At 71.2% G+C, this 50,531-nt stretch carries 50 protein-coding genes; 25 read left to right on the forward strand and 25 right to left on the reverse strand.

Features of this window, described 5'->3' with window-relative positions:
• Positions 1–303 precede the first annotated feature (303 nt).
• Positions 304–1,248, forward strand: coding sequence for an aldo/keto reductase (locus ACFQS1_RS35470; protein WP_378976471.1), 945 nt, complete (start codon positions 304–306; stop codon positions 1,246–1,248).
• Positions 1,249–1,266: 18 nt separating this feature from the next.
• On the opposite strand, the gene ACFQS1_RS35475 is transcribed toward ACFQS1_RS35470, so the two are convergent.
• Genes ACFQS1_RS35475 through ACFQS1_RS35505 form a run of 7 tightly spaced genes read right to left on the reverse strand, consistent with a single transcriptional unit; the run spans position 1,267 to position 7,355 of the window.
• Positions 1,267–2,205, reverse strand: a complete 939-nt coding sequence (locus ACFQS1_RS35475) for an urease accessory protein UreD (RefSeq protein ID WP_378976473.1) — start codon at positions 2,203–2,205, stop codon at positions 1,267–1,269.
• Positions 2,202–2,903, reverse strand: coding sequence for an urease accessory protein UreG (gene ureG / locus ACFQS1_RS35480; protein ID WP_378976475.1), 702 nt, complete (start codon positions 2,901–2,903; stop codon positions 2,202–2,204). Before ureG ends, ACFQS1_RS35475 begins: the two co-directional genes overlap by 4 nt.
• A gap of 16 nt (positions 2,904–2,919) precedes the next feature.
• Positions 2,920–3,633, reverse strand: a complete 714-nt coding sequence (locus tag ACFQS1_RS35485; protein ID WP_378976477.1) for an urease accessory protein UreF — start codon at positions 3,631–3,633, stop codon at positions 2,920–2,922.
• The gene (gene ureC, locus ACFQS1_RS35490; protein ID WP_378976479.1) at positions 3,633–5,351 is read right to left on the reverse strand and encodes an urease subunit alpha; all 1,719 of its coding nucleotides are present in this window, start codon (positions 5,349–5,351) and stop codon (positions 3,633–3,635) included. The genes ACFQS1_RS35485 and ureC overlap by 1 nt, the downstream gene beginning before the upstream one ends.
• On the reverse strand, positions 5,348–5,728 hold the full coding sequence (gene ureB / locus ACFQS1_RS35495; protein ID WP_378976481.1) for an urease subunit beta: 381 nt from the start codon (positions 5,726–5,728) through the stop codon (positions 5,348–5,350). Before ureB ends, ureC begins: the two co-directional genes overlap by 4 nt.
• A gap of 32 nt (positions 5,729–5,760) precedes the next feature.
• Positions 5,761–6,114 carry an urease subunit gamma gene (locus ACFQS1_RS35500; protein WP_465263234.1) on the reverse strand — a complete coding sequence of 118 codons (354 nt, stop codon included), beginning with the start codon at positions 6,112–6,114 and terminating at the stop codon, positions 5,761–5,763.
• Between the two features lie 2 nt (positions 6,115–6,116).
• Positions 6,117–7,355, reverse strand: coding sequence for a lactonase family protein (locus ACFQS1_RS35505; protein WP_378976483.1), 1,239 nt, complete (start codon positions 7,353–7,355; stop codon positions 6,117–6,119).
• A gap of 242 nt (positions 7,356–7,597) precedes the next feature.
• On the opposite strand from ACFQS1_RS35505, the gene ACFQS1_RS35510 reads away from it, so the two are divergent.
• The 4 genes from ACFQS1_RS35510 to ACFQS1_RS35525 are packed head-to-tail and all read left to right on the forward strand — an operon-like array spanning position 7,598 to position 12,729.
• Positions 7,598–10,321: a helix-turn-helix transcriptional regulator gene (locus ACFQS1_RS35510; protein WP_378976485.1), complete on the forward strand. Its 2,724-nt coding sequence runs from the start codon at positions 7,598–7,600 to the stop codon at positions 10,319–10,321.
• Positions 10,322–10,379: 58 nt separating this feature from the next.
• Entirely contained in the window at positions 10,380–11,177 is a 798-nt protein-coding gene (locus ACFQS1_RS35515; RefSeq protein WP_378976487.1) for an ABC transporter ATP-binding protein, read from the forward strand.
• A complete protein-coding gene (locus ACFQS1_RS35520; RefSeq protein ID WP_378976489.1) occupies positions 11,174–11,935 on the forward strand; it encodes an ABC transporter permease in 762 nt (253 codons plus the stop codon). The genes ACFQS1_RS35515 and ACFQS1_RS35520 overlap by 4 nt, the downstream gene beginning before the upstream one ends.
• 14 nt (positions 11,936–11,949) lie before the next feature.
• Positions 11,950–12,729, forward strand: a complete 780-nt coding sequence (locus ACFQS1_RS35525) for a MerR family transcriptional regulator (RefSeq protein WP_378976491.1) — start codon at positions 11,950–11,952, stop codon at positions 12,727–12,729.
• A gap of 25 nt (positions 12,730–12,754) precedes the next feature.
• On the opposite strand, the gene ACFQS1_RS35530 is transcribed toward ACFQS1_RS35525, so the two are convergent.
• Both ACFQS1_RS35530 and ACFQS1_RS35535 read right to left on the reverse strand, forming a co-directional pair.
• Positions 12,755–13,042 (reverse strand): hypothetical protein, encoded by a 288-nt coding sequence (locus ACFQS1_RS35530; RefSeq protein WP_378976493.1) that lies wholly within the window; start codon positions 13,040–13,042, stop codon positions 12,755–12,757.
• A gap of 129 nt (positions 13,043–13,171) precedes the next feature.
• Complete coding sequence (locus ACFQS1_RS35535) at positions 13,172–13,459, reverse strand: hypothetical protein (protein WP_378976495.1); 288 nt, start codon at positions 13,457–13,459, stop codon at positions 13,172–13,174.
• A gap of 212 nt (positions 13,460–13,671) precedes the next feature.
• On the opposite strand from ACFQS1_RS35535, the gene ACFQS1_RS35540 reads away from it, so the two are divergent.
• Together ACFQS1_RS35540 and ACFQS1_RS35545 are read left to right on the forward strand one after the other, a co-directional pair.
• Complete coding sequence (locus ACFQS1_RS35540; protein ID WP_378976497.1) at positions 13,672–13,959, forward strand: adhesin; 288 nt, start codon at positions 13,672–13,674, stop codon at positions 13,957–13,959.
• A gap of 80 nt (positions 13,960–14,039) precedes the next feature.
• Positions 14,040–14,558 (forward strand): hypothetical protein, encoded by a 519-nt coding sequence (locus ACFQS1_RS35545; protein WP_378976499.1) that lies wholly within the window; start codon positions 14,040–14,042, stop codon positions 14,556–14,558.
• A 59-nt stretch (positions 14,559–14,617) separates the two neighbouring features.
• Here the strand turns inward: ACFQS1_RS35545 and ACFQS1_RS35550 are convergent, their stop codons facing one another.
• The 3 genes from ACFQS1_RS35550 to ACFQS1_RS35560 form a co-directional block, all read right to left on the reverse strand.
• Positions 14,618–16,072, reverse strand: a complete 1,455-nt coding sequence (locus ACFQS1_RS35550; RefSeq protein ID WP_378976501.1) for a SigB/SigF/SigG family RNA polymerase sigma factor — start codon at positions 16,070–16,072, stop codon at positions 14,618–14,620.
• 192 nt (positions 16,073–16,264) lie between these two features.
• Positions 16,265–16,717 (reverse strand): SPW repeat protein, encoded by a 453-nt coding sequence (locus tag ACFQS1_RS35555; protein ID WP_378976503.1) that lies wholly within the window; start codon positions 16,715–16,717, stop codon positions 16,265–16,267.
• A gap of 453 nt (positions 16,718–17,170) precedes the next feature.
• Positions 17,171–18,391 carry a pectate lyase gene (locus ACFQS1_RS35560; RefSeq protein WP_378976505.1) on the reverse strand — a complete coding sequence of 407 codons (1,221 nt, stop codon included), beginning with the start codon at positions 18,389–18,391 and terminating at the stop codon, positions 17,171–17,173.
• Between the two features lie 512 nt (positions 18,392–18,903).
• Between ACFQS1_RS35560 and ACFQS1_RS35565 the strand changes: the two genes are divergently transcribed.
• The 6 genes from ACFQS1_RS35565 (at position 18,904) to ACFQS1_RS35590 (ending at position 26,570) form a co-directional block, all read left to right on the forward strand.
• Positions 18,904–21,285: an RICIN domain-containing protein gene (locus tag ACFQS1_RS35565; RefSeq protein WP_378976507.1), complete on the forward strand. Its 2,382-nt coding sequence runs from the start codon at positions 18,904–18,906 to the stop codon at positions 21,283–21,285.
• A 110-nt stretch (positions 21,286–21,395) separates the two neighbouring features.
• On the forward strand, positions 21,396–22,751 hold the full coding sequence (locus ACFQS1_RS35570) for an ABC transporter substrate-binding protein (RefSeq protein WP_378976509.1): 1,356 nt from the start codon (positions 21,396–21,398) through the stop codon (positions 22,749–22,751).
• Positions 22,748–23,680 (forward strand): carbohydrate ABC transporter permease, encoded by a 933-nt coding sequence (locus tag ACFQS1_RS35575; protein ID WP_378976511.1) that lies wholly within the window; start codon positions 22,748–22,750, stop codon positions 23,678–23,680. Before ACFQS1_RS35570 ends, ACFQS1_RS35575 begins: the two co-directional genes overlap by 4 nt.
• 3 nt (positions 23,681–23,683) lie before the next feature.
• Positions 23,684–24,583: a carbohydrate ABC transporter permease gene (locus ACFQS1_RS35580; RefSeq protein ID WP_378976513.1), complete on the forward strand. Its 900-nt coding sequence runs from the start codon at positions 23,684–23,686 to the stop codon at positions 24,581–24,583.
• 8 nt (positions 24,584–24,591) lie between these two features.
• Positions 24,592–25,746, forward strand: a complete 1,155-nt coding sequence (locus tag ACFQS1_RS35585; protein ID WP_378976515.1) for a mandelate racemase/muconate lactonizing enzyme family protein — start codon at positions 24,592–24,594, stop codon at positions 25,744–25,746.
• Positions 25,743–26,570, forward strand: coding sequence for an amidohydrolase family protein (locus ACFQS1_RS35590; RefSeq protein ID WP_378976517.1), 828 nt, complete (start codon positions 25,743–25,745; stop codon positions 26,568–26,570). The genes ACFQS1_RS35585 and ACFQS1_RS35590 overlap by 4 nt, the downstream gene beginning before the upstream one ends.
• A gap of 40 nt (positions 26,571–26,610) precedes the next feature.
• Here ACFQS1_RS35590 and ACFQS1_RS35595 read toward each other — a convergent pair whose 3' ends face one another.
• Positions 26,611–27,363: a FadR/GntR family transcriptional regulator gene (locus ACFQS1_RS35595; protein ID WP_378976519.1), complete on the reverse strand. Its 753-nt coding sequence runs from the start codon at positions 27,361–27,363 to the stop codon at positions 26,611–26,613.
• 121 nt (positions 27,364–27,484) lie between these two features.
• Between ACFQS1_RS35595 and ACFQS1_RS35600 the strand changes: the two genes are divergently transcribed.
• Positions 27,485–28,687, forward strand: a complete 1,203-nt coding sequence (locus tag ACFQS1_RS35600) for a YcaO-like family protein (protein WP_378976521.1) — start codon at positions 27,485–27,487, stop codon at positions 28,685–28,687.
• Between the two features lie 13 nt (positions 28,688–28,700).
• Entirely contained in the window at positions 28,701–29,252 is a 552-nt protein-coding gene (locus ACFQS1_RS35605) for an MFS transporter (RefSeq protein ID WP_378976523.1), read from the forward strand.
• Between the two features lie 23 nt (positions 29,253–29,275).
• Here ACFQS1_RS35605 and ACFQS1_RS35610 read toward each other — a convergent pair whose 3' ends face one another.
• Positions 29,276–29,776, reverse strand: a complete 501-nt coding sequence (locus tag ACFQS1_RS35610) for a hypothetical protein (protein ID WP_378976525.1) — start codon at positions 29,774–29,776, stop codon at positions 29,276–29,278.
• Positions 29,777–29,996: 220 nt separating this feature from the next.
• Here ACFQS1_RS35610 and ACFQS1_RS35615 point away from each other — a divergent pair, with 220 nt between their 5' ends.
• A complete protein-coding gene (locus tag ACFQS1_RS35615; RefSeq protein WP_378976527.1) occupies positions 29,997–30,659 on the forward strand; it encodes a 4'-phosphopantetheinyl transferase family protein in 663 nt (220 codons plus the stop codon).
• Between the two features lie 17 nt (positions 30,660–30,676).
• Here ACFQS1_RS35615 and ACFQS1_RS35620 read toward each other — a convergent pair whose 3' ends face one another.
• Complete coding sequence (locus ACFQS1_RS35620; protein ID WP_378976529.1) at positions 30,677–32,113, reverse strand: nitroreductase family protein; 1,437 nt, start codon at positions 32,111–32,113, stop codon at positions 30,677–30,679.
• A gap of 105 nt (positions 32,114–32,218) precedes the next feature.
• Here ACFQS1_RS35620 and ACFQS1_RS35625 point away from each other — a divergent pair, with 105 nt between their 5' ends.
• Complete coding sequence (locus ACFQS1_RS35625; RefSeq protein WP_378976531.1) at positions 32,219–32,383, forward strand: hypothetical protein; 165 nt, start codon at positions 32,219–32,221, stop codon at positions 32,381–32,383.
• Positions 32,384–32,530: 147 nt separating this feature from the next.
• On the forward strand, positions 32,531–33,241 hold the full coding sequence (locus tag ACFQS1_RS35630) for a hypothetical protein (RefSeq protein ID WP_378976533.1): 711 nt from the start codon (positions 32,531–32,533) through the stop codon (positions 33,239–33,241).
• Between the two features lie 816 nt (positions 33,242–34,057).
• Here the strand turns inward: ACFQS1_RS35630 and ACFQS1_RS35635 are convergent.
• A complete protein-coding gene (locus ACFQS1_RS35635) occupies positions 34,058–35,032 on the reverse strand; it encodes a TIGR03885 family FMN-dependent LLM class oxidoreductase (RefSeq protein WP_378976535.1) in 975 nt (324 codons plus the stop codon).
• A gap of 92 nt (positions 35,033–35,124) precedes the next feature.
• Complete coding sequence (locus ACFQS1_RS35640) at positions 35,125–36,000, reverse strand: alpha/beta hydrolase fold domain-containing protein (protein WP_378976537.1); 876 nt, start codon at positions 35,998–36,000, stop codon at positions 35,125–35,127.
• 24 nt (positions 36,001–36,024) lie between these two features.
• On the opposite strand from ACFQS1_RS35640, the gene ACFQS1_RS35645 reads away from it, so the two are divergent.
• On the forward strand, positions 36,025–36,861 hold the full coding sequence (locus ACFQS1_RS35645) for an alpha/beta hydrolase (protein ID WP_378976539.1): 837 nt from the start codon (positions 36,025–36,027) through the stop codon (positions 36,859–36,861).
• Here ACFQS1_RS35645 and ACFQS1_RS35650 read toward each other — a convergent pair.
• Genes ACFQS1_RS35650 through ACFQS1_RS35675 form a run of 6 tightly spaced genes read right to left on the reverse strand, consistent with a single transcriptional unit; the run spans position 36,854 to position 41,806 of the window.
• Complete coding sequence (locus ACFQS1_RS35650) at positions 36,854–38,092, reverse strand: MFS transporter (protein ID WP_378976541.1); 1,239 nt, start codon at positions 38,090–38,092, stop codon at positions 36,854–36,856. The two genes, ACFQS1_RS35645 and ACFQS1_RS35650, sit on opposite strands and share 8 nt — an antisense overlap.
• A 6-nt stretch (positions 38,093–38,098) precedes the next feature.
• Positions 38,099–39,490 (reverse strand): FAD-dependent oxidoreductase, encoded by a 1,392-nt coding sequence (locus ACFQS1_RS35655; RefSeq protein ID WP_378976543.1) that lies wholly within the window; start codon positions 39,488–39,490, stop codon positions 38,099–38,101.
• Between the two features lie 17 nt (positions 39,491–39,507).
• Positions 39,508–40,014 (reverse strand): GNAT family N-acetyltransferase, encoded by a 507-nt coding sequence (locus ACFQS1_RS35660; protein ID WP_378976545.1) that lies wholly within the window; start codon positions 40,012–40,014, stop codon positions 39,508–39,510.
• A complete protein-coding gene (locus ACFQS1_RS35665; RefSeq protein ID WP_378976547.1) occupies positions 40,011–40,343 on the reverse strand; it encodes an ArsR/SmtB family transcription factor in 333 nt (110 codons plus the stop codon). The genes ACFQS1_RS35660 and ACFQS1_RS35665 overlap by 4 nt, the downstream gene beginning before the upstream one ends.
• Before the next feature lie 9 nt (positions 40,344–40,352).
• Positions 40,353–41,567 carry a M28 family metallopeptidase gene (locus ACFQS1_RS35670; RefSeq protein ID WP_378976549.1) on the reverse strand — a complete coding sequence of 405 codons (1,215 nt, stop codon included), beginning with the start codon at positions 41,565–41,567 and terminating at the stop codon, positions 40,353–40,355.
• Positions 41,564–41,806, reverse strand: a complete 243-nt coding sequence (locus ACFQS1_RS35675; protein ID WP_378976551.1) for a hypothetical protein — start codon at positions 41,804–41,806, stop codon at positions 41,564–41,566. The genes ACFQS1_RS35670 and ACFQS1_RS35675 overlap by 4 nt, the downstream gene beginning before the upstream one ends.
• A gap of 140 nt (positions 41,807–41,946) precedes the next feature.
• Here ACFQS1_RS35675 and ACFQS1_RS35680 point away from each other — a divergent pair, with 140 nt between their 5' ends.
• The gene (locus ACFQS1_RS35680; protein WP_378976553.1) at positions 41,947–42,321 is read left to right on the forward strand and encodes an ArsR/SmtB family transcription factor; all 375 of its coding nucleotides are present in this window, start codon (positions 41,947–41,949) and stop codon (positions 42,319–42,321) included.
• A gap of 43 nt (positions 42,322–42,364) precedes the next feature.
• Here the strand turns inward: ACFQS1_RS35680 and ACFQS1_RS35685 are convergent, their stop codons facing one another.
• Positions 42,365–43,396 (reverse strand): methyltransferase, encoded by a 1,032-nt coding sequence (locus ACFQS1_RS35685; RefSeq protein WP_378976555.1) that lies wholly within the window; start codon positions 43,394–43,396, stop codon positions 42,365–42,367.
• 148 nt (positions 43,397–43,544) lie between these two features.
• On the opposite strand from ACFQS1_RS35685, the gene ACFQS1_RS35690 reads away from it, so the two are divergent.
• The 5 genes from ACFQS1_RS35690 (at position 43,545) to ACFQS1_RS40710 (ending at position 47,338) form a co-directional block, all read left to right on the forward strand.
• Positions 43,545–44,456, forward strand: a complete 912-nt coding sequence (locus tag ACFQS1_RS35690) for a PaaX family transcriptional regulator (RefSeq protein WP_378976557.1) — start codon at positions 43,545–43,547, stop codon at positions 44,454–44,456.
• Positions 44,457–44,519: 63 nt separating this feature from the next.
• A complete protein-coding gene (locus ACFQS1_RS35695; protein ID WP_378976559.1) occupies positions 44,520–45,752 on the forward strand; it encodes a cellulose binding domain-containing protein in 1,233 nt (410 codons plus the stop codon).
• Positions 45,753–45,919: 167 nt separating this feature from the next.
• Positions 45,920–46,675 carry a ZIP family metal transporter gene (locus ACFQS1_RS35700; protein ID WP_378976561.1) on the forward strand — a complete coding sequence of 252 codons (756 nt, stop codon included), beginning with the start codon at positions 45,920–45,922 and terminating at the stop codon, positions 46,673–46,675.
• Positions 46,676–46,911: 236 nt separating this feature from the next.
• A complete protein-coding gene (locus ACFQS1_RS35705) occupies positions 46,912–47,115 on the forward strand; it encodes a hypothetical protein (protein WP_378976563.1) in 204 nt (67 codons plus the stop codon).
• 16 nt (positions 47,116–47,131) lie between these two features.
• On the forward strand, positions 47,132–47,338 hold the full coding sequence (locus ACFQS1_RS40710) for a winged helix-turn-helix domain-containing protein (protein ID WP_465263235.1): 207 nt from the start codon (positions 47,132–47,134) through the stop codon (positions 47,336–47,338).
• Here the strand turns inward: ACFQS1_RS40710 and ACFQS1_RS35710 are convergent.
• On the reverse strand, positions 47,331–49,655 hold the full coding sequence (locus ACFQS1_RS35710) for a beta-L-arabinofuranosidase domain-containing protein (RefSeq protein WP_378976565.1): 2,325 nt from the start codon (positions 49,653–49,655) through the stop codon (positions 47,331–47,333). The two genes, ACFQS1_RS40710 and ACFQS1_RS35710, sit on opposite strands and share 8 nt — an antisense overlap.
• Positions 49,656–50,531: the final 876 nt, after the last annotated feature.

The raw sequence follows: 50,531 nt of genomic DNA on the forward strand, positions 1-50,531 counted from the left end.
GGCCCGACGACATCGACGACTGGCGACCCGCAACCGGCGAACCTCACACCCTCCCGCCCGCAGACCAACCCTTCTAACCAGCACAACTCGAAAGATCAGCCGTTACACCACTTCCAGGGGCTTGACCCCCGCCTGCCAGGGCCAGTTGATGGTCATCGTGGATCGGCCCGGCGTCGCCTCCGTCGACGCGGAGGGTTTCGCCAAGCTCGAGACGCGGCGCCCGCATCCCCGGCTGCTCGCCAAGCCGTGAGACACGAGGTCGCCGCTCGCCGGCGCGGCGCACCGGACTTGGAGGAAACCACCATGAACCGGATCGGCGCCGGCGACCTTGCGGTGTTCCCGTTGGCTCTCGGCGCCAGCGCCTTCGGCTGGACCAGCGACGAGAGCATGTCCGTCCAGGTCCTCGATGCCTACGCGGCGGCCGGCGGCAACTTCATCGACACCGCCGACAGCTATTCCGCCTGGGTGCCGGGGCACAGCGGCGGCGAGGCGGAGGCCATCGTCGGCCGTTGGATGACGGCCCGCGGCAATCGCGACCGCGTGGTGGTCGGCACGAAGGTGGGCCGGCACCCGCGCTTTCCCGGTCTGTCCGCGGCCGCCGTCCGGGCCGCGGCCGACGCCTCCCTCCGGCGGCTGCGAACCGATCGCATCGACATCTGCTACGCGCATGCCGACGATCGGAGCGTTCCGATCGAGGAGACCGCGGAAGCGTTCGACGCGCTCGTCCGGGCCGGCAAGGTGCGCCGCCTCGGCGTCTCCCACTACAGCGCCGAGCGCATCCGCGAGTGGATGCGGGTGGCGCGGGCCGGGGGCCTGACGCCGCCGGCGGTCATGCAGCCGCAGTACGGCCTGGTCCGGCGGGACGCCGGCGAACAGGACCTGGTCGCCGTGGCGGCCGCGGAGAACCTGTCCGTGGTCCCGTATTTCACGTCGAGCAGTGGCTTCCTCACCGGGCAGTACCGGCCGGAACCCGCCCTGGACGGCGTCTCCCGGCCGGCCGGCAGCGCGTACTTCTCGCACAACGGCCTCTGGGCGTTGGATGCCCTGGAGACGATCGCCTTCGCCCGCGGGGTCCGGCCCGCGACGGTGGCTCTCGCGTGGGTCCGCACCCGGCCCGGGGTCGTCGCGCCGATCGTCAACGCCCGGACCGCCCAGCATCTCGCCGGCGTTCTCGAGGCGGCCGCGCTGGAGCTCAGCGAGGACGAGCGCGCGGTCCTCGACGAGATCTCGGTGCGGGTGCTCGACTGAATAGCGCTGCGAGCCGGATCAGCCCTTGCGCAGGTCGGGGGCGGGGGAGCCGAGCAGGAGCGTGCGGACCCGGTCCCACGCGGCGTGCACCGCGGTCCGCACCTCCGGCGAACGGTGGCCGAGAAGGCGCACCGCGGCGCCACGGCCGGCGGGCAGCTCGGTCACGCCGGCCAGAACATCGGATACGCCGGCGAGCGCGGCGCGCAGTACCGAGACGATCTCGGCCGGCGATGTCCGGGAACTCATCACGTACAGGCCGGCGACGACGTCGTAGCCGCCGAGCACCCCGGGCGACCCGGGGTCGTCGACCTTGCCCGGCCGCAGCCGCAGCGTGTCGGCGAACATCAGGGCGCCGTCCGGATCGCGGACCTCGGTCTCGGCCCAGAACAGGTCGTAGACGTGCGCCTCGCCGTGCGCGACCCGGCCCGGGAGAAGGATGTCCCCGAGGATCACGGTGGCGTCCTCGGCCGCGGTGACGCTGGTCCGCTGGTACAGCCGCGACCCGCGGAACGGGATGACGGGATCGGGCAGGTACTCGAGGATCGCGCCGGCGCCGGCGCGCAGGTTGACGAGCTGCGTCGCGAAGTCGTCCCGGGCCTTGAAGACCTTGGTGGCGGCCTGGGTCGTCACGTGCACGGCGGATCCGGGCGCGCAGTCCACGTCCACCCGATACCGGTCGCCCTGCACGAACCCGTCCCCCTGCTGCTGCAGGAACACGAAGGCCATGCCGGGCCGCCCCGGGTCCAGATGGATCGGCCGGTGGACGTACAGCGGCGATCTTTGGTACTGCCGGATGAGCCGGGTGCTGCCCGCGCGCGGCGCCAGCGCCAGGTCGAGCACGCCGAGCTTGCCGGCGGCGCCGACGCCCAGCGCGCCGCCGATCTCCGTGCCGTAGGCGAGCACCTCCCGCGGCAGCGCGGCCGGGATGCACCAGGCCCGGTCGTCCCGTTCGGTCATGCCGGACCGCCGGCCGGGGCGAACCGGTCGATGACCTCGTCGATGCGGGCGGCGACGCCGGTGAGCCCCTCACCGGTGAAACAGTTGGTGAAGACGAACGGACGGCCGTCGCGAACGGCGCCGGCGTCCCGGTCCATCACCGACAGGTCGGAGCGGACCAGGTCGGCCAGGTCGACCTTGTTGATGACCAGCAGGTCGGAATGGGTCACGCCGGGCCCGCGCTTGCGAGGGATCTTGTCGCCCTGGGCCACGTCGATGACGAAGACGAAGTAGTCGGCGAGGGCCGCGCTGAACGTCAGCGTCAGGTTGTCGCCGCCGGACTCGACGAGCACGACGTCGGCATCGGGGAAGCGATCGGTCAGCTCGGTGACCGCGTCGAGGTTCATGCTCGGGTCGTCCCGCACGGCGGTGTGCGGGCACGAGCCGGTCTCGACGCCCACCACCCGCTCCGGCGCGAGCACGCCGGCCAGCGTCCGGCGTACGTGCTTGGCGTCCTCGCTGGTGAAGATGTCGTTGGTGACCACCAGCGGGCGGTGCCCGGCGGCGATGAGCAGGGGGACCAGCGCCTCGATCAGCGCGGTCTTGCCCGAGCCGACCGGGCCGCCGATGCCGATGCGGGGGATGCCCGGCGCCCGGATCCCGGCGAGCCGGGCGGACGGGCCGTGGTCGTGGCGGTGCGGATGCGGATGGGTCTGCATGGGACGCTCACTCCTCTCAGCTGGCGAACAGCCGGAGCTCGGTTTCCTCGTGCCGCATCGTCATGATGTCCAGCAACGGTGCGCAGCTTCTGATGTCGGCCACATCCCGGCCGGCGGCGGATCGTGCGGCGGCGCCGAGATCGCGGCGCGCCCGGCGCAGCACCGCCTGGGCGGTGCCGTGATCGGTCACGGCGAGCCGGACGGCGGCGGCGACCCAGCTCGCCGCGAACGCGAAGAGCTCGCCGGCCACCGATTCCAGGCGGGGTACGCCGAGGCACCCGCTGAGGACGCCGAGGGCCACCGCATGGTTGCCGGGCGTTCGTTTTCCCGCGACTTCGTGCGCGTACCGCGAGAGCGCCTCGGCGTCGAACGCCTCCGTCGCCACGCGAAGGAGCGCCCGTCCGGTACGGGCCGAGGTCTGCCGGGCCTCCCGCGACAGTTTCACCGCGCTCAGCCGCTCGTCGGCGCGGCGGACGAGGCCCAGGTCCACCGGACCCGGGCCGGTCGCCGCGCGATGTGCGCAGGCCAGCGCGACGCCGTCCGACGGGCCGACCGCGAGCCGCACGTGGTCGCGCAGCAGGGCGGTCAGCACCGCCGGATCGCTGGGCGTGGTGAGCCGGCCGGACTGGGCCCACGTCTCCAGGCCGTGGGAGAGCGTGTAGCGGCCGCTCGGGAACGCGGAATCGCTCAGCTGCAGGACGGCGAGCAGGCCGGCCAGGTCGGCGCCCATCAGACGATGTAGTAGAGCTGGGACATCGGGACCTCGGTGGCGGCGGGCACGACGGCCGGCCGGCCGTCCACCGTGACCTGGTAGGTCTCGGTGTCCACCTCGATGTCCGGGGTCCGGTCGTTGCGGACCATCTGCGCCTTGCCGACCGTACGGCAGCCGCGAACCGCCTCGATCCGGCGCTCGACGCCGAGCCGCTCCAGGACCCGCGCCTCGGCGGCCGCCCGGGAGACGAAGGTGACCGACGTCCGGCCGGCGGCCTTGCCCAGTCCGCCGAACATCGGTTGCAGCAGCACCGGTTCCGGCGTCGGGATGGATGCGCCGGCGTCGCCCATCACCGACCAGGCCACCATGCCGCCCTTGATCACATACTTCGGCTTGACCCCGAACGTGTTCGTCGGCCACAGCACGATGTCGGCCAGCTTGCCCGGCTCCAGCGAGCCGACCACGTGGGCGATGCCGTGGGTGAGCGCCGGGTTGATCGTCAGCTTGGCCAGGTAGCGCAGGATCCGCTGGTTGTCGTCGCCGGCTGCCTCGCCGTCGAGGCTGCCGGTCACCCGCTTCATCTTGTCCGCGGTCCGCCAGCACGTCGCCACCGTGTCGCCGACCCGGCCCATCGCCTGCGAGTCCGACGAGTACATGCTGAGCACGCCCATGTCGTGCAGCACGTCCTCGGCGGCCTCGGTCTCGGCGCGGATCCGGGACTGGGCGAACGCCACGTCCTCGGGATTGGCGGGGTTCAGGTGGTGCGTCACGATCGTCATGGAGAACAGGTTGTCGGTCGTGTCGGTGGTGTACGGCCGGGTCGGGTTGGTCGACGACGGCAGCACGTTCGGGTGCGAGGCGATGGCCATCATGTCCGGCGCGTGCCCGCCGCCCGCGCCTTCGGTGTGATAGCTGTGGATCGTCCGGCCGTCGATCGCGTCCAGCGTGTCGCGCAGATATCCGCCCTCGTTGAGGGTGTCGGCGTGCAGCGCCACCTGGACGTCGTACTCGTCGGCGACGGACAGCGCGCAGTCCAGGGCCGCCGGGGTGGCCCCCCAGTCCTCGTGCACCTTGAGGCCGAGCGCGCCCGCCTCGATCTGCTCGCGCATGCTCTCCGGACGGCTGCTGTTGCCCTTGCCCATCAGGCCGACGTTGACCGGCAGGGTCGCGGTCGCCTCCAGCATCCGGGCCATGTTCCACGGGCCCGGCGTGCAGGTCGTGCCCTTGGACCCGTCGGCCGGGCCGGTGCCGCCGCCCAGCAGGGTGGTGGTCCCGCTGGACAGGGCATGCGGGATCTGCGCCGGCGTCAGGAAGTGGACGTGCGTGTCGATGGCGCCCGCCGTGGCGACCAGGCCCTCGCCCGAGATCACCTCGGTGCCGGGGCCGATGAGCAGCGCGGGCGAGACGCCGTCCTGCACGAACGGGTTGCCGGCCTGGCCGATCCCGGCGATCCGCCCGTTCCGCACGCCGATGTCGGCCTTCACGATCCCGATCACCGCGTCCATCACGACGACCGAGGTGATCACCAGGTCCAGGGCCCCGTCCGCGTTGCGCAGGCCCGGAATCTGGGCCATGCCGTCGCGGATCGACTTGCCGCCGCCGTAGATCGCCTCCTCGCCGGGGCGGATCAGGCTGCGTTCGACGCGGGCCAGCAGCTCGGTGTCGGCCAGCCGGAACCGGTCGCCGGCGGTCGGGCCGTACAGCGAGGCGTACTGCCGCCGCGAGATCGTGGTCATGACTGGTCCTCCGCCCCGGTGAAGCCGCGTTCGAGGGCCCGCCCCCGGGCCCGGGCCCGCGAACGCGGGTTGGACGCCGCCCCGTCGAGCAGCCCGTTGAACCCGGCGACGCGGGCCGGCCCGCCGAACTCGACCAGGTCGACGTCCCGCTCGTCGCCCGGCTCGAACCGGATCGACTGGCCCGACGGCACGTTCAGGCGCATGCCCAGCGCCGCCGCCCGGTCGAAGCCCAGGGCCCGGTTGACCTCGAAGAAATGGAAGTGCGAGCCGACCTGGATCGGCCGGTCACCGGTGTTGCGCACCGGGAGGCGCACGGTACGCCGGCCACGGTTGATCTCGATCGGCTCGTCGGACAGCAGCCACTCGCCTGGAATCATCTCGTCCTTCTCGGCATCGGGGTCGGCACTCGCTAGGGAATCGGGTCGGCGACGGACACCAACTGCGTGCCCGTCCGGAAGGTCGCCTCGACCTGGACCACGCCGACCATCTCGGGCACGCCCGGCAGCACGTCGTCCCGGGACAGGATCTGCTTGCCCAGCTCGGTCACCGCGGCGACCGACTTGCCATCCCGGGCGGCCTCGAGCAGCGCCTCCGTGATCAGGGCGATCGACTCCGGGAAGTTGAGCCGGAGGCCGCGCGCCCGCCGCCGGCGGGCCAGCTCGGCGACCTGGTAGATCACCAGCTTCTCGATCTCCCGGGGGCTCAGCATCAGCGACGACAACCACGTCTCGATGCGCGGCTGCCCGGGATCGTTGTCGGTCATCGTCAGATCCCGGCGAGGCCCTGCGGGCTGTTGTACGGGATCTGCGCGCTGGTGACCTCGCTCAGCGACCCGTCCGCTTGGACGGCGTACCCGACCAGCTTGGACGCGTTGGCGTAGATCTGGTACAGGAAGCCGCCGTCCGGGCTGAGCCAGTTGTCGTTCGGGCCGCTGCTGACGGTGCCGTTGAGCGCGCGGAACGTCCCGTCGCCCGGCACCTTGGGCGACGCCGCGCTGTGCGCCAGCGAGATGACGTCGCCGTCGATCCGGAAGCTGCTGATGTTGCTGTAGCCGAAGTTCGTCGCGAACACCCACTGGTCGTCGGGCGACACCGCGAGCCAGCAGAGCTCCGACGGCAGCCCGGCGCTGGTGTCGGTCTTCACCACCGGCCCGGTGGCGATCTTGCCGTCCTCGCCCAGGGTGGCCAGCGCCACGCCGTCGCCCACGGCGTAGCCGATGACGAAATGCCGGGTCCGGTGGTGCAGGAAGGCCGGGTAGAACGGCGAGCCGCCGCCGCCGTCCTGGAACATGCCGTCGCCGAGCGAGCCGTCCGGCCGCACCGGGAAGACGACGATGCCGTCCGGGTCGGGCGCGTTGGAGGCGACCGACTTCTTCGAGCCGTCGGGCCGGTCCGCCCAGAGGATCGGCGAGCCGTCCGGGTTGGCCTTGGCCGGCTGATCGAAGGTGGTGCCGACGACGACGTACTGCTGATCCGGCGACAGCACGATCATGGTCGACACCCGCAGCGGCTTGTCCGGGGTGTTGACCGTGTAGCCCTCGGGCCGGGCCTCGAGCTTGCCGTCCGCGTCGACCGACATCAGCCGTACGTGCTGGGGGCCGAACGAGTGCAGCACGTACAGCGTGCCGCTGGCCGGCACGTACGCCAGGGACTTGGCCGTGCCGCTGCGGCCGGCCACGACGTTGCCGGTCCGCTTGACGTCGAGGAGCGTCAGCTTGCCGTCCGCACCCACGCCGAAGCTCGAGACCGAGTTGTCGCCGCCGTTGGTGGTGAACAGGAAGCGCCGGTCGGTGCTCACGATCACGCTGCCGGCGGCCTCGAAGGCGTTCGGGGCGCTCTCCTGCCCGCTGATCGGCTTGTAGACGCCCGAACCCGCGCCGCCGGTGGCGACCCGCTCCACCTCGTGGATCGTCCCGTCCGCGGTCCGCTCGTAGTGGATGATGAAGTTCTTGACCTCGTTGGTCTGCATGTACAGATGTCCGCCGGACCGCATGCCTTGTTCCATGGCTCCCTCTCCGTTTCGTCGGGTGCTCGGAGCCTCGCCGCAACGGCTGGTCGCTCGCGTCCGTAAATCCACCGGGAACCCGCCGGGGGTGGCACCGGGTCACGCTCGGCGCGGCCGAGGCCCGCGGTGGCCGGGTAGTATGCGCCGGATGGATCGCCATCGGCGCAGCGCAGGGGGTGGGGCGATGCGGGAGACGCGGACGCTGCCGGGTGGCCCGGTCCCCACCGCCCGGGGCTAGCCCGGTGCTGCAGTTCCGGCGCGACGAGTCGGCCGTGCTCGACCGTCTCATCGACGACGTCGGGTCGGGGGAAAGCCGTGCCCTGGTCCTGCGCGGCGAGTCGGGGATCGGCAAGAGCGCGCTGCTCGAGTACGCCCTGGGGCGGGCCGCCGGCTGGCCCACGGTGCGTGCCGCCGGGGTCGAGTCCGAGCAGGAGCTCGCCTTCGCCGGCCTCCATCAGGTCTGCGCCCCGGTCCTGGATCGCCTGCCGGGGCTGCCGGCGCCGCAGCAGCTGGCGCTGCGCACCGCCTTCGGCCTGGCCGCCGGCAAGCCGCCGGACCGGTTCGTGGTCGGCATGGCCGCGCTGGGCCTGCTGGGCGAGGCGGCGCGGGACCGGCCACTGCTGTGCCTCATCGACGACGCGCAGTGGCTGGACAAGGCGTCGGCCCAGGTCCTGGGCTTCGTGGCGCGGCGGCTGCGCGCCGAGTCGGTTGCGATGATCTTCGCGGTCCGCGAGCCCGCCGACGGCGGCGAGGTCACCGAGCTGGCCGGACTCCCCGGCGTACGGGTCGGCGGGCTCTCCGACGACCAGGCCCGGGTGCTGCTCGAGTCGGCCTACCCCGGCCCCACGGACAAGCGGGTGCTCGATCGGGTGGTGGCCGAGAGCCACGGCAACCCGCTGGCGCTGCTCGAGCTCCCCCGGGGCTTCACCCGGGCCGAGCTCGCCGGCGGGTTCGGGCTCAGCCCGGTCGTCCTGCCGGGGCGCATCGAGGAGAGCTTCCGGCGCCAGATCGCGACGCTGTCGCCCATGACGCGGCAGGTGCTGCTGGTCGCCGCGGCCGAGCCGGTCGGCGATCCGGTGCTCGTGTGGCGCGCGGTCGATCGACTCGGGATCGCGGTGGATGCCGAAGCGGCGTCGCGTGAGGCCGCGGAGCGGTTCGTCGACTTCGGCCCGCGGGTCCGCTTCCGGCACCCGCTGCTGCGGTCGGCGATCTACCGCGCCGCCACCGGCGCGGAGCGGCGCCGCGCGCACGGCGCGCTGGGCCAGGTGACCGATCCGGTGACCAATCCCGACCGCCGGGCCTGGCATCGCGCGCAGGCCGCCGAGGCGCCCGACGAAGCCATCGCCGGCGAGTTGGAGGAGTGTGGCCGGCGGGCGCACGACCGCGGGGCCGCAACCGCCGCGGCGGCGTTTCTCGAGCGATCCGCCGCGCTGACGCCGGAGGTGAAGCGGCGCGGCCAACGGCTCCTCGCGGCCGCGCACGCGACGTACGAGGGCGGCATGCCGGCCGCGGCGCCGCGCCTGATCGCGCTGGCCGAGGCAACCCCGCTCAACGCCCTCGAGAAGGCGCAGGCCGACGTGCTGTACGCGCGATGCGCCTTCGCCCTCGGCCGTGGTCGTGATGCGACCGAATCGCTCCGGCAAGCGGCGACGCGACTGCAGGCGATCGACGCCGCGACCGCGCGCGACACCCACCTGGAGGCGATCCGGGGCAGCTGGTTCCTCGCCGACCACGCGCCCGGGCTCACGCTGCGCGAGATGGCGGAGGCCGCGCGCAGCTCGCCCCGCCCAGGCCCGGAGACGACCTCGGACGTGCTCATCGACGGCCTGGCCATCCGGTATCGGGACGGCTACCCGGCCGCTGCCGCGGTGCTGAAGGAGGCTGTGGCCGAGTTCTGCGTCAAGGCGCCCACCGGCGATTCCGGCCTGCTCCTCGAGTGGTTCGCCGGCTCGATCGCGGTGGACCTGTGGGACGACGCGTCCTGGGATCTGATCAGCCGCCGCTACGAGCAGCGGGCCCGGGACGAGGGTATCGCGGCGCTGCCGATCGCGCTGACGATGCAGATCGTCAACCTGGTGATGCAGGGCGAGCTGGCCTCGGCCGGCTCGCTGCTGGAAGACTTCGACGCCGTTCGCCAGGCGACCGGCATCTTCGACGCCCCGTACGCGGGGCTGCTGCTGGCGGTCTGGCGTGGACGCGTCGAGGAGGCGGCCGAGCTGCTCGACGCGATGACCGACGATGCGAACAAGCGCGACGAGGGGGTGACCCTGATCGCCGTGGCGTCGATGCACGCCACGCTGCTGAACGGCCTGGGCCGATACCAGGAGGCAGCGGCCGCGGCGCTGCGGGCCACCGAGCCGGAGCGGGAGATGGGCTTCATCACGTTGTGCGCCTTGGCCGAGCTGGTCACCGCGGCGGCCCGCGCCGACCAGCCCGATACGGCGGCCCGGGCGCTGGCCCGGCTGACCGCCATGACGGAGGCCAGCGGCACCGACTGGGCGCTGGGTGTGACGGCCCGCTGCCGGGCGTTGCTCGCCGGCCGCGACTCCGCCGAGACTCACTTCCGGGAAGCGATCACCCGTCTCGGGCGTACCCGAATCCGCGGCGAGCTCGCCCGCGCCCACCTGTACTACGGTGAGTGGCTACGGCGGCACCACCGGCAAGACGATGCGCGCCGCGAACTGCGCACCGCCCACGCGATGCTGACGGAGATGGGGGCGGACGCCTTCGCCGCGCTTGCCGCACGTGAGCTCGGCGTCGCCGGCGAAAAGGTTCGCAAGGGCGCGAAGGCGGAGCCCAGCACGCTCACGGCGCAGGAAACCCAGATCGTCCGGCTGGTCCGCGACGGCCTGTCGAACGCCGAGGTCGCCGACCGTCTGTTCATCAGCCCGCGCACGGTGGAGTGGCACCTCAGCAAAGCGTTCGCGAAGCTCGGCGTCACGTCCCGGCGGCATCTGCGGCGCTGACCCGCGTCGGCGAAAGGGCTTGACCCTGACGCAGCGTCAACCCGCCATGCTGGCGGGCATGAGCACTCCACCGGTAACCGATCGGGCCGATCACCCCGCGATACGCGTGCGCGGCCTGGAGAAGTCGTTCAAGGATCTGAAGGTGCTGCGCGGCGTGGACGTCGACGTGGCGCGGGGAAGCATTTTCGCCCTGCTCGGCTCGAACGGCGCGGGCAAGACCACCTTGGTGCGGATCCTGTCCACGCTGCTCAAGGCGGACGGCGGGCGGGCCGAGGTCAACGGCTTCGACGTCGCGTCGCGGGGCGCCGAGGTCCGCGAGTCGATCAGCCTCACCGGCCAGTTCGCGGCGGTCGACGAGATCCTGACCGGCCGGGAGAACCTCACCATGGTGGCCCGGCTGCGGCACCTCAAGGACGCCGGCGCGATCGCGGACCGGCTGTTGCGGCGCTTCTCGCTGACCGAGGCGGGCGCCCGCCGGGTGGCGACGTACTCCGGGGGCATGCGCCGCCGGCTGGACATCGCGATGAGCCTGGTCGGGGATCCGCCGGTGGTCTTCCTCGACGAGCCGACCACCGGGCTGGACCCGGAGGCCCGCCTGGAGGTCTGGTCGGCGGTCAAGGAACTGGCCGCGGCCGGCACCACCGTGCTGCTGACCACGCAATACCTGGACGAGGCGGAGCACCTGGCGGACCGGATCGCGATCCTGCACGAGGGCCGGATCCTCGTGCACGGCACGCTCGACGAGCTCAAGCGGCTCCTGCCGCCGGCGAAGGTCGAGTACGTGGAGAAGCAGCCCACCCTCGAGGACGTCTTCCTCAGCCTGGTCGGCACCGCCGCGAACGGAGAGAAGCGATGAACAAGCACTTTCTCGGTGACACCGCCGTCCTGCTGGGCCGCTCGCTGCGGCACATCGCGCGCAGCCCGGACACCATCATCACCACGGTGATCACGCCGATCGCCCTGCTGCTGCTGTTCGTCTACGTCCTGGGCGGGGCGATCCAGGCCGGCGCCGGCTCGTACGTGAACTACCTGCTCCCCGGCATCCTGATCATCACGATCGCCTCCGGGATCTCCTACACCGCGTACCGGCTCTTCCTGGATCTGCAGGGCGGCATCTTCGAACGGTTCCAGTCCATGCCGATCGCCCGGGCCGCCGTGCTCTGGGCGCACGTGCTGACCTCGCTGGTCGCCACGGTGATCTCGGTCGTCGTGGTCGTGCTGGTCGCCCTGGCGATGGGTTTCCGGTCGGGCGCGAGTGTGCTGGACTGGCTCGCCGTCGCCGGCATCCTGGTCCTGTTCACGCTGGCGCTGACCTGGCTGGCCGTCATTCCCGGGCTCACCGCGAGCTCGGTGGACGGCGCGAGCGCGTTCGCGTACCCGTTGATCTTCCTGCCGTTCATCAGCTCGGCCTTCGTGCCCACCTCGTCGATGCCCGGCCCGGTCCGCGCCTTCGCCGAGAACCAGCCGGTGACGTCCATCGTCAACACGCTGCGGGCGTTGTTCACCGGACATCCGGTCGGCACCGGCATCTGGATCGCCCTGGCGTGGTGCGCCGGCCTGCTGGTGGTGGCGTTCACGTTCGCCGGGATCACCTATCGCCGCCGGATCAGCTGAGTCAGGATCGGAGCATGCTCACCATCGGGCAGTTGGCCGCGTACGCCGGTGTGACGGTGCGGGCGGTGCGGCACTATCACCAGATCGGGTTGTTCCCCGAGCCGGAGCGCGACGCCTCGGGCTACCGCACGTACGGGGCGCCGGCCGTGGTGTCGCTGATCAAGATCCGCACCCTCGCCGACGCCGGCGTGCCGCTGACCCAGATCGCCCGGATGCTCGAGGCCGACGAGGCCACCCTCGCCGCAACGGTCGAGCAGATCGACGCGCGCCTGCGCGCCGAGATCGAGCGGCTGGAGGCCAGCCGCCGGCAGGTGCGGCGGCTCGCCGCCGGGGACAGCCTGGTGCTCCCGCCGGAGATCGTCGCCTATCTCGACCGCCTGCGGGAGATCGGAGCGTCGGAGCGGATGCTGGCCGGCGAACGGGACGGGTGGATCCTCGTCTCGGCCCGCTGGCCCGACAAGGTCCTGGAATGGATCCCGGCCAAGCTCGCGCAGCTCGAGGACCCGCGACTCGTCCGGCTCTATCAGGTGCTGTCGCAGCTGCTGGAGACCGAGGGGATCGACGACCGGCTCGCCAACGAGGCCGCCGACATCATGGCCGATCTCGCCGACCAGGCCGAGGCCGCCGGTGAGCTCGACTACGGCGCGGAGGGCCGCGACGAGATGTCCATCGCGTTGCTGGACGACCTGGCCGACGCGGCCGACAAGCGGGCCGAGCGGTTGCGCGAGCTGATGCGCGAACGCGGCTGGGACGGCTGGACCCGGATGCAGCGGGTGGCAAAGCCGCCGGGCTGAGCTGGGCCGGCGGGCGGGTGACGCCTCAGCGCTCGGCCCGGTCCAGCACGAACTGCATGCATCCGGCGTCGTTGCGCCGTGCGTCGAAGGTCTTGTCGCGGACCCGGTCGGCGACCTCCGCGGCCACATAGAGGGAGGCGCCGTCGCCGGCGTCGTACCGCATGTCCCCGGCGCAGGGCGCCGGCACCAGCAGGATGCTCAATTGCCGATGATCCGGCGTGCACTGAAGGCGCACGCCGCCCTCCGGCGGAACACCGGGAACCCGCAGCATCTCGTGAATGGTGTCCGAAGCGGCGTTGGAGATGGTGAGCATCTCTACCTCCTGACGTATCGGAACCAGCTTCGATCTCCTTTTCCCAACGTCGCTCGGTGATGTGGAGGTCCTCCGGCCACGCCGTGAAGATTCGATGACAGCCCGGCCGCCGTCCGCCGACGGCAATTCTCAGCGGGGACCGTCGCCGAGCAGGAATCGCGTGGTGCCGTCCTCCTCGGTGCGGGCGTCGATGACTTTGTCGCCGAGCAGTTCGCCGGCGCCCTCGGCGATGAACAGCGGAGCGTCGCTGGCCGCCTGGAACACGGTGTCGCCCCGCCGCGGCAACGGCGCCACCGCGATACTCAGCGCACTGCGATCCTCGTTCGGGGCGATGCGCAGACCGGCTCCGTCCGGCACCCCGGGCCCCGTAACGATGTGGCGGATGGCCGCGGTGGCGTTGTCGGAAACCGTGAACATGGTGATTCTCCCAGCAAGAGGCGGGCCTTGGTGGCGCCCAATCTGGCCATGGGATGTGTAGGCGGGCCCACCGCGCCATGACGATCCCGTGACGATCCGTACGCGGACGGCCCGCCATCGTCACGAGATTGTCACGCGGCAGCGTGCCGCCCTCCACATCGGGCGACGAAATTGGGGCCCGACGACCAGCACCCCAGCCAAGGAGAATCGCTGTGTTCACCGTCTCGGACAACGCCACCATGGCGATCCGTACCATCATCGGCCGGTCCGGCGTGCCGCAGGGCGCCGGCCTTCGGATCGCGGCGGACGCCGACCGGGGCTCGCTGCACATCGCGGTGTCGCCGGCCCCCGAGCCGGGCGACACCGTGTACGACGCGGGCGCCGACGCTCAGCTCTTCATCGCCGAGGGGGCGGGGGAGCTGCTCGAGGAGAGGACGATGGACGTCCGCGAGGACGACGCCGGCCGAGTGCAGTTCGTCCTCGATTCGCCGCAGCAGTAGGGACAATGCCGGCCCGGCGCGTCACACGATCGACACATGACTGTGCCGTCACGGCGGGAAAATCCGCGTAGGTTTCGCGCATGTTCCGGGCAGCGGCGAGATCGGCCCGCGCCGGCCTGCTCCTCGTCCTTGTGCTGATCGCGGGCATGGCGGGATGCGGCGGGACCGGCCGGGACGAGACGGTTGACGGGCCGGAGTGGCGAACCGCGGTGCGCGGCGCGGTCGGCGCCGCCACGCGCGCCGCTCCGGCGCGGCTCACCGGGATGGACGTCCAGGAGCGCGCGGGCTTCGATCGCATCGTGATCGCCTTCGACGGGCCGCTGCCGGGCTCCCGCGTCTCCTACACCCCGGCCGCGGCCGCCGGGTACGAGCTGACGATCCGGCTGGAGCATGTCCGGGCCGCCGGTCCGGGCGCCATCGATTGCGGGCTCCCGGCGATCGCCGCGGTCCATCGCGCGCCGCCGGACAACGGCCGCGTCCTGACCACGGTCACCGTGGCGGGCGGGACGCGCCTGCCGTTCCGGATCGGCATCACGCTCGGCTCGTTCTACGTCGACGTGGCTCATCCCGGGCCGCCTACCAGGCGTTGGTCTCACTGACCGAACAGACGGCCCGCCACCCTTTCCGGTGCCACGGTTTTAGGTACGACGGCCGCGGGTCAGGGTGATCTTGCCGGTGGTGGGCGGTCCGGGTGGCGGCGCTTCCGGTGGGGATGCCGGCCGGATCGGATCATGCCCGGCTTCCGGGCCAACGGCCGCTCCCGGCGAGCACCGCGGCCCCGGTACCGGTCAGGGTCGCCGCGCGCGACGGCCCGGCGAGGGCCGCGGGCGGTCCGCACGGTTCGCCGCGGTCGAGGATCCCGGCCGTTGTCACTGCCGGGGTCCGGTACGGGTGGCGGCGGCAGTTCGTGCTCCTCGCGCGGGCCGATCGTCGGGATGAGCGGCTCGGCGACGGGCTCGGCGGCGACGACCGGCGCCGCCGCGGCCTGGTGGGCGGGCCGGCAGGGGAACAGCCGGGTGACCCCGAGCCGTCGGAGGCGCTCGAACAGCGCGGGCGGGACGCCGATCACCATGTACGCGGTGCCGCTGTGCCCGGTGGCCCGGTGGCCGTCGACCAGGGCGCGCACGGTGGCGCCGTCGGCGTGGCCGGCCCGGGTCAGGTCGACGACGAGGAGCCGGGGCCGGGTCCGCACGGCGGTGTCGACCAGCTTGTCGCGCAGCCGCGCGGCCGACGCCTGGTCGAGGTCACCGGCCACGGCGACGACCGTACGGCCCGACGTGGTGCTGGCGGTGACCTGTGCCGTGGTGGCCGGCGCCGGACCGGTCTCGTCGCCGTCGAGCTGCCGGTGCAGCGCCTGGAGGGTGCGCCGCAGCAGGCGGGAGACGTGCATCTGGGATACGCCGAGCGACTGGGCGATCTGTTCCTGGGTGGCGTCGCCGAAGAAGTAGCGGGTGACGACGTACTGCTCCAGTTCGGGAAGCCGGCGGAGCAGGTCGCGCAGCGCGAGGCGGTCGCACGCGCCGGCCAAGTCGGCGTCCTCCTGCCCCATCAGGTCCTGCAGCTCCGCGGCGTCGTCGGCGTCGGACACCCGGGCGTTGAGCGAGTCGACGTCGTAGGCGCTCGCCGCCATCCAGGCCTCCAGGACCTCGTCCTCGGTGCCGCCCAGGGCCTGGGCGAGCTCGGCGATCGTCGGCGGGCGCCGCAGGGTCTGGCCCAGCTCGGCGCGGACGTGGCCCAGCTCCAGGCATCGCTCCTGCAGGTGGCGGCCGACGTGCACGCGCCAGCCCTTGTCGCGGAAGTGCCGCTTGAGCTCCCCGGTCACGGTCGGGATGAGGTAGCCGAAGAACGGTTTGCCGCGTCCCGGATCGAAGCCGTCGACGGCCTTGACCAGCGCCAGCGCGGCGACCTGCGCCAGCACGTCGTCGTCCTGCCCGCGGTGCCGGTAGCGGCGGGTCAGCCGGGTGGCCAGCGGAAGGTTGCTGGAGATGATCTCCTCCCGCAGGCGCCGGCGTTCTCCAGGTCCGGTGCCGGGGGCGTACATCCGGGCGAACAGTGCCATGGTCGCTGCCTCGACCCGGTCGACCCGGTCGGGCGTTTCCTGCTGAAGTGTCATTGTGCTCTCCGAGGACGGCCTGGCGCGGGCGAGCGCGGCGTCGGTGCCGGTCGCGGACGCGCTGTCGGCCCGGCCGTGACGCCCGGTTCCACTCGTGGATCCCCGGCCCGGGACGGTCCAAACCCGGGCCGGCAGTGATCTGTGTCCGATCACGGCGATGGCGGATGCCGCGGCACCCGCCATCGGGACTGCCTACCGGCCGCGCTTCGCCGTCGTCCGGGAGCCGCCCATCAGGATCGCCCCGGCCACGACGCTGAGGACGGCGATGATGACGCCGGTGATCAGGTTGTTGACCCAGATCCCGGCGGCGGTGCCGGACTGGTGGATGACCCACTGGGAGACCGCCACCCACACGCCGAGGATCGCGGTGGTCCAGCTCAACCGCACCATGCGCTGAGGCAGGAGCGTCAGCCCGAGCGCGAGCACCGCGACCGCCAGGCCGATGATCAGGTTGTTGGCCGTGATGGCGGGGTCGGTGCCGTTGAAATGGATCACCCAGGGCGAGATAGCCAGCCAGAGCCCGGCCAGCAGGACCAGGCCGTCGGTGACGACGGCCGGACCGCTCGCGGACACCCGTTCGTAGCGTTCGCGCAGCTCCACGAGATCGGGATGATCTGCCATCGGGAATCGGGTTGTCTCTGACATGAATGTCACCTCCAACACAAGAAGGGTGGAAACCGCGCCTACCCTCCCGGTGCGGGCGATAACACGCGGCAGAGTGTGTGTTTTGCTCTCCGGCGGCCGCCGGCCGCCGGCGCCGTCCCATCGCGCAAGTGCCTGGCTATATCGCGTTATTTCCGGCACGAGGCGATCGCGAGCGGCTAGCCCTGGGGATCTGACGTTCGAATCGAACCGCGAGTTATCAAGATCCAACGGCGGCCCACCGGAGGTCCCGCCGGCCGAGGGCGCCCGCCGGGTGCTGCCTTCCTGGGCCCGGCGTCCCGGTTCGCGATCCGGCGGCGGCGCTTGCAGGATTCCCGGTTCCGGCCGACGCCACCATTGTCGCCCAGCGCGCCCGGACCGACAGCGGGGAACATGCCACCAGTTGCGTCGGCAGGGGCGCCCACCGTGCGGTGAGCGCCCCCGAAGACGTGCGGCTCACCGGTACGTGACGTCGCTCCGGTTGACCCTGCAGTTGCTGGTGTTCCAGCCCTCGCCGAGGTAGGTCGGTTCGCTGCCCTTGGCGACGCCCTTGTACATGCCGCAGACCACCGCGCCGGAGTTCACCGTGACGCGGGTGAGGGTGGCGGTGTCGCCCCAGTTGGTGTTGATGCCGACGACGGTCTTGACGCCGGTCAGCAGGACGTTGTCGACCACGACGTGGCGCTGGTACGAGTTGGTGCAGTTGCCGCAGGCGCGGTAGAGCTTGCCGGCGTTGCTGAGGTAGAAGCCGGAGATGTTGACGGTGCCGTTGCCGTTGTGCTGGAACGTCTTGTCGCTGCCCGACCGAGCGCCGCCGCCGATGACGTAACTGGTGCCGCCGTTGGTCTGCAGGAAGGTCGCGGCGTCCTCGCCGATGTCGTTCCACCACACGTTCCGGATGGTGCAGGTGCCCTTGCAGTGCACGCCGTCGCCGGCCGGGGAGCCGATGATGACGTTCTGCAGGGTGCCGCCGTTGGCGATCTCGAACATCGGGTCCTGGGACTCGCTCTGCGAGCCGTCCCCGATGCAGCAGTAGGTCCGCATGCCGCCGTCGAAGGTCCCGGAGACGGAGATCGTGCCGGAGACGGACACCGAACCGGCCGAGGACGGCCACGAGCCGGTCGGAGTGCCGGGGTTGCCGGTCGGGCCGGTGGTCGGGCCGGTCGTCGGGCTGGTGGTCGGGCCGGTCGTCGGGCCGGTGGTCGGCGTCGAGCCGCCGCCGTAGGTCTCGAACTCGGCGATCCGCGGCGCGCTGGACGCGCTGGTGATCTCGAACGTGAGCTTCCGCAGCGAGGTCGAGGCGAAGGAGATGGTGCTCGGGCTGCCGCTGCCGCTGGCCAGGGTGTTGCCGTTGTCGTAGTTGTACAGCCGCCAGGCGTTGATCGAGCCGCCGCCGGAGGCCTGCCTGATGACGGCGGACGAGACCGTCACGGCACTGCCCCATTTGACCGAGACGTAGCCGGTGGCGCCGTTCGGCGACCAGTACGTGCTGGTGTTGCCGTCCTTGACGTTGCCGTAGCTGGTGCCGCTGGCCTTGCTGGAGCCGTCGGCGCCGCCGCTGAGGCTCAGGTTGTCGGCGGCCGAAGCGGAGGACACCGGCAGCATCAGCGTGATGGCGGCTGCGGCGACTGCGGTGGCTCCTCCAGCGACCCATCGGAGCGCGATTGGCCTCTTCATCTGTGTCACCTCGTAGTCGAGAGCGCCGTGGCGTGGGTGGACTGGCCACAGGTAAGCGCTTTCCTGCGAGGATAGAGCCCGATCGATACGTGAGCAAGCGGATGCCCGATTTGCGGCGTGAGCGCTGCGGTCGGCCCGATGGCGCTTGACGCTGTTAGCGCTAACACCCTTCGCATCAAGGAGCGGGGCATTTTTCCGCGATGGGCCAACAAATCCCTGCCCTTGGCCGCTGAAAAGCTGTTACGCCGATCGTCCCACCAGACTCCTCGCCAAGTCGTGCGTCCACCCCGCGGCGAAGCCTCGCGGCGGCACCATATGGCCTGGTAGTGACCGAGGTGCCGCCGACTCGGCCCCGGCCGAGCCGAGCCGTGCCGTTCCCTCCCGGACGGTGCGCCGCCGCGCCGCGCGCCTCGCCTTCATCGAGGCCGGCCGTTTGACGGCATCGTTTCGTGAACGTTAACTTCACCAGCACCCATAGCGGCCCGTCGATGAACCTCATGTAGGAGGCCCCGGTGTCCCAGCCGTCACGTCCCGCCGCGCCCCGGCGGATACTGACCATCGCCGCGGCCGCCGCCCTGGCCCTCGCGAGCTCGCTGACCGCCCAGGCCGGCCCGGCTCTCGCCGCCGACACCACCCTCTACGCCGCCCCGACCGGCGCCGGCACGAGCTGCACCGCCGCCGCGCCGTGTGCGCTGGCGCAGGCGCAGGCCGCCGCGCGGTCGCTGACCGGCTCGATGTCCGCCGACCTGGTGATCCAGCTGGCCGACGGGATCTACCGGCAGTCCGCGCCGCTGCGGCTGACCGCCGCCGACTCCGGGCGCAACGGCTATCGGGTGGTGTGGCAGGCGGCGCCGTCGGCGCATCCCGTGCTCAGCGGCGCCCGCGCGGTCACCGGGTGGTCGCTCGCCGACGCCGGCCGCAACATCTGGCGGGCGAACGTCGGCGCCGGGATCGACAGCCGCCAGCTCTACGTGGACGGCGCCGTCGCCACCCGGGCGCGCACCCAGGTCAACCGGTCCGACTTCAGCGCCGACAGCACCGGCCTGCGATTCACCAACGGCGCGTTGAGCTACCTCAACAACCTCGCGAACCAGAGCCGGATCCAGGTGGAGAGCGTCGGCTCCTTCACCGACCGGTACGCGTCGGTGCAGCGGATCAGCGGCAACCTGATCACCATGCAGCAGCCGGGCTGGAGCAACAACAACTTCGGGTACGACACGTTCGCCCAGCCGCACCGGGCCGGTCCGCTGTACCTGACCAACGCGTACGAGTTCCTGGACGCCCCGGGGGAGTGGTACCTCGATCCCGGCACCGGCGCGCTGTCGTACATCCCGCTGGCCGGGCAGAACATGAGCACCGTCCGGGTCGAGTTGCCGACGCTTCAGTCGCTGGTCCAGGTCGGCGGCACCTACGACGCGCCCGCCCACCACATCACCTTCAGCGGCATCACCTTCACCGGCACCAGCTGGCTCGGGCCGAGCTCCAGCCAGGGGTACGCCGACCAGCAGACCGGCGCCTACATCGCCGGCAACTGGAGCTGGCCGAGCTTCGGCTCCTGCCACGAGGGCTGCACCCAGTTCGAGGCCACCCGCCCGAACTGGTCGCAATCCCCGGCCGCCGTCCAGGTCTCGGCCGCCAACAACGTCACCTTCACCGATTCCCAGTTCGTCAACCTCGGGCAGACCGCGATCGGGATCGGCAACGACGCCAACGCCCACGGCAGCGGGGTCGGACTGGGCGCCAGCAGCATCACGGTCACCCGGTCCGAGATCGCCCGGGACGTGGCCGGCGGCATCGTCGTCGGCGGCGTCCGGGCCGACGCCCACCACCCGAGCGACGCCCGCATGGTCAACCGGGACATCACCATCACCAACAACCGCGTGCACGACCTCGGGCTCGAGCACCGCGGCATCGTGTCGGTGCTGACCACGTACGTCACCAACAGCACCGTCGCGCACAACGAGGTCTACAACCTGCCGTACACCGGCATGTCGATCGGGTACGGGTGGGGCTCCAACGACGCCGGCGGCAGCAACCACTACGCCGACCGCGGGTTGTACAACTACCAGCCGCGCTACTCGACCGCCACCACCGCGAGCAACAACCAGCTGGTCGGCAACTACGTGCACGACGTCATGCAGCAGATGACCGACGGCGGGTGCATCTACACGCTGTCGGCCAACCCGGGAGCGCTGATCAGCGACAACTACTGCCTGCGAACCAACGGCTGGTTCGGGCTCTACTTCGACGAGGGCTCCCGCTACTACACCGCCCGCACCAACGTCTTCTCGGCCACCGGGACCTGGGCGACCGCCAACTACTACTTCGCCGAGAACATGGGCAACTTCACCGTCACCGGCAACTGGTCGACCAACGGCAGCACGAACGTCACCAACGGCGATCGGGGCAACGTCGTGTCGGGCAACGCGACGGTGACCAACGGCAACTGGCCCTCGGGCGCGCAGGCGGTGATGTCGGCCGCCGGTCCGCAGAGCGGTGGCGGCCAGGAGCAGGCCCGGCCGATCATCGGGGTCCAGTCCGGTCGCTGCCTCGACGCCGGCACCGGCGCCAACGGCGTCCAGACCCAGTTGTGGGACTGCCACGGCGGGACGAACCAGCAGTGGACCTACACCAACGGCAAACAACTGCGGGTGTACGGGAACAAGTGCCTCGACGCGTCCGGGCAGGGCACCGCCAACGGCACCCAGGTCATCGTCTGGGACTGCTCCACCCAGGCCAATCAGCAGTGGAACCTCAACGCCAACGGGACGGTGACCGGCGTCCAGTCCGGACTGTGCCTCGACGCGGTCGGCAACGGGACCGGGAACGGCACCAAGATCAACCTCTGGACCTGCCACGGCGGCGCCAACCAGCAGTGGAGAGCGACCCCCTGAAAGCCCGCTTGATCCCGCGAGCCGCCAGGTCTTGAAACATAATACGTATGCTCTTATATTTCGGTGCGATGAACTCCCGTCACCAACGGTCTCCGGCAAAGGACCTCAACATGGGTGGAATCGCACGGGCTTCACGCGTAATCGGCGGCGCCGCGGTGATGGCCCTCGCGGCGGCGCTGGCCGCCTGCGGCGGCGGCAACGACGGCGGCTCCACAGCCGGTTCCTACGGCTTCCCGCAGGTCGCTCAGGATGACCAGGCCGAGATCACGGTGTGGGTGGACGCCGACCGCTCGGGCGCGGCGGACGCCTTCAAGAAGGCCAACCCCGGCGTACCGATCAAGGTGGTCACCTACGACGGCTCGGCCAACGGATCCAACTCGTTCCGCACCAAGATGCAGCTCTTCGACCGGGCCGGCAGCGGCTGGCCGGATGTCGTGTTCTCGACCCAGAACAACGACGCCGCGTGGGCGAGCCAGAAGTCCGGCGGCAAGCAGGCGTTCGCGGCCGTGCTCGGCGACGGCCTGGTCCCGCAGGCCACGCTGGACGGCTTCACCCCCGGCTCGCTCGACCCGTGCACCGTGGACGGCAAGGTCTACTGCCTGCGCAACGACCTCGCCCAGGTGGTGCTCTGGTACAACAAGACCCTGCTCGCCAAGTTCGGCTACGCGCCCCCGGCGACCTGGGAGGAGTACCAGGCGCTCGGCGAGCAGGTGGCGCGGGAGCACCCCGGCTACATCGTCGGCACGGTCGGCGACGCGTGGACCCCGGAGGTCTTCTTCTGGGGCAGCAAGTGCCAGGCGAACGGGATCACCGGCCCGACCACCGTCACGGTCGACACCGGCACGGCGGAGTGCAAGCGAGCCGCGGCCATGCTCGACACGCTGATCAAGAACGGCACCACGCCCAACGTCAGCGTCTTCACGCCCGAGTTCGTCAAGACGTACTCCGGCAAGGTTCTCGTCATGCCCGGCCCGGCCTGGTACGCCGGCGCCATCTTCAACAACCCGCAGTCGCTCAACGTGCCCAAGGGCCAGCTCGGCGTCGCGGCCCCGCCCGCCTGGCAGGGTGACACCGCGGTGACCGGCAACGTGGGCGGCGGAACCTGGTTCATCAGCAGCCATTCCACGAATCTCAAGGCGGCGGCGAAGTTCGCCGAGTTCGTCACCACCGCCGACGACTACCAGGTCGAGCTCGCCCCCGGGTATCCGGCCTTCGCGGCCGCCGCCGACAAGTGGGTCAAGAAGCAGGAGTCGAGCGGCTACTACGCGACCGACCTGCAGGCGATCGCCAAGGCCGGCACCGAGATCTGGGACGGCTGGGGCTCCGGGATCTTCAGCCAGGAGGCGATCTGGGCCAAGACCATGACGCCGGCCATCGCCGACGGCAAGAGCCTGGTCGCCATGCTTCCCGAGTGGGAGACGGCGATCAAGAATCAGGCCCAGGTCAACGGCTACACGGTCCAATGACGGCGGTGGAACAGGCGGCACGGCCGGCGGCGCCCGCGCGTCGCCGGCCGGACCGGCGGTGGCCGACCGGCGGCCGGAGCGCGACGAGCTACGGCTTCATCGCCCTGTACGCGGCCCTGACCGTCGCCTTCGGGATCCTGCCCGCCCTGTACGCGCTGTATCTCGCCTTCACCGACGCGGACGGCGGCTTCGCCGGGCTGGCCAACTTCGGCAAGGTCGTCGGGGACTTCCGCTTCGGGCCGGCCGTCGGCCACGTCGCGTACTTCCTGGTGATCTGGCTGATCGCGCTGATCGTGCTGGTGACCGTGCTGGCGATCGCGGTGCACGCCATCCGGCTGCGCTGGCTCGGCAGCAGCCTCCGGCTGATCTTCTATCTGCCCGGGGCGCTGGCCGGCGCGTCCAGCGTGCTGCTCTGGCTGTTCCTGCTGGACCCGACGGCCAGCCCGGTCGGCGGCCTGCTGCGGTTGCTGGGCCTGTCCAGCTTCGTCCAGGTCATCGTGCCCGCCCACCTGCCACCGATCTTCGCGATCATCGCGTTCTGGACCGGCGCCGGCGGCTGGATCGTGATCATGTACGGCGCGCTCAACAACATCAGCGCCGAGGTGATCGAGGCCGCCCGCATCGACGGCGCCGGGCCGCTGCAGATCGCCTGGCGCATCCAGCTGCCGATGCTGCGCAAGTGGATCTCGTACCTGGGGATCATGTCGCTCGCCGCCGGCACCCAGCTGTTCGTCGAGCCGCAACTGCTGTCGCAGGCGAGCAACGCGGTCGTGCCCAACGACTACTCGCTCAACCAGCTGGCCTACCAATACGCGTTCCAGCAGAACGACTTCAACGGCGCGGCCGCCATCTCGTTGCTGCTGCTGGTCATCGCCCTCGCGCTCTCGGCGGTCTTCGTCCTGCGTGGCGGCCTGTTCGAGACGGACTGAGTCATGACGTCAGCAACCCGCGGCCGGCAGATCGGTCTCGGCGGCTGGAGCGGCCGTACGATCGTCGCCCTCGTCCTTGCGATCTTTGTGCTTTTCTTCGCCATCCCGATCGTCTGGCTGCTGCTGGCGACGACGAAGTCGGCCCGGGGCCTGATCGTGCGCCACCCGTTCGCCCCGGGCGGGCTGGGCGACCTGCGGGCCAACTGGCATCAGCTCTTCGCCTTCCAGGACGGCGCGGTCACCACCTGGGTGGCCAATTCGGCGCTGTACGCGGTGGGCGCGCTCGCGATCACCCTGGTCGCCGGCATCCCGGCGGGCTACGCGCTGGCCCTGACCCGGTTCCGGTTCCGGCGGCTGCTGCTGATCGTCACGTTGATCGTGATGCTGATCCCGAACACCGCGCTGGTCCTGCCGATCTTCCTGGAGCTGAACGCCGTCGGCCTGATCGGCAGCCCGCTGTCGGTGATCCTGCCGATGTCGTTCTTCCCGTTCGGCGTCTACCTCGCGTACATCTATTTCGCCACCAGCATCCCGCGCGACCTGCTCGCCGCCGCCCGGATCGACGGATGTTCGGAGCTGCAGGTGTTCACCCGGGTGGCCCTGCCGCTGGCCGCCCCGATCGTCGCCCTGGTCGCGTTCTTCAGCTTCGTGCAGAGCTGGAACAACTTCTTCCTGCCGTTCGTGATGCTGCCCGCCAGCGACGGTTACCCGATCCAGGTGGGACTCACCTCGCTGCTCGCGTCCACGCCGGCGTTCAACCCCAGTTCCGCCGGGATGCAATCGGTGCAGCTGCCCACCCTCGCGCTGGCGACGGTGATCTCGGTGCTGCCGGTGCTGATCGTCTTTCTCTTCGCGCAGCGCTTCCTCGTCGCCGGCATGACGGCGGGCGGCACGAAGGAGTAAGGAGCAACATGAAGGTCACCGGATACCGCAGTCTGACGACCGAGCACGACTGGGGGCGGCTCATCGGCGACGCCAACGGGGTGATGCCGCGGCCGCGTACCGAGGTGCACGTGCTGATCCTGGAAACCGACGAGGGCATCGACGGCGTCGGCATCGGACCGCACGGCGACATCGGCAAGGTCTTCGACGCGGTGGAGGGGCAGGATCCGCGGGCGGTGTCGGCCCTCTACGACCGGATGCTCGCCCGGGTCTTCAAGACCGGGCACGCCGGATCGGCCTTCGGCGCGATCGGCGCGATCGACACCGCGTTGTGGGATCTCAAGGCGAAGGTCGCGGGCGAGCCCCTGTGGCGTACGCTCGGCGCCCTCGACCGGTTCGTGCCCGGCTATGCCTCCGGCCTCGACATCGCGCTCGACGACGACGGGCTCGCCCGCCTCTACCAGGAATTCGCCGCGCGCGGGTTCAGCGCCGGCAAGCTCAAGGGCGGCCGCGAGCTCGAGCACGACCTGCGCCGGCTCGGCATCCTGCGCGACGTGCTGGGCCGCAACTCGGCCCACCCCGCGCTGATGTTCGACGCCAACGAGTCCTGGAACCGCTCGCAGGCCGTACGATATGTGGCGGCCCTCGAGCGCAAGCTCGATCTCACCTGGATCGAGGAGCCGGTGCGCCGGTGGGACGCCGCGGGGCTCGCCTCCGTCCGCCGGGGCATCCGCGCCGCCGTCGCGACCGGCGAGAACCTCACCGGCCTCGAGCAGTACCGGCCGTTGCTGGACGCCGACGCGGTCGACGTGGTGCAGGTGGGCAACGTCTGGGGCATCACCCACTTCCTCCGGGTGGCCGCGGTGGCGCACAGCCACGACCTGCCGGTCAGCCCGGTGGCCTACCACACCAACCCGGTGGCGCACGCCGCGGCGGCCGTACCCAATCATCTGACCTTCGAGGTGCAGGGCCTCACGTCGCCGATCGGCCTCCGGGTGGATCAGGAGTACGACGACGGGGGAATCGTGCTCGGCGACGAGCCGGGCATCGGCATCCGGGTCGACGAGGAGCACATCGAGGCGGTCCGGGCCGCCGATCCGCCCGCGCACGACGACGGCCCGCACGTCCGCCCCCGCCGCGCCGGCCTGCGCCTGGTCCCCGACGCGGCACGCGATCTGCCGTGACGGCCACACTGGACAGCCACGTCCACCTCTGGGACCGGTCGGCCGATCCGCAACCGTGGATCGATCCGGCGACGATGCCGGCGCTCGACCGCGACTTCGGTCCCGGCGACCTGGAACGGATGCTGGACGCGACCGGAATGGACGCCGCCGTGGTCGTCCAGTCGAGCAACAGCGCCGGGGAGACCCGGCGCCTGCTGGCTCACCCGGCGCCGCGCATCGCCGGGGTGGTCGGCTGGATCGATCTCACCGCCGACCCGGCACGCCAGCTCGACGAGCTCGAGGCCGGGGCGTCCCGGCCGCTCGTCAGTGTCCGGCATCTGGTGCACCTCGACCCGGATCCCGGATGGCTGGCCCGCACCGCCGTCCAGGCCGGCATCGGCCACCTCGGGTCGCGCGGGCTGGCGTTCGACCTGGTCCTGCGGTGGTGGCAGCTGCCGCTGGCCACGTCGCTGGCCGGGGCACGGGCCGACGTCCGGTTCGTCGTCGACCACCTCGGCGGGATCGCCGACGCGGACGACACCGAGGCGTGGGCGGGAAATCTGCGCGATCTGTCGCGCTTGCCCAACACCTGGGCGAAGCTCTCCGGCCTGGCCGGGCTCGCGCACCGGGATCCGGACGGCCTGCGCCGGGCGGTGGACGTCGCGCTCGAGACCTTCGGCCCGTACCGGCTCATGTACGGCTCGGACTGGCCGCTCGCCGAACTGGGCGTGGGCGCCGCCGCCTGGCGGGCCACGGCCGGCACGCTGATCGCCGAGCTGAGCCCGGCCGAGCGCACGGCGATCCTCTCCGCCACCGCCTCGGTCGCCTACCGGCTCGGCCGATGACGGCCGCCTCGTCCCGTCGGGGTTCGCCGCTCCCGGCCGGCTAGGACCCGGTCTCGTCCCGGGCCGGCGCGAACCGGCGTCGCTGCCAGGAACCGATGATGTGGTCGCGCATCGCCTGTTCCGCCGCGGCGACGTCCTGCCGGGCGATCGCGTCGACGATCGTCGCGTGCTGGTCGAGCGTCGAGCTGAACGCGCCCTCGTACTGCATCCCGTGATAGCGCGTGCTCTCCAGCGCGCGCCGGTACAGCCGCTTGGTGATGTTCTCGGCCAGGCGGTTGCCGGAGAGCTCCATCACCGTGAGGTGGAAGACCACGTCCGCCTCGTTGAAGGAATCGCTCTCGTGCTGGCTCTGCCGCATCACCTGCAGCGCCTGCTCGATGCGGGCCAGCTCCTCGGCCGTCCGGCCGGCGGCCACCGCCCCGGCCATGGCGGACTCGAGGTTCCCCCGCACGACGGTCAGCTCGTCCAGCACCCCGAGCGTCTCGTCGTTGTCGATGAGCGCGGAGAGCACGACCGGGTCCAGCATGTTCCACGACCCGGACCGCGCCACCTGCGTCCCCCGGCCTTGGCTGACGATCAGCAGCCCCTTCTCCTCGAGCCGCTTGGCCGACTCGCGGATCACCGTGCGGCTCACGCCGAAGTGGTCGCTGAGCGGTCCCTCGGGCGGCAGCAGCTCGCCCTCGGCCAGCTGCCCGGTGACGATCAGCTCGACCAGCTCGGTCACGACAGCGACGCTCAGCCGCTCGGCCCGCCGCCGGGGCGGGAGCTTGAACGCGTCGGAAGGGGCCGTCATGGCTGGTACCTTACCGATCGATCCCGGCGGGTCCCGGCGGTCACGCGCGCCGGCATTGACATCCGTGCACGGCAATGCCAAATTCGGCTCCCTTGCCGACGTCCTCCACGGGGGAGGGACGATGCCGTTTCGATCCGTGCCGCCGCGGCGCGCCCTCGAAACCGCGAAGGCCGAGGTCGAACGGCTGGGACTGACGGCCGCGGAAGGCGCGTCCGGTCCGCGGCACGCTCCGGTCACCCAGGTCACGCTCGCCCGCGACGGCGCGGCCGTCGCCGACGGCTGGGGCAAGGGCGCGGGCGATCAGGGCGTGGCCAGCGCCTGGTTCGAGGCGCTCGAGCGGTACCTCATGTCCGCGCCCGGCAACCGGCGCTGGGAGCCGGACGGCCCGGTGCTGCTGAGCGCGCGGGAGGTGGCCGCGCAGCCGACGCTCCGCGCCGATCTGGTGGTACGGCGCTGGGCGCTCGAGTTCCCGTCGGCGGTGGCGGCCTGCGCCACGTACGGTGGGCCGGTCTTCTATCCGGTGTTCCTCACCGACCCGCGGTATTTCCGGTGGCCGGTGACCGGCGACGACGTGCGCCCCTACCGTGGGCTGTTGCGCTACTCGTCGAGCCTGGGCACGGCGGCCGGCAGCACGGTGGCCGAGGCGACCTATCACGGGCTCTGCGAGCTGATCGAGCACGACGGCTTCAGCCATGCGCTGCTGCGGTGGTACGTGGCCGGCGACCCGGCCGCCGACGAGGTGCCGGCGTCGGCGCTGACCGGCGGGCCGGCCCGGCGCCTCGCCGCGGCCGAGCGGGCCGCCCGGGCCCCGGTGCACCTGCTGGACGTGACGACCGACCTCGGCGTGCCGGTGTACGTGGCGGTCAGCCGCGGCCCGCGGAGCACCCGGATCGGCGTCGGCGCCTCGGCCTGGGCGAGCGACGCCGCCGAGCGCGCCGTCGACGAGCTCATCCAGTCCTGCGGGCAGCCGGCCGCCCGCGAGGCACGGGCGGCGGCGAAGCTGGCCGCGTGGCCGGCGCTGGAACGATGCGTCCGGCTGCCGCTCGCCGGGCTGCGGATGCGCGCGGTGCCGCTGCGGCCCGACCTCGGCGACGACTCGGCCGAGGGCGGGCTGGCCACGGTCGTACGCGCGCTCGGCGCTCGGGGGATCGCCCATCACGCCGCGGACATCGCGCCGTCCGGCTCGCTCATCGCGGTGACCAGCACCGTCGCTCCCGGCCTGGAGCGCTTCAGCCTGGTGCGGCACGGCGACCCGGTCCTGCCGACCGGCCGCGGCCGGCACCTGTGGCCGTCGCCGACCACGGCGGCGGCACGTTCCTTCTGAGGAGAGGAACGACATGCCGTTCGGCGTCGGTTGTGGGTTCTGCTGGTTCGACGCCGCGGCCTGGGGCGCGTTCTTCCGGATCGTCGGCAAGCCGCGCCTGGCCAGAGCCAACAGCGTCGTCTGGTCGACCGAGATCGTCATCGAGATCGCCGCACCGGCGGGCGCCGGCCTGCTGGCCGCGCTGGCCGACCCGTCGGCCGTTCTCGCCGTGGACGCCCTCACCTACCTGATCTCGGCCGCTCTGCTCGCCGGCCTGAAGACCGACCTCGACATGGCCGCCACCGGCCGCCGGATGTGGCCGGAGATCGGCGAAGGCCTGCGCTACGTCTGGGGCACGCCGGTCATCCGCACGCTGACGATCGCCGGCTTCGGCCTCCCTGGCGACCTTCGAGCTGGCGGTGGGCGCCCTGGCCGGGACCGGGGCGTTCGGGGTGGCGCTGGTGGCCTGGCCGCCGGCGCGTACGGCGTCCGGGCCGCCTATCTGTTGCTGGCCGTGCCCGCGGCGATCGGCCTGGCGCTCGCCGTGGCCTCACCCGTACGCGGCTTGCGCCTGCCGACCGACTGAGCGCGTCGCCCGCCGCACCGGCGTCAGCCGGCGTCGGTGACCCGGTAGTTGCCCTTCACGATGAAGAAGTCGGGGGTGGCGGCCGGGTCCGGGCCGCAGCCCGGGTTCGCGGCGGTGCCGGTCGAGAAGTTCAGCTTGTCCGCCACGACGGTGCCGTCGCCGTTGTCCTGGACACCGATGATCACGTACTTGCCGCGCTGCCAGCTGTTGGTGTCGCGGCGCGGGCCGCCGGAGAGCAGGATCTTGCCGGTCAGGTACGCGGTCTTGCCGTCGACCACGAGACAGCTCGACATGCCGGTGGCGTAGGTGCCGTCCGGGTAGGTGATGGTGAACGCGCCGAGCTGGCCGCGCTGGTTGCCGGCCGCCGCGAGGTAGGCGGTCGGGGAGCCGAACTGGCCGAGGGTGCCGGTGCCGAGCACCGACTCGACCTTGGTGGCGGCCTGGGCGCCGATCGCCGGCATCGCGGCGAACGCGGTCACGGCAGCGGCAGCGGTAAGCAGAATTTTGCGCATCGTCGTCCTCACGGGGTTGATCATCGGCTCCGGACGACTTTCTACCCGGGGCCGGTGACCCTGCGTAATGGCCCATACGGCCGGGAACCTCACCGGGTCGGTCAGCGCCGAAAACCGTTGTGGCACAAGGGGTTTCCGGTCTTCTTGGGGCTGGTGTGACTCGGCTCGGTGATGGCACGATCGTCACCGTGACGCCACATCCGCGTGCGCGACCGATCTTCCCGGCGCAGCTGTGATCGAAAAGCTGCTTCCCCCGGCCGTCGCCTGCGTCGAGGCGTTCGGCGACGTGCCCGGCGAGCCGGTGTTCCCCGGCGAGGAGGACCTGGTCGCCAACGCGGTGGCGGTCCGGCGCCGGGAGTTCGTCACTGCCCGGCGCTGCGCCCGCGAAGCGCTCGTACGTCTCGGCCACCCGCCGGTCCCGATCCGGCCCGGCGCCCGCCGCGACCCGCAATGGCCGCCCGGCGTCGTCGGCAGCATCACCCACTGCGCCGGCTACCGGGCGGCGGCCGTCGCGCCCCGGTCCGACCTCGCCGGCCTCGGCATCGACGCCGAGCCGCACGCGCCGCTCCCGGACGGCGTCGTGGACGTCGTGGCCGGCGCCGGCGAGCGAGCCGCCCTCGCCGAGCTGGCGCGCTCCGAGCCCGCCGTGCACTGGGATCGGCTGCTGTTCAGCGCCAAGGAGTCGATCTACAAAGCCTGGTACCCGCTGTGCGGCCGCTGGCTCGGATTCGAGGACGTCCGGCTGGACATCGCGGCCGGGCACGGCACCTTCACCGGCGACCTGCGCGTCGACGGCAGCCGGGTCGACGGCGGTCCGCCGCTGACCCGGCTGCATGGCACGTACCTGATCGACCGGGACCTCGTCGTCACCGCGGTCACCGTCGGCAGTTCCTGACCGGTCGCGGGGCTTGGTCAATCCCGGTGCCGCATCGGGCGTACGTCGGCCGGCGCGCCCGGCGGCCCGCCCGGCGTGGCCCGGTACTCCGGCACACCCACGCACGTGAAGATCAGGGCGTCCAGCGGCGCGCCGAGCAAGGCCGGGATCTCGCTGTCGAGGAAGGTCATTCCGGTCGCGCTCACCCCCATCGCGTACGCGAGGAGGTGCAACCGCCCCTCCACCAGCCCGGCCGCCAGTTGCGCGGCCCGGTACCCGCGGTCGTCCAGGTTCGCCACCTCGGCCGCGGTGATCACCACGAACGCCGCGTCCCGGCTCAGCCCCTGTTCCAGGCTCACCCGGTAGAGCTCGTCGCGCTGGTTGCCGGCGTGAATGGGGGTATCGAGATCGGGCCACCGGTACACCCCCGGCGCCACCCCTTCGACGTCGTGCACGGCCACGAACTGCGGCAGCTCGATTCCCCGTACGGCCACCCGCATCCCGATGGTGAGAACTTCGTTCGGCACCCCGCGAGCCGGGTCCATCCGCCGCTGGGAGCCGCGGGTGAGCACCACCGTCTCCACCGGCGCGCCCCCGGCGTCCGGCACGTCGACCGAGTCGCCCTCCGCCCACGGCGCACCCAGCACGGTCGTGTCACCGGCCCGCTGCGCGGCCGTTTCCAGCGGAAACTCCAGCGGATCGCCGTCGACCTCGCCGCCGACCGCGGGCCCGGCCGGCGTCAGCGCGGGCTGCCGCGGCCCGAGCCCGACCACGGCGACCGGCCATTCGTGTACGCCGTCCGCGCCGACCAGCTCGGTGACCGCCCGATCGGGGAACGTGGTGTAGAGCCGCGCCGGGATCCCCGCGGAGTGCGCCAGGGCCAGCGTCTGCGCCAGCATCGTGCCCGCGTCCCAGTAGATGTGCCGGTAGCCGCGCTCGCGGTACCGCCAGCCGGTCCGCCACGGCACGCCGGTGACCACCATCGCCACATCGCCGCCGCCCGGCGCCGGCGCCACCCGCACCAGCGCGTGCACGGCCGGGTCGTACCAGTGCACGCCGCCCGGAAGCCCCGGAACGTCCGCCGGGATCAGCACGTAGACCTCGAGCGGAAAACGCCCCCCGGCCGAGCCGGCCGCGCGGAACAGGTGCGTGATCCCGTTGCGGCGTTGAGACGTACGCACGACGCCGGCCGACAGGTACAGCAGCCGCGCAAGATGCGGCAGGTCAAGGTCGCCGCCACCCACCTTCGCGGTGCCGGCCAGCACCTCGATCGTCGAGGGCTCGGTGGACGGCAGATCGCGCGGCAACTCCACGCGCGGCAGGTCGTCGCGGTACCGCTTGTAGAACCAGGGAAAGCGATCGAAGTCGTTGGGCTGCAGATCCAGGACCAGGCGCGGGTCGGAGATGACGTCGTCCCACTCCCGTCCCGGCTCGTAGGAAGTCAGCCTGTGCAGAAGCTGGGTCGGTGTCTCCACCGCGCTGACTTTAGAGGTGCCGGGCGTCGGGCGCCCCTGGATAACCAAGGTGGATCAGCCCCGCCACCTGGACCGGCGCGACGATGCGGGACCACACTCAGTTGCATGACGATCGAACAAGAGCGGCTCACCCCGTGGCTGATCCACGATCTGCCAAGGATCGCCTGGATCGTGGAGTACCGCCTCGCCGAGCTGACCACCCAGGAGCGGCAGATCGTGCGCGACGCGATCGCCCGCATGCAGCGAGCCCTGGACCAGGACGCCATCTGACCGCGTGCCGGCTCGCTGCTACCGCTTGCTCCCGCCGTGGGGATGGCACGCCTACCCCGGCCCGCGCGCCGTTCGCGAGACGGCTAACGTCGTGCCTCCACACATGGCGGCACGACACCACGGGGCGCGAACAGAATGAGAACGTCGATGAGAGCCGCCGTCGTCGCGGCGGCGATGCTGCTGCTCGCCGGCTGCAGCGGCGACGGCGACACACCGGCCGGGAACGGCATCACCGAACTTCCGCCGGCCACGGTGATGGAGAAGTCGCTCGCGGCTCTGAAGACAGTGCCGTCATACCGAGTCGACATTCACACCGACAACGGCAACCTGCAGACGTCGACCACGATCGCCGTCGTCGGAACGGACCTCCGCGGAACCGTCACGAAGGCGGATGGAAAGTCCGAGATCCTCAAGGTCGGCGCGAATTACTACGTCGCCCCCGACGAGGCGTTCTGGAGCAATTGGTTCGACCAGCCCGAGCGGGCGCATGCCTACACCGAATACGCGCACGGCCGGTGGATCAAGGTAGCGAAACGCGACGACCTGATCCACACCTCGGGCCTGGACGGCGCGTTCGCCTTTGCGGAACGAAATGCGCTGAACGGCGCGGTCCCGCGCCACATGTCACTGGGCGAACGCAAGGACGTCAGCGGGGTTCCCACCATCACGGTGCTCGACAGCCGCAATGACCTGACGCACATCTCGGTGGCGACGACTGGTGAGCCATACCCGATCCGCTGGGACTTCGGCCACGGCGCCGTCGCCGACTTCAGCGGCTTCGGGACAACCTCCGCCGAGATCGAGGACCCCGCCGCGACCGAGGTCGTCGACATGGCGACCGTCATCCGGAGCAGCTGAGCCCGAGGCAGCGGTCACTCACGACCAGCGCAAACGGCTTCTCTTCGGGCTTCGCACCTCACCGTTACCCGCGCGCTGAGCCACTGGTCCGCGCACGGTCAGCGGCATGACAGTTTGGTTGCTGTCCGTTTGTTCGCCATTCAGCTGAATGCCTTGGAATCTTCAGATCCCGTGAAACTCATTGCCGGCTGGGATGATCGAAAATGGCGGGGCGGGGTCGATCTGCGGGAAAATGGTTCATGCGGCAGCTGCAGTTGTTCACCACGGCGCAATTGGCGACGATGCGCGACACCACGAAGCGCCGCAACTATTCCGCCGAGGCCGAGGAATTCCGCCGGGAGCATCAGCGGCATCGCGTTTGGGGCATGACACAACGCCACGCGCGGAAGCTGCGCTCGATTTACGGCCACATCCCGAGCGATGAGGAATTGATGGCCGCCTGGCACGATCGCGACGCCGCAGCGTCGGCGTCCGCAATGTCCGAGCAGGCAAACAGCCGGCCGCTAGTCCGGTCGGAGTCGACGCCCAGCATGCCGGAGCAGACCGTGCCGGAGACCGCCGTCGCGGAACGGGGCGCGGTGGGACGCCAGCCCGGCCTCGGTATCGGTGCCGGTGGCCAGGCCACTGAATCCGAGCCGGCGGTTGTCGCGGCGGTTCCGGTCCGGCGGGCCCCGGCGAGACCATGCCGCAACTGGTTTCGGGAAAGGGCCGGCCATTGTGGGTGCGTGGCGGAGACGCCGCCGGCCGCGGTGGGCAGCCGCTCAAGAGTTGGGAGCGCCCCCCGTTCGCGCCGTCGGCGGTGGTTCCTTACCGGTTCTACGTCTGCGGCGCTTGCTGACGCAGAGCCGGCAATACCTTGGCGCCGAAGGTCTCGATGAACGGCATCAGATCCTGCCCGACGTGATGCAGGTAGATGCGGTCGAAGCCGAGCGACGAGTACCCGCGTAGCCATTCGGTGTGTGCCTCGAGGTCCGCGGAAACGTTGACCACCTGGCGCACCTGCTCGATCGTCACGTTCTCGCTGATCACGTCGAACTGCTCCACCGTCTCGAGGTCCCAGCAGACCGGCGGCCGGAAGACGTTGCTGCGCCACTGGTCGTGGGCGATCGCCTCGGCCTCGTCCTCGGTCGGCGCCCAGCTCAGATGCACCTGCAGGCAGACCGGCCCGCGGCCACCCGCGTCCCGGTACGAAGCGATCATCGTGCGCAGGTGCTCGGCCGGGGCGTTGACGGTGACCAGCCCATCGGCCCACCCCGCGCACCAGGCGGCGGTCTTCGTGCTCACCGCGGCCCCGATCAGCGGCGGCGGCTCGGCCGGGCGGGTCCACAACCGGGCGCGGTCCACGGTGATCAGGCCGTCCCGGGTGACCTCGTCGCCGGCCAGCAGCGCGCGGATGACCTCCACCGACTCCAGCAGCCGTGCCTCCCGTACCTCTTTGCGCGGCCACGGCCCCCCGGTGATGTGCTCGTTGCTGTATTCGCCGCTGCCCAGCGCCGCCCAGAACCGCCCCGGGAACATCGCAGCGAGGGTTCCGATCGCCTGCGCGACGATCGCCGGGTGGTAGCGCTGGCCCGGCGCGTTGACCACGCCGAACGAGAGGTTTGTGGCCTGCAGCGCGGCACCCAGCCACGACCAGGCGAACGCGGACTCACCCTGCCGGCTGCTCCAGGGCGAGAAGTGGTCTGAGCACATCGCGGCCTCGAAACCGTGCCGTTCGGCCGCGATCACGGCGCTGAGAAGGTCGGCCGGCGGGATCTGCTCGTGCGAAGCATGGATTCCGTACTCGGTCATACCCGTGCCGATACCCCTGCCTCCACTTCCGCAACCAAACTACCGACCTCCCACCCGACGCATCGACCGAAGCTCGGCCTCGAACGCCTCGGTCAGAGCCCCAGCTTCGGGCGCACCCATGCGGCCAGCCTGCTGATCGCCTCGTCGGCGACCGGTGCGCGCCCGGCGGCCATCTGAAAGGTGTGCAGCTGCCCGTCGAAGATGTCCAGCCTGGCGCCGGTCAGCTTCGCGAGGCGCTCACTGTCGCCCCGGCCACTCTCGTCGGCGCCGCACTGCACGTAGACCGGCGGCAAGGTGGACAGGTCCGCGTGGAAGGCGTTGACCTGCGGCGCCAGACCGTTCGTCCCCTCGGGCAGATACTGCCGGATCAGAGCTTGCACCATCGGCCGGGTGAAGAACAGATCGGTTCCGGCGTTCGCCTCGTAGGATGTCGCGGTCTGCGCCGGGTCCATGTCGATCCACGGCGACAGCAGCACCAGCGCGGCCGCACCCGGCTCTCGGAGGGCGACCTGCACGGCCAGGCCACCGCCGCTGGAATCACCGGCAAGCGCCACCACCCGGGCGGACTCCGCCGCCCACCGGAACGCCGTGACGGCGTCCTCGATCTGGGCCGGATAGCGGAACTCGGGAGCCAGCCGGTAGGTGGCCAGCAGCACCCGTACGCCGGCCGCCTTCGCGAGATGCCCATACATCTTGCGGTGCGTGTAGAGCGACCCTCCGACGAAGCCGCCGCCGTGCAGCGCGACAATCACCCGGTCAGGATCCGCGCGGTGCGGAACCAGCCACATCGCCGGGACACCGCCCGCCGACACCTCCGCGTAGTCCAAGCCGCGCGGCTCGGCCGTCACGTCACCCCACTGGTCATCGTCGCCCATGTCCCCGGCAGCCCAACGGGCGTACATCTGCTTGATCGCGTCCATGCCAGTACAGACCAGGAACGTACCCGAAAGGAATCGCGACGTACTCATCTCGGCTACTTGTCCAATGAGACGATGCCCAAGGTGTCGACCCTCGCGCGCGTTCTGCTCGCCGTACTCGTGCTGTGCGCCCTGCTCGCCGCCGCGGCCTGGCTGTTTCAACGGCGCCTGATCTACTTCCCGGACCGGTCGTCGCCGCCGGCGGCGGACCGGGTGATTCCCGGCGCGCGCGACGTCACCCTGCGCACCACCGACGGGTTGTCGCTGACCGCCTGGCTGATCGAACCGCCACCGCAGACGCCCGGCCGGCCCTTGGCGGTGTTGGTCGCGCCGGGCAACGCCGGCCACAGGCTGGCTCGGGCCCCGCTCGCCGCCGCCCTGGCCGGCCGCGGCCTCACCGTGCTGCTGGTCGAATACCGCGGCTACGGCGGCAATCCCGGCAGCCCGAGCGAGGACGGCCTGGCCCGTGACGTCGAGGCGGCGCGGGCCTTCCTCCTGCAGCAGGCCGGCATACCGGCCGAACGCCTGCTGTACTACGGCGAGAGCCTCGGCGCGGCGGTGGTGACGGCGCTGGCGGCGAAACACCCGCCCGCCGGGTTGATCCTGCGGTCGCCGTTCAGCGATCTGGCCGCGGTGGGCCGCGAGCATTATCCGTTCCTGCCGGTGCGCCTGCTGGCCCGCGACCGCTTCCCGGTGGCCGAGGTGGTCGCGCGGGTTGCGGCGCCCACCCTGATTGTGTACGGCACGGCCGATGCGATCGTGCCGCCGCGGCAAAGTCTGGCCGTGGCCGCCAAGGCCGCGGGACCCGTGCGGGTCGTGGCGGTCGACGGCGCCGGTCACAACGACGCGTCCCTGCTCGACGGCGCCGAGCTCATCGACGCGGTTGCCGAGCTGGCCGCCGGCGTCAGCTGACCCCGGCGGCGCGAAGTGGTGCGGCGTGATCGGACCCGGCGAACGGTGAGCTCGCCCGGGCGAGGATGCCGAGCGCGGCCAGCAGGCACAGCCCGCCGACGGTGACGAGCACGGGCACGTAGCTGCCGGCGCTGGTGTAGAGCACGGCCGCGGCCAGCGGTGTGGCGGCCTTGGCGAGAGTGACGGGCGCGGCCAGGGTGCCGGCGATGCTGGCGTACGCGGTGGTGCCATAGCGCTCGGCCAGCAGGGCCGGGCCGGCGAGGCTGGCCACGCCGAATCCGATGCCGAAGCCGATCACCCCGAGGATTGCGCCCGGCCTGGTCGCGCCGGCCCAGGGCAGGCAGAGCGCCGCGGCGGCCTGCACGGTGAAGACGACGGCGACCACACCGGACAGACGCAGGCGCCGTTGGGCGGCGGTGAGAACGAGTCGTCCGGTGACGGAAAGAACGCCGAGCAACCCGGCGACGGTAGCGGCGAAGGTGGCCGGATGTCCCTTGCCGGCCAGGAACCCGACGAGGTGGACGGTCATGGTGCTCATCGCGGCGGCGTGCGCGACGAACGCGACAGCCAGCCACCAGAACCGGCCGTCGCGGGTCGCGGCCCGGATGAGGGCTCGCCGCCGCGCCGGGTCCGCCGGTCCGGCCGGGAGCGCGCCGGGTGGTGGGCGGCGCACGACGGCGGCGTGCAGCGGGACGGCGATCGCGGCGTAGCCGGCGGCGAGCAGCAGCAGGGTGGTGCGCCAGCCGTAGCGGTCGTTGAGCAGCCCGGTCAGCGGCATGAAGATGGTGCTCGCGAACCCGGCGACCACGATCATCGCGAGCAGCGCCCGGGGCCGTCGCTCGGCGTCGAACCAGGACACGATGACGGCGGTGGCCGCGTCGTAGAGGGCCATTGCCATCGCCGCGCCGAGCCCGGCGAACACGACGTACAACTGCCACAGCGTCTGCACCTGGGACCAGGCCACCAGCAGCCCGGCGCCGGCGGCCGAGCCGAGGGTCATCAGGGCGCGGCCGCCGTGCCGGTCGAGCCAGCGCCCGACCGGTACGGCCATGGCCGCCCAGGCGAGCACGGCGGTGGTGAGCGCGCCGGTGACCGCGGCCGGGGAGGCGTGCAGGCCGGCGGCGATCGGGTGGAGCAGGACGGCGAAGCTGTAGTACAGGCAGCCGTACCCGATGGTTTGGGTGACCGCGAAGACCGCCACCATCCGCCGGCCCGGCGCGGGATTGTGCATGGCCGGTCAGCCGCAGCAGCCGCCGGCCTGCTCGCCGGAGCCGGCGGGCACGTCGATGACGGTCAGCGGGGAGCGCAGCAGTCCGCCCGAGATGCCGGTGGCCAGGCCGACGGCGACGGGTTCGGCGGTCGCCGCGGGTGTGCCGCAGCAGCCGCCGCCGTCGGTGGCGAGGACGGGGTCGCTGTTGCAGACGCCGGTCTCGGGCAGGTCGAGTTGCACGTCGCGGGCGGCGACCCAGTCGCCGGCCAACGCCGCGACCACCGACCGGGCCTGCTCGTATCCCGTGGCGAGCAGGAACGTCGGCGCCCGGCCGTAGGACTTGACCCCGATCGCGTAGTACCCCGGCTCGGGCTGGGTCAGCTCGTCGACGCCGTGCGGCGGGACGGTGCCGCAGGAGTGCTCGTTGGGATCGATCAGCGGCGCGAGTGCCCGGGTCGATCCCATGATCGGGTCGAGGTCGAGGCGCAGCTCGGACACGATCGCATGGTCGGGCCGGAAGCCGGTCGCCGACACGATGCGATCCACCACGACCGTGCGCGTGCCGTCGGACACCTCGACGCCGTCCTCGACGATGGCGAGACGCTGGATGCCGAACCCGGTGAGCAGGGTGATCGCGCCGGATTCGACGTGCTCGCGCAGCCGGCCGCCGAGCGCGCCGCGGGCGGGCAGCGCGTCGGCGGTCTCGCCGCCGTAGGTGCGCCCCGGCGAGCTCGACCGGATCGCCCAGGTGACCGTGGTGCCGGGCAGTTTCGCCAGCGACAGCAGCGTGTTGGCGGCCGAGTGCCCGGCGCCCACGACCAGGACCCGACGGCCCGCGAACCGGTCACGGTCGCGGCCCAGGACGTCCGGGAGAGCATTGCTGACGTACGCCTCGGCAGAGTCCTCGCCGTGGGCGGGGATGCCCGCGGCGCCGAGCACGTTCGGGGTGTGCCAGGTGCCGGAGGCGTCGATCACCGCGCGGGCCAGGATGTCCTCCCCGGTTGCGAGCCGGATCAGGAACGGCGTGTCCGCGCGGCCGGCGGTGCGCAGCCGGTCGAGTCCGGCCCGGGTCACCGCGGCGACGCGCGCGTTGTAGCGGATGTGCGGCCGGAGGGCGGGCAGGTCGGCGAGCGGCTGGAGGTAGTCGTCGGCGAGCTGCGCACCGGTGGGCAGTTCCTCGTCGTCGGGCCGGGCCCAGCCGGCGTCGGCGAGCAGCTTCGCGGCGGCGGCGTCGATGTTGTAACGCCAGGGTGAGAACAGCCGGACGTGCCCCCATTCGCGGACCGCGGCTGCGGGTTTGGCGCCGGCTTCGAGGACGACGAAGGGCAGGCCGCGCTCGGCGAGGTGGGCGGCGGCGGAAAGGCCCACGGGTCCGGCGCCGATGACGGCGATCGGCAGGTGGTCGAGCTGGGTGGTCACGAGAGGTCTCCTGGGATTTAGTCGATGAGAGGGCTGCGGCGTTCGATGAACACGACGTCGCGCCATCGGTTGTCCTGGGCTCGGTGCCGGCCGACCCGCTCGCGGACGCCGACGGTGCGGAACCCGGCGGCCCGGTGCAGGGCGAGGCTGGCGGTGTTCTCGGGGAAGATGCCGGACTGGATCGTCCAGATCCCGGCCCGCTCGGTGGAGTCGATCAGCGCGTCGAGCAGCGCCCGGCCGACCCCGCACCCCCGTTCGGCGGGGTCGACGTAGACGGAATGCTCGACCACCCCGGCGTACACGGCCCGGCCGGACACGGGGGAGACCGCGACCCAGCCGAGCACGACGCCGGCGTCGTCGACGGCGACCAGGCGGTGTGCGGGCAGTTTGCTCGCGTCGAAGGCCGCCCAATCCGGCGCGGTGTGCTCGAAGCTGGCGTCCCCGCCGTGCAGACCGGCCTGATAGATGGCCAGCACCGCGTCGGCGTCGGCGGCCGTCATCGGCCGGATCGTCAGGTCACTCATGCGCAGCCTCCGGGCGCGGTCGGGGCCGGGCGGCCCATGACGACGTCGGCGGCGGACGGGAAGCAGTCGATGCAGGTGGTGTTGATCCGGTAGTGGCGGGCGTTGCCCACCGCCTCGATCAGCACGAACCGCACGTCGGCAAGCACCTTCAGGTGCTGCGAGACGGTCGACTGCGCCAGTGCCACGGCGGCGACGATCTCGCCGACCGGCATCGGTCGCGCCTGCCGGGCCAGGTACTCCACGATCTGCACCCGTGACGGGTCCGCGAGGGCCCGGAACCAGGACGCGTACGTCTCCGCGGTCGCGCGGTCGAGCAGGTCGGCCACCATCCACCCTCTTCATCGTCTATCGCCGATCAACGATGAAAGCTTACCGCTCGCCAGCCAGGCGGTGGCGACCACGAGGCGGCACACGGCGGCGAGGGTGACCGGGTCGACGCGGTCCGGGGTGTCGGCGGGACTGTGGTAGCCGCCCATGCCGGCCCCGATACCGATCGCGGCGAACCCGGCGGCGGCGTACCGGCGGTTGTCGGAGGCCATCGGCCCCGGCGCGAGCGGCACGCCGGTGTGCCGTCCCGCCTGATCGAGCACGGCGAGCAGGGCGTGCGCGGGACCACCGGCCTCGACCGCGGCGGCGGCGCCCAGCCGTCCGGCGCCGTCGACGTTGATGACCGACGGCCGCAGGGCAGCCTGCCGGAGCCGGGCGGCGTGGTGGGCGGAGCCGAGGGCACCGATCTCCTCGGCGTCCAGCACCGCGATGGCGAGCTCGGCCGGCATGACGGGTGCGAGCACGCGGGCGGCTTCGAGAATGACCGCGACGCCGGAGGCATTGTCGGATGCGGCGGGCTGCCGCAGCCCCGGAAGGTCACCGACGCCGTCGTAATGCGCAGTCAGCAGGAGACCGCCGTCGTTCGCGCCCCAGTGGCCGTGAAGGTTGGCCGCGGTGACGTCGGCGCGGCGGATCGGCGCCGAGGCTTCGAGCCATCCCCGGCCGGCGCCCGCGCTCTCGACCATCGCGGCGTGCGTGGCCGGGTCGAGCGTCAGGACCGGCAGGGGGCCGGGGTCGGGGCCGGCGAGGAGGGTGTAGTGCCAGCCGTCGGCGTCCACCGGGCGTGCGATCAGCAGCCCGGTCGCGGAGCCCGCTTGCCCGTACGCGTCGAACAGCGACATCGACGCCGGCACCAGCAGCCACCGCCCGGTGGGATCGCCGGCCCCGGCAATCCCGAGATCACCGCGCCGCCGGCCCGGCAGGTAAGCCGAGGCGAGATGCGGCGTCACCTGCCGGCCGAACGCCAGCCCGCGTGCGACAGCCCCGTCGTGCCAGATCGCCCCGGCCGCGGCATGTATCTCGGGCACGGCCCGGACTGCGAACGGGTCAGTGCTCACGTCCGCGTCGAGGCCCGTCAGGTGATCGCGGAGCCAGTCTCGCGCGGCGATGCCGCCCGCTGATCCGGTGCGCCGCCCGGCGAACGCCGCACTCGCGAGCTGGGTGACGGTCGCGGTCATTCGCGCCGGGTCGACCTGGGCGAGCAGGGCGTCGAGGCCGGTGGTCATCCGCAGCAGCCCTGGCCGGTGGCGACGGCGGTGGATTTGGCCGCGCTGCCGCAGCACGAGCTCTCCGCGGCGGCCTCGGCCTGGGTGCCGCAACAGGGCCCACCCGCAACCGGCTCCTGGAGCGTGAGAGTGGTCTGGGGTGGGTTGCCGCAGCAGCCGCTGGTGCCGGTCACCGCGAGGGCGTCGGCCGGGTCGCCGGCGAAGCCGCCGCCGACGGTGGTGGTGCCGGTGTCGCTCATGAGCTTTCTCCTCGGCGAGGATGCGGGATGAGCCAGCGGATCATGACGGCCTCCCGGATCGTGGTTTCGACAACCGTCGGATTTGACGTTTGTCGAAACCGAGGTTTGCACGCGGATTCGATGCATGTCAAGCTCGACGCATGTCGAAACCAGCCGCCACGGCAGACCTGCTGCCCCCGGCCACGCAGACCCCGTGCTGTCCGCCGATGGCCGCCCAGCGGGTTGAGCCGGCCACGGCCCTGCAGCTCGCGCCCGCATTCAAGGCCCTCGGCGACCCGGTCCGGCTGCAGCTGATGTCGATGATCGCCTCGGCCCCGGGCGGGGAGATCTGCGTGTGCGACCTCACCCCGTCGTTCGAGGTGTCCGGCTCGACGATCTCCCACCACCTCAAGACCCTGCGCGACGCCGGCCTGGTCGACGCCGAACGCCGCGCGAGTTGGGTGTACTACCGCGCCCGGCCCGGACTGATGCGCCAGCTGGCCACCCTGCTCGCCCCGGGCGACGACGAAAGCTAGTCGAGGTCGCGATCAACTCGCCGTCACCGAGCCTGGCCCGGATTCATCGTTTCCTCCCGATCACCGCGCCGTTCGCTCCCGCCGCCTCGAACCACACCGTGCGGACGTCCTCGAAGCCCGATTCGCGCAGCCACGCCTGGTACTCGGCCGGGGTGTAGTTGCGGCCTTCGGTCTCCACCGGCATGTTGAGGCTCATCAGAGCCGCCGGCGGCGGTCCGGTCCGCTCGTCGTCGACCAGCAGCTCGGCGATGATCACCCGACCGCCGCTCGGCAGCGCCGCCCAGCATTTGCGCAGGATCGCGCGGCCGCGGTCCGGCGCCCAGTCGTGCAGGATCATCGAGAGCAGGATGGTGTCGTGCCCGCCGGGCAGCGACTCGGCGAAGAAGTCACCGGTCACCGTCTCGATCCGGTCCGCCAGACCGGCCTCCTTGACCTTCGCGGCGGCGATGTCGGCGACCTTCGGCAGCTCGTAGACCGTCGCGGTCAGGCCGGGATAGAGCCGGCACAACTCGATGTCGAACGCCGCGGAGCCGCCGCCGACGTCGAGCAGCCGGCGCGCGCCGCTCAGGTCGGCGGCCTGGCCCAGCGCGCGGGCGGTGAAGGTCGACAGCGAGTGCATCGCTTCCCAGAACACCGTCAGCAGCTGGGGATCCTCGTCGTCGAACATCGAGCTCTGCCGGTCCGGATCCCAGGTGGTCGGGCGGTTCGTGCGGATCGCCTCGGTCAGCCTGCCCCACCCGGGGTACAGCCGCTGGTCGAGCATCTGCACGAAGCCGCCGAAGTAGTAGGGCTTGCCGCGGACCAGGAACTCCTCGGCCAGCGGGCCGTTGACGTAGCGGCCGTCGTTCTTGTCCAGCAGCCCGAGCGCGGCGCACCCGGTGAGCAGCATGTCCGCCGGTCGCTCCTCGATCGCGAGCGCCTCGGCCAGCTCCGCGACCGTCGTGCCGGTCGTGCCGGACAGGCGGGAGAACAGGTCGAGCTCGTGCGCGGCGGCGAGCGTCTTGAAGGCCCAGAAACCGGTCGCCAACTGCATCAACGGGACCGGCGACAAAGCGTTTCCGGTGTCCGTAGTCATGAAATCCTCCAATATCGGGATGCTCCGCTCCGACGCTACGGACAGCTTGGTAGCCTTGACAGGTCCAAATTTGGCCACGACGGACAGACCAAGTTCCCCGGGATCCCCGACACCGGCCACCGCGGCACGGGCAGGGCATCCTGGTGCGGTGAGCGGCGAACAGCGAACGATCGACGTCCCGGTTCCGCGATCGCAGACCGGGCCCAGCCCGCAGCATCTGCTCGCCACCGTGCTCGGTGAATACCTCGACTCGGCGGATGCCGCCCTGCCGTCGGCGGCGGTGATCGCCATCCTGGGGGAGTTCGGGATCAGCGAATCCAGCGCCCGGTCCGCCCTGTCCCGGCTGACCAGGCGCGGCCTGATCGTGGCGCGGGGCGACGGCCGCGTGCCGGTCTATCACCTCACGGCCGCGGCGATCGCCAGTCATCACACCCACATGCGGCGCTTCCTGAGCTTCGGCGCGCGTCCGCCGCAGTGGAGCGGCGACTGGACGATGGCGTCCTTCTCGATCCCGAGCTCCCGCCAGGCGTCCCGCCATGCGGTGCGCAAGGCGCTGAGCGCCCTGGGGCTCGTGGGTCTGTACGACAGCGTGTGGATCCGCCCGGGCACCGACGCCGAGGCGGTGCGCACGGCGCTCAGCCGAACCCTGCACGATGTCGGGGGAGCCCGCTGGTCGGTCATGCATGTCCGCTTCGACGAGGAGGCCGGCCCGCACGGCCCGGCCGCCGCTTACGACCTGGCCGGTCTCGCGTCGTCGTACCGGAACTTCATCGAGCGGTACGCGGACCTGCGGGTGGCCGTGCGCGACGGCCGGGTGGACGCGGCCCGGGCGCTGGTGGCCCGGACCTCCGTGATGGATTCGTGGCGGCGCTTCCCCGAGATCGACCCGGACCTGCCCGAGCATCTGCTGCCGGCGCCCTGGCCTCGCCGGCAGGCCCGGGACACGTTCCTGGAGATCCATGCCGCGCTCGGCTCGCCGGCTCGGGAGCGCCTCGTCGAGGTGGCGACACCGCACTGGCCGGACGCCGCTTCATGGATCACCTTCTTCACGGCCCAGTGACGCTCATCGATTGACACTTCTCGTTACTGCGGTAATAGTAACTGCATGATGAGGGAGGCCGGGATGAGAACAAGGACCAGGATCGGTACGGGATTGGCAACCATCGTCGTCTCGGTCGCCGCCATCGTGCTGACCATCGGCGCGTCGCCGGCCGACGCGGCAGCCGGTGGTTCCGGGCCCTATCCCGCCGACTACGAGACCTCGCCGAGCCTGTCCAACCACACCATCTACCGGCCGTCGAGCCTGCCGGCCGAGCGCATGCCCATCTTCGTGTGGGGCAACGGGGGCTGCGCCGCCAACGGCACCGGGCAGATCAACTTCCTGCGGGAGATCTCCTCGTACGGCTTCCTGGTCATCGCGAACGGCGCGCCGAACGGATCCGGATCCACCACGTCGTCGATGCTCACCCAGTCCATCGACTGGGCGTTCGCCGAGAACTCCCGGTCGAGCAGCAAATACTACGGCCGGCTGGACACCAGCAAGGTCGCGGTCGGCGGCTGGTCGTGCGGCGGCCTGGAGGCGTACGCCGTCTCCAACGACTCGCGGATCACCACCACGCTGATCTTCAGCAGCGGCCTGCTGAACGACGCCGACGACTATCAGCTCGCGCGGCTGACCAAGCCGATCGCCTACTTCATCGGCGGGCCCAGCGACATCGCCTACCCGAACGCCATCGACGACTGGGGCAAGCTGCCGTCCGGGCTGCCCGCCTTCATGGGCAACCTGAACGTCGGGCACGGCGGCACGTACGACCAGGTCAACGGCGGCGAGTTCGGCCGGGTGGCGGTGCTGTACCTGAAGTGGCGGCTGAAGGGCGACCTCACCGCCGGCGCCAACTTCGTCGGCTCCGACTGCGGCCTGTGCCACACCCAATGGCAGGTCCAGCAGAAGAACCTGACCCTCGGCGACGGCAACCCGCCGACCACGCCACCGGTCACGCCGTCCTCGCCGTCCACACCGCCCTCCTCGCCGTCCACACCGCCCTCCTCGCCGTCCGGCACCCCGGGCTGCACCGCGGCGTACACGGTGCAGGACCAGTGGCCCGGCGGATTCGTCGCCGGCGTCGTGGTCACCGCGGGAAGCGCCGGGCTCAACGGCTGGCGGGTCACCCTCACCCTGCCCGGCGGAGCGGCGATCGCTTCGGTCTGGAACGCCGTCAACACCGGCACGAGCGGCACGGTGACGTTGGCGAACCAGTCGTACAACGGCCAGGTGGCCCCCGGCCAGACCGCCAGCTTCGGATTCCAGGGCACCGGAACGGGCGCCGGAGCCACCGCCACCTGCTCCGCGAGCTGACCGATCGGCCGCCGTCGGCTATCGGGCAGGTTCGTGGCCGCGTCGCCCATCCAGCTGACTGGCCCACGTCACGGTCAACAATTGCATAGCGCAAAGATGGTTATCTGCAACGAGTGCGGGAACCAGTTCTCCAACGGATGAGGGGCTCAGAAGGAGATCGCATCGCCATGCCGCAGTGGCTGCAAGCCGGGGGATGGGGCCTGCTGGCCGGCTCAGCGCTGCTGGTCGGCGCGGCCGTCGGCTACCTCGCCAAGGTGCCGCGTGACATTGTCGCTTCGGTGATGGGCTTCGGCGCGGGTGTGCTCCTCTCCGCGGTCGCCTTCGAGCTCATCGCCAAGGCGGACGAACGCGGCGGGATGACACCCACAGTGCTCGGCGCCGTCGCCGGGGCGCTCGCCTACACCGGCTGCAACGTGCTGCTCGCCCGGCGGGGCGCCCGGCACCGCAAACGATCCGGCGAGCAACAGCCATCCGAGAAGCAGCAGGCCGGATCCGGGATGGCCATCGCACTGGGCGCCCTGCTCGACGGAATCCCCGAATCGATCGTCATCGGCGCCAGCCTGCTGGGCGGCGGCGCCGTCGGCGCGGTCACCGTTACCGCGGTCTTCATCAGCAACGTGCCCGAAGGCTTGTCCAGCGCCGCCGGCATGCGCCACGCCGGCCGCACCCCGCGCTATGTTTTCGGACTCTGGACGGCGATCGCCGTGATCAGCGGCCTCGCCGCCATCGCCGGATACGTCCTGCTCGGCGACGCCCCGGCCGCGGCGCTGGCTGCCGTGACGGCGCTGGCCGCCGGCGCGATCCTGTCGATGGTCGCCGACACCATGATTCCCGAGGCGTTCGAGAACGCGCACCTGTTGATCGGGCTGGTCACGGTGGCCGGCTTCCTGATCGCCTTCGGCCTGTCCCGGGCTGGTGAGTAACAGTATCGAGTATCGGCCTCGGATGGCCGGCACGGCACACGCCGTTCTTCCAGCGGACCGCAACCCGATGGCCGGAGCCGGCGACCGTGACGGACTGGTCCCCGGGGAGTACCGCTGGCCTACCTGCGGGATCCAGACGGTGCTGGTGATCGACGATTTCCACACCAACGATGACCGGCAGGTCCTCGACGAACTGAGCGCCCTGCTCCAGCGGGCTGACCCTGAGCCTCGACGACGTGACCACGATGGTCGACCGGACCGACGGCTGGGTCGTAGGCCTGCGCCTGGCAACAGCGTTCCTCGCCGGCGCCGGCGGCGTCCGTTCCATCGCCGACTTCGCCGGCGACATCCGTGGCGTTGCCAACTACCCGACCGATGAGGTCCTGATCGGGCGGGCCGCCACGGCAACGCCGGTTCCTGTTCGAGACCAGCATCTGTGAGCAGCTGTGCGCCGACCTGGTCAACGCCATCACCACGGACAGGGACGGCCAGCGCATGCTCGAGGACCTGGAGCTCGACAACGACTTCGTCATGCGGCTCGGTCCCCAACCGGTCTGGTTCCGCTACCACTGGTCGGCGGTGTGGTGCCAGTCGGCGGCGGCCACAAAGACGGGTCCACCCATCGGTGGACCCGTCTTCCGTTCCCGCGCACGGCCTAACTGATCGCCACCAGGCGCCAGTTGTTGTCGGCGCTGCCGTTGTCCGACTCCTGGACGATCTGCGTGCCCCAGGTGCTGGAGCCGTTGAGGATGGCCAGGACCTTGCCGCTGTTGACATTGCGGATCCGGTAGGAGCCGTCATTGTTGGGCACCAGGGTCCAGCGGTGGTCGGCGGTGCCGTTGTCGCTCCACTGCAGGACGCGGGCGTTGTCGGCGCCCGACATGTTCTCGACGCCCAGGACCTTGCCGCTGTTGACGTTACGGAACCGGACTGCGGTGCCGTCGGTGATCCGGACCCAGTTGTGGTCGGCGGTGCCGGTGTCGCCCCAGGCCACGGCCAGGCCGCCGTCGGCGGTGGACATGTTCCGCACGCCGACGACCAGGCCGGTGCCGACGTTGACCAGCTTGACCCTGTCACTGCCGGCGGAGCCGGTGTTCCAATAGACGACGTAGTTGAAGCTCTGAGCGTCGTGGAACGGGCCGATGTTCACGGCGGCGCCGTTCGCGGTCGCGGTGAAGGCGAGGCTGCCGGTGCTGGTCCGGGTGATCGAGGAAGCGGTCAGCGACGGGGCCGCCGACAGGGTCGTGTTTCCGTAGTTGCCGCACAGCACCGCCGGCCCGTACGTGATGGCCTGGAGATTGGCGTCGTCGTTGGCCGCTTTCATGATCACGCGCATCGGCAGTCGTACCGTGATCACATCGCCGGCCACCCAGGCGCGGGTGACGGTCGCGTAGCTGCCCGGTGCCGCGGCGACGTCCTGGACGGCGCCGTTGACGCTGATCACCGGGTTCGAGGTCCAGGACGGGATCCGGAACCGGATGCCCCACGAGCCGCTCATCGTGCCGGAGAGCGTCAGCGTGGTGGTGTCACTGACCGGGTACGTCGTGGACTGGGTGACCGTGATGCCACGCTGGCTCCAGGAGAGCGCCGATGGCACGTACAGGTTCACGGTGAGGGTCGTGCCGTTGTAGAAGTAGATCGAGTCGGTCAGCTTGGTGTTCGTCTCGATGCCGGTGCCCTGGCAGCACCAGAAGCTGTTGTAGTCGGTGGACCAGGTGCCGCCGCCCCAGGCCGGGCCCACGCCGCGCCGCCCGCCGGGTTTGAGCGGGGTGAAGTACGTGATGTGACCGTGGCTGTCGGCCGGGTTCTGCGCGCCGATCAGGTGGTTGAGCAGCGCCCGCTCGTAGTAGTCGACGTAGTCGGCCCGGCTCGGGTCGAGCAACCAGAGCTCGCGGGTCAGCTTCAGCATGTTGTACGTGTTGCAGTGCTCGCAGGTGTCGTTGGTGAGGTAGCCGGCGATCGCGTTCGGCGCCTTGAAGTGCTCGGCCTGGCTGTTCCCGCCGATGACGTACGTGTGCGCCGCCGTGATGATGTTCCACGCGTTGCCGGCGATGTCGCGGTAGCGGGTGGTGCCGGTGGCCTTGTACTCGCGGGCCGCGCCGACAAGCTTCGGGAGGTTGGTGTTGGCGTGTTTGCCGTTGAGCTGGTCCTGGTTGGCGGCGAGCGGGTCGAAGATCGCGGCGTGGTCGAATCGCTGCGCCGTGCTGAGCCAGCGTGCATCCCCGGTCTGCTGATACAGGTCGGTCAGCACGGCGTTCATGCCGCCGAACTCGGTGTTCAGGACGGTCTGCATCTGGCTGTAGCTCAACCGGCCGGTGCGCCAGTCCACCCAGCCGGCGAAAGCGAGCAGCACATCGCGAGCTTGGGTGTTGCCGATGCAGCGCCAGACGTCGAGCAGGCCGGCCAGCGTCTTGTGGATGCAGTAGTAGGACACGGCGACCGGCGTGCCCGCTTCGACAGCGTTGATGTCGGACTCGGGGAAACCGGAAAGGTAGCCGGTGTTGAACCCGGCCGCGCCGTTGTTCGCCTGGCACTTGGCCAGTTCGGCGACCATGTAGTTGGCTTTGTTCCGGCATGTGGTATCGCCCAGCACCGCATACGCCTGGGCCCAGGCGGTCAGGAAGTGGCCCTGGATATGGCTGCGGAACGGAAAGCTCGGGGCGTCCCAGCCGCCGTTCGTGGGAGCTCCGTTGGTCGACAACCTGTGGTTGGCCCGGAACACGTAAAGGAGACGGTCGACGTCCACGAATCTCAGGTAGTTCAGGGTGCGGGTCTGGTTGTCCATGAACCGGCCGGCCGACAGCCTGACCTGGCCCAGGTCGAACGGATACGCCGACACACCGACGTCCGGCCGGGCGGGCGAGATCACGGCCGCGGCGGCTGCTTGCGCCGGCCGGAGGGCGGCGCCGCCGGCGACGGAGGCCAGCGCGCCGGCGCCGGCGGCTTGCAGCAGGCTGCGGCGACTCAGAGGTGGAGGCATGGAGAACTCCAAGACATGGGGATGGGGGAGGGCGGAACCGCGCAGTAGAGGGTTGCTTAGTTAACGTTAACAACCACTTCTGGCATGTTACGGCCGCGCCCCTCGTCACTCAAGGAAACATCGTTGAGTTGTTGTTTCCGACGCCGGTCGATAGTCCGCGGACCAGGAAAGGTGATGACATAAGGCCAGGTAGGCGGGATATGCCGCGTTCCATATCGGTGTTCACCACGGCATTTTTCCAGATGGCGTAAAAGACCCTGCGGCAAACGGTTTCCCGAATGGTGGTCCGGCTGTGAATATTCAAAGTACCGCCTGACCCGCGGTGTGCGTGCCGTTGCCGAAGGCGCACTTTGTTGGCCCGGACACGACGGCCGCCATCAACTCCCGGTCGCCCACCGACCAGGTCGAAGGGCGCGCATCGCGAGGTGGTGAAGCGTTTCGCCGGATCGCCGTAGAAGGCCGGACCGAGAGGTGGCTGCGCAACTCCGGCAGATCCCGGCTCCGGCAGGGCCGGCGATGACGTTCAGGCGCGGCGGTCCGCGGCCGAGATTCCGGGACGACCACCAGCACCGCTCCGGCAGGGACTGCTGTCCGTGCCGGACCGGTGCTGGAGCAGCTCGTGAGCGCCTTCGCTACCGATGCCCGGTCACCGACCTGGGCGACCCGCTCACCGGGTGGCGGCCGACGGCCGTTCGGCGCCGGCGAGCGGGTGACCCAGGCCCTGATGGTGGCGCTACGGCGTGGTGACAGCGAATTGGTTGACGGTGACGGAGCCGCCGAGCGCGTTGGTGGCGTAGTTGAAGATGCCGTACCGGTAGCCCATGAAGAATTGCCAGTCGTTGTTGAGCGTGAAGGCGGGCCCGAGGGGTGTGAAGG

The organism is Paractinoplanes rhizophilus, from assembly GCF_042664765.1.
GTDB classification, from domain to species: Bacteria; Actinomycetota; Actinomycetes; order Mycobacteriales; family Micromonosporaceae; genus Actinoplanes; species Actinoplanes rhizophilus.

Bases quoted from the DNA above. Each gene is read 5' to 3' on its own strand.
- ACFQS1_RS35470 (WP_378976471.1), top strand. From the start codon at position 304: ATGAACCGGATCGGCGCCGGCGACCTTGCGGTGTTCCCGTTGGCTCTC.
- ACFQS1_RS35475 (WP_378976473.1), bottom strand. From the start codon at position 2,205: ATGACCGAACGGGACGACCGGGCCTGGTGCATCCCGGCCGCGCTGCCG.
- ureG (WP_378976475.1), bottom strand. From the start codon at position 2,903: ATGCAGACCCATCCGCATCCGCACCGCCACGACCACGGCCCGTCCGCC.
- ACFQS1_RS35485 (WP_378976477.1), bottom strand. From the start codon at position 3,633: ATGGGCGCCGACCTGGCCGGCCTGCTCGCCGTCCTGCAGCTGAGCGAT.
- ureC (WP_378976479.1), bottom strand. From the start codon at position 5,351: ATGACCACGATCTCGCGGCGGCAGTACGCCTCGCTGTACGGCCCGACC.
- ureB (WP_378976481.1), bottom strand. From the start codon at position 5,728: ATGATTCCAGGCGAGTGGCTGCTGTCCGACGAGCCGATCGAGATCAAC.
- ACFQS1_RS35500 (WP_465263234.1), bottom strand. From the start codon at position 6,114: ATGACCGACAACGATCCCGGGCAGCCGCGCATCGAGACGTGGTTGTCG.
- ACFQS1_RS35505 (WP_378976483.1), bottom strand. From the start codon at position 7,355: ATGGAACAAGGCATGCGGTCCGGCGGACATCTGTACATGCAGACCAAC.
- ACFQS1_RS35515 (WP_378976487.1), top strand. From the start codon at position 10,380: ATGAGCACTCCACCGGTAACCGATCGGGCCGATCACCCCGCGATACGC.
- ACFQS1_RS35520 (WP_378976489.1), top strand. From the start codon at position 11,174: ATGAACAAGCACTTTCTCGGTGACACCGCCGTCCTGCTGGGCCGCTCG.
- ACFQS1_RS35525 (WP_378976491.1), top strand. From the start codon at position 11,950: ATGCTCACCATCGGGCAGTTGGCCGCGTACGCCGGTGTGACGGTGCGG.
- ACFQS1_RS35530 (WP_378976493.1), bottom strand. From the start codon at position 13,042: ATGCTCACCATCTCCAACGCCGCTTCGGACACCATTCACGAGATGCTG.
- ACFQS1_RS35535 (WP_378976495.1), bottom strand. From the start codon at position 13,459: ATGTTCACGGTTTCCGACAACGCCACCGCGGCCATCCGCCACATCGTT.
- ACFQS1_RS35545 (WP_378976499.1), top strand. From the start codon at position 14,040: ATGTTCCGGGCAGCGGCGAGATCGGCCCGCGCCGGCCTGCTCCTCGTC.
- ACFQS1_RS35550 (WP_378976501.1), bottom strand. From the start codon at position 16,072: ATGACACTTCAGCAGGAAACGCCCGACCGGGTCGACCGGGTCGAGGCA.
- ACFQS1_RS35555 (WP_378976503.1), bottom strand. From the start codon at position 16,717: ATGTCAGAGACAACCCGATTCCCGATGGCAGATCATCCCGATCTCGTG.
- ACFQS1_RS35560 (WP_378976505.1), bottom strand. From the start codon at position 18,391: ATGAAGAGGCCAATCGCGCTCCGATGGGTCGCTGGAGGAGCCACCGCA.
- ACFQS1_RS35570 (WP_378976509.1), top strand. From the start codon at position 21,396: ATGGGTGGAATCGCACGGGCTTCACGCGTAATCGGCGGCGCCGCGGTG.
- ACFQS1_RS35575 (WP_378976511.1), top strand. From the start codon at position 22,748: ATGACGGCGGTGGAACAGGCGGCACGGCCGGCGGCGCCCGCGCGTCGC.
- ACFQS1_RS35580 (WP_378976513.1), top strand. From the start codon at position 23,684: ATGACGTCAGCAACCCGCGGCCGGCAGATCGGTCTCGGCGGCTGGAGC.
- ACFQS1_RS35585 (WP_378976515.1), top strand. From the start codon at position 24,592: ATGAAGGTCACCGGATACCGCAGTCTGACGACCGAGCACGACTGGGGG.
- ACFQS1_RS35595 (WP_378976519.1), bottom strand. From the start codon at position 27,363: ATGACGGCCCCTTCCGACGCGTTCAAGCTCCCGCCCCGGCGGCGGGCC.
- ACFQS1_RS35600 (WP_378976521.1), top strand. From the start codon at position 27,485: ATGCCGTTTCGATCCGTGCCGCCGCGGCGCGCCCTCGAAACCGCGAAG.
- ACFQS1_RS35605 (WP_378976523.1), top strand. From the start codon at position 28,701: ATGCCGTTCGGCGTCGGTTGTGGGTTCTGCTGGTTCGACGCCGCGGCC.
- ACFQS1_RS35625 (WP_378976531.1), top strand. From the start codon at position 32,219: ATGACGATCGAACAAGAGCGGCTCACCCCGTGGCTGATCCACGATCTG.
- ACFQS1_RS35630 (WP_378976533.1), top strand. From the start codon at position 32,531: ATGAGAGCCGCCGTCGTCGCGGCGGCGATGCTGCTGCTCGCCGGCTGC.
- ACFQS1_RS35635 (WP_378976535.1), bottom strand. From the start codon at position 35,032: ATGACCGAGTACGGAATCCATGCTTCGCACGAGCAGATCCCGCCGGCC.
- ACFQS1_RS35640 (WP_378976537.1), bottom strand. From the start codon at position 36,000: ATGAGTACGTCGCGATTCCTTTCGGGTACGTTCCTGGTCTGTACTGGC.
- ACFQS1_RS35645 (WP_378976539.1), top strand. From the start codon at position 36,025: ATGCCCAAGGTGTCGACCCTCGCGCGCGTTCTGCTCGCCGTACTCGTG.
- ACFQS1_RS35650 (WP_378976541.1), bottom strand. From the start codon at position 38,092: ATGCACAATCCCGCGCCGGGCCGGCGGATGGTGGCGGTCTTCGCGGTC.
- ACFQS1_RS35660 (WP_378976545.1), bottom strand. From the start codon at position 40,014: ATGAGTGACCTGACGATCCGGCCGATGACGGCCGCCGACGCCGACGCG.
- ACFQS1_RS35665 (WP_378976547.1), bottom strand. From the start codon at position 40,343: ATGGTGGCCGACCTGCTCGACCGCGCGACCGCGGAGACGTACGCGTCC.
- ACFQS1_RS35670 (WP_378976549.1), bottom strand. From the start codon at position 41,567: ATGACCACCGGCCTCGACGCCCTGCTCGCCCAGGTCGACCCGGCGCGA.
- ACFQS1_RS35675 (WP_378976551.1), bottom strand. From the start codon at position 41,806: ATGAGCGACACCGGCACCACCACCGTCGGCGGCGGCTTCGCCGGCGAC.
- ACFQS1_RS35680 (WP_378976553.1), top strand. From the start codon at position 41,947: ATGTCGAAACCAGCCGCCACGGCAGACCTGCTGCCCCCGGCCACGCAG.
- ACFQS1_RS35685 (WP_378976555.1), bottom strand. From the start codon at position 43,396: ATGACTACGGACACCGGAAACGCTTTGTCGCCGGTCCCGTTGATGCAG.
- ACFQS1_RS35695 (WP_378976559.1), top strand. From the start codon at position 44,520: ATGAGAACAAGGACCAGGATCGGTACGGGATTGGCAACCATCGTCGTC.
- ACFQS1_RS35700 (WP_378976561.1), top strand. From the start codon at position 45,920: ATGCCGCAGTGGCTGCAAGCCGGGGGATGGGGCCTGCTGGCCGGCTCA.
- ACFQS1_RS35710 (WP_378976565.1), bottom strand. From the start codon at position 49,655: ATGCCTCCACCTCTGAGTCGCCGCAGCCTGCTGCAAGCCGCCGGCGCC.